This is a genomic window from Brevundimonas abyssalis TAR-001 (assembly GCF_000466985.1).
In the GTDB taxonomy this organism is placed as follows: domain Bacteria; phylum Pseudomonadota; class Alphaproteobacteria; order Caulobacterales; family Caulobacteraceae; genus Brevundimonas; species Brevundimonas abyssalis.
Genome location: NZ_BATC01000017.1, coordinates 1 through 43,222, shown reverse-complemented (window position 1 = coordinate 43,222; position 43,222 = coordinate 1). Strand labels below are relative to the sequence as shown.

Annotated in this window: 34 protein-coding genes and 9 pseudogenes; 27 read left to right on the top strand and 16 right to left on the bottom strand. The window is 68.1% G+C overall.

The features are described 5' to 3' along the window. Window positions 1–125 (bottom strand): annotated as a pseudogene (locus MBEBAB_RS17420) (ABC transporter ATP-binding protein); the annotation flags it as partial. A 100-nt stretch (window positions 126–225) separates the two neighbouring features. Between MBEBAB_RS17420 and MBEBAB_RS06570 the strand changes: the two are divergent. From MBEBAB_RS06570 to hflX, 13 genes and pseudogenes are all read left to right on the top strand, one after another. Then, on the top strand, window positions 226–1,446 hold the full coding sequence (locus tag MBEBAB_RS06570; protein WP_021697162.1) for an alkaline phosphatase family protein: 1,221 nt from the start codon (window positions 226–228) through the stop codon (window positions 1,444–1,446). An 86-nt stretch (window positions 1,447–1,532) separates the two neighbouring features. Beyond that, complete coding sequence (locus MBEBAB_RS06565) at window positions 1,533–2,972, top strand: Do family serine endopeptidase (protein ID WP_231378737.1); 1,440 nt, start codon at window positions 1,533–1,535, stop codon at window positions 2,970–2,972. A gap of 39 nt (window positions 2,973–3,011) precedes the next feature. Then, a pseudogene (locus tag MBEBAB_RS06560) lies at window positions 3,012–4,321 on the top strand (replication-associated recombination protein A). A 30-nt stretch (window positions 4,322–4,351) separates the two neighbouring features. Then, window positions 4,352–4,726 (top strand): DUF1622 domain-containing protein, encoded by a 375-nt coding sequence (locus MBEBAB_RS06555; RefSeq protein WP_021697159.1) that lies wholly within the window; start codon window positions 4,352–4,354, stop codon window positions 4,724–4,726. A gap of 63 nt (window positions 4,727–4,789) precedes the next feature. Further along, the gene (locus tag MBEBAB_RS06550) at window positions 4,790–5,251 is read left to right on the top strand and encodes a hypothetical protein (protein ID WP_021697158.1); all 462 of its coding nucleotides are present in this window, start codon (window positions 4,790–4,792) and stop codon (window positions 5,249–5,251) included. A 38-nt stretch (window positions 5,252–5,289) separates the two neighbouring features. Next, window positions 5,290–6,021: an RluA family pseudouridine synthase gene (locus tag MBEBAB_RS06545; RefSeq protein WP_021697157.1), complete on the top strand. Its 732-nt coding sequence runs from the start codon at window positions 5,290–5,292 to the stop codon at window positions 6,019–6,021. A gap of 9 nt (window positions 6,022–6,030) precedes the next feature. Beyond that, window positions 6,031–7,040: pseudogene (dusB, locus tag MBEBAB_RS06540) on the top strand (tRNA dihydrouridine synthase DusB). A gap of 52 nt (window positions 7,041–7,092) precedes the next feature. Next, window positions 7,093–7,449, top strand: a pseudogene (locus MBEBAB_RS18780) (hypothetical protein); the annotation flags it as partial. Between the two features lie 101 nt (window positions 7,450–7,550). Beyond that, the gene (locus tag MBEBAB_RS17410; protein WP_277905839.1) at window positions 7,551–9,359 is read left to right on the top strand and encodes a sensor histidine kinase; all 1,809 of its coding nucleotides are present in this window, start codon (window positions 7,551–7,553) and stop codon (window positions 9,357–9,359) included. A 9-nt stretch (window positions 9,360–9,368) separates the two neighbouring features. Further along, window positions 9,369–10,787 carry a nitrogen assimilation response regulator NtrX gene (gene ntrX / locus MBEBAB_RS06530; RefSeq protein ID WP_021697154.1) on the top strand — a complete coding sequence of 473 codons (1,419 nt, stop codon included), beginning with the start codon at window positions 9,369–9,371 and terminating at the stop codon, window positions 10,785–10,787. Continuing rightward, window positions 10,787–11,649 (top strand): annotated as a pseudogene (locus tag MBEBAB_RS06525) (D-amino-acid transaminase). Before ntrX ends, MBEBAB_RS06525 begins: the two are co-directional and overlap by 1 nt. A 114-nt stretch (window positions 11,650–11,763) precedes the next feature. Beyond that, complete coding sequence (gene hfq, locus MBEBAB_RS06520) at window positions 11,764–12,009, top strand: RNA chaperone Hfq (RefSeq protein ID WP_013269198.1); 246 nt, start codon at window positions 11,764–11,766, stop codon at window positions 12,007–12,009. Further along, a complete protein-coding gene (hflX, locus tag MBEBAB_RS06515; RefSeq protein ID WP_021697152.1) occupies window positions 12,010–13,314 on the top strand; it encodes a GTPase HflX in 1,305 nt (434 codons plus the stop codon). Between the two features lie 11 nt (window positions 13,315–13,325). Here the strand turns inward: hflX and MBEBAB_RS06510 are convergent, their stop codons facing one another. Next, the gene (locus MBEBAB_RS06510) at window positions 13,326–13,781 is read right to left on the bottom strand and encodes a tRNA (cytidine(34)-2'-O)-methyltransferase (protein ID WP_021697151.1); all 456 of its coding nucleotides are present in this window, start codon (window positions 13,779–13,781) and stop codon (window positions 13,326–13,328) included. Window positions 13,782–13,975: 194 nt separating this feature from the next. Here MBEBAB_RS06510 and petA point away from each other — a divergent pair, with 194 nt between their 5' ends. Genes petA through MBEBAB_RS06495 form a run of 3 tightly spaced genes read left to right on the top strand, consistent with a single transcriptional unit; the run spans window position 13,976 to window position 16,727 of the window. Then, window positions 13,976–14,518, top strand: coding sequence for a ubiquinol-cytochrome c reductase iron-sulfur subunit (gene petA, locus MBEBAB_RS06505; RefSeq protein ID WP_045318968.1), 543 nt, complete (start codon window positions 13,976–13,978; stop codon window positions 14,516–14,518). A gap of 20 nt (window positions 14,519–14,538) precedes the next feature. After that, entirely contained in the window at window positions 14,539–15,840 is a 1,302-nt protein-coding gene (locus MBEBAB_RS06500; protein ID WP_021697149.1) for a cytochrome b, read from the top strand. Window positions 15,841–15,875: 35 nt separating this feature from the next. Further along, window positions 15,876–16,727: a cytochrome c1 gene (locus MBEBAB_RS06495; RefSeq protein WP_045318975.1), complete on the top strand. Its 852-nt coding sequence runs from the start codon at window positions 15,876–15,878 to the stop codon at window positions 16,725–16,727. Window positions 16,728–16,802: 75 nt separating this feature from the next. On the opposite strand, the gene MBEBAB_RS06490 is transcribed toward MBEBAB_RS06495, so the two are convergent. From MBEBAB_RS06490 to MBEBAB_RS06480, 3 genes are read right to left on the bottom strand one after another with little or no spacing between them, the layout of a single operon-like run. Continuing rightward, window positions 16,803–17,597: a DsbA family protein gene (locus tag MBEBAB_RS06490; RefSeq protein WP_021697147.1), complete on the bottom strand. Its 795-nt coding sequence runs from the start codon at window positions 17,595–17,597 to the stop codon at window positions 16,803–16,805. Between the two features lie 16 nt (window positions 17,598–17,613). Next, window positions 17,614–19,059, bottom strand: a complete 1,446-nt coding sequence (locus MBEBAB_RS06485; RefSeq protein ID WP_021697146.1) for a M48 family metalloprotease — start codon at window positions 19,057–19,059, stop codon at window positions 17,614–17,616. A gap of 56 nt (window positions 19,060–19,115) precedes the next feature. Continuing rightward, window positions 19,116–21,689, bottom strand: coding sequence for an Rne/Rng family ribonuclease (locus tag MBEBAB_RS06480; RefSeq protein ID WP_021697145.1), 2,574 nt, complete (start codon window positions 21,687–21,689; stop codon window positions 19,116–19,118). A 428-nt stretch (window positions 21,690–22,117) separates the two neighbouring features. Between MBEBAB_RS06480 and MBEBAB_RS06475 the strand changes: the two genes are divergently transcribed. The 3 genes and pseudogenes from MBEBAB_RS06475 (at window position 22,118) to prfB (ending at window position 27,070) form a co-directional block, all read left to right on the top strand. Further along, window positions 22,118–23,353, top strand: a complete 1,236-nt coding sequence (locus tag MBEBAB_RS06475) for an N-acetylmuramoyl-L-alanine amidase family protein (protein WP_231378932.1) — start codon at window positions 22,118–22,120, stop codon at window positions 23,351–23,353. A 74-nt stretch (window positions 23,354–23,427) separates the two neighbouring features. Next, window positions 23,428–25,871 (top strand): annotated as a pseudogene (locus MBEBAB_RS06470) (penicillin-binding protein 1A). A 73-nt stretch (window positions 25,872–25,944) separates the two neighbouring features. After that, window positions 25,945–27,070, top strand: a protein-coding gene (gene prfB / locus MBEBAB_RS06465) for a peptide chain release factor 2 (protein ID WP_148291455.1) whose coding sequence is annotated in 2 segments (ribosomal slippage) — window positions 25,945–26,013 and window positions 26,015–27,070 — 1,125 coding nt in all. Because the reading frame shifts where the segments join, the coding sequence is not laid out codon by codon here. Window positions 27,071–27,089: 19 nt separating this feature from the next. On the opposite strand, the gene MBEBAB_RS06460 is transcribed toward prfB, so the two are convergent. The 5 genes and pseudogenes from MBEBAB_RS06460 to tyrS form a co-directional block, all read right to left on the bottom strand. Beyond that, window positions 27,090–27,701, bottom strand: a complete 612-nt coding sequence (locus MBEBAB_RS06460; protein ID WP_021697141.1) for a bactofilin family protein — start codon at window positions 27,699–27,701, stop codon at window positions 27,090–27,092. Then, entirely contained in the window at window positions 27,685–28,839 is a 1,155-nt protein-coding gene (locus MBEBAB_RS06455; protein WP_021697140.1) for a peptidoglycan DD-metalloendopeptidase family protein, read from the bottom strand. Before MBEBAB_RS06455 ends, MBEBAB_RS06460 begins: the two co-directional genes overlap by 17 nt. A gap of 224 nt (window positions 28,840–29,063) precedes the next feature. Then, complete coding sequence (bcp, locus tag MBEBAB_RS06450; protein ID WP_021697139.1) at window positions 29,064–29,531, bottom strand: thioredoxin-dependent thiol peroxidase; 468 nt, start codon at window positions 29,529–29,531, stop codon at window positions 29,064–29,066. Beyond that, window positions 29,521–29,877 (bottom strand): GIY-YIG nuclease family protein, encoded by a 357-nt coding sequence (locus MBEBAB_RS06445; protein ID WP_021697138.1) that lies wholly within the window; start codon window positions 29,875–29,877, stop codon window positions 29,521–29,523. Before MBEBAB_RS06445 ends, bcp begins: the two co-directional genes overlap by 11 nt. 51 nt (window positions 29,878–29,928) lie before the next feature. After that, window positions 29,929–31,222: pseudogene (gene tyrS / locus MBEBAB_RS06440) on the bottom strand (tyrosine--tRNA ligase). A gap of 282 nt (window positions 31,223–31,504) precedes the next feature. On the opposite strand from tyrS, the gene MBEBAB_RS06435 reads away from it, so the two are divergent. Both MBEBAB_RS06435 and MBEBAB_RS06430 read left to right on the top strand, forming a co-directional pair. Further along, complete coding sequence (locus tag MBEBAB_RS06435) at window positions 31,505–31,960, top strand: DOMON-like domain-containing protein (protein ID WP_242397110.1); 456 nt, start codon at window positions 31,505–31,507, stop codon at window positions 31,958–31,960. Continuing rightward, window positions 31,957–33,158: pseudogene (locus tag MBEBAB_RS06430) on the top strand (exo-beta-N-acetylmuramidase NamZ family protein). The gene MBEBAB_RS06435 and the pseudogene MBEBAB_RS06430 overlap by 4 nt, the downstream one beginning before the upstream one ends. 3 nt (window positions 33,159–33,161) lie before the next feature. Here MBEBAB_RS06430 and MBEBAB_RS06425 read toward each other — a convergent pair. Continuing rightward, window positions 33,162–34,445, bottom strand: a complete 1,284-nt coding sequence (locus MBEBAB_RS06425) for an NAD(P)/FAD-dependent oxidoreductase (RefSeq protein WP_021697134.1) — start codon at window positions 34,443–34,445, stop codon at window positions 33,162–33,164. A gap of 191 nt (window positions 34,446–34,636) precedes the next feature. Between MBEBAB_RS06425 and tatA the strand changes: the two genes are divergently transcribed. Genes tatA through tatC form a run of 3 tightly spaced genes read left to right on the top strand, consistent with a single transcriptional unit; the run spans window position 34,637 to window position 36,326 of the window. Beyond that, complete coding sequence (tatA, locus tag MBEBAB_RS06420) at window positions 34,637–34,855, top strand: twin-arginine translocase TatA/TatE family subunit (protein ID WP_021697133.1); 219 nt, start codon at window positions 34,637–34,639, stop codon at window positions 34,853–34,855. A gap of 26 nt (window positions 34,856–34,881) precedes the next feature. Further along, a complete protein-coding gene (gene tatB / locus MBEBAB_RS06415) occupies window positions 34,882–35,451 on the top strand; it encodes a Sec-independent protein translocase protein TatB (protein WP_021697132.1) in 570 nt (189 codons plus the stop codon). Next, complete coding sequence (gene tatC / locus MBEBAB_RS06410; protein WP_021697131.1) at window positions 35,448–36,326, top strand: twin-arginine translocase subunit TatC; 879 nt, start codon at window positions 35,448–35,450, stop codon at window positions 36,324–36,326. Before tatB ends, tatC begins: the two co-directional genes overlap by 4 nt. Here the strand turns inward: tatC and MBEBAB_RS06405 are convergent. From MBEBAB_RS06405 to MBEBAB_RS06390, 4 genes and pseudogenes are all read right to left on the bottom strand, one after another. Beyond that, window positions 36,323–37,384, bottom strand: coding sequence for a patatin-like phospholipase family protein (locus MBEBAB_RS06405; protein ID WP_021697130.1), 1,062 nt, complete (start codon window positions 37,382–37,384; stop codon window positions 36,323–36,325). The genes tatC and MBEBAB_RS06405 overlap by 4 nt on opposite strands. Window positions 37,385–37,403: 19 nt before the next feature. Continuing rightward, window positions 37,404–38,264, bottom strand: a complete 861-nt coding sequence (locus MBEBAB_RS06400) for a 3-hydroxybutyrate dehydrogenase (RefSeq protein WP_021697129.1) — start codon at window positions 38,262–38,264, stop codon at window positions 37,404–37,406. Window positions 38,265–38,344: 80 nt separating this feature from the next. Then, window positions 38,345–39,118, bottom strand: a complete 774-nt coding sequence (gene yaaA / locus MBEBAB_RS06395; protein WP_021697128.1) for a peroxide stress protein YaaA — start codon at window positions 39,116–39,118, stop codon at window positions 38,345–38,347. Window positions 39,119–39,182: 64 nt separating this feature from the next. Beyond that, window positions 39,183–40,585: pseudogene (locus tag MBEBAB_RS06390) on the bottom strand (FAD-binding oxidoreductase). Window positions 40,586–40,657: 72 nt separating this feature from the next. Between MBEBAB_RS06390 and MBEBAB_RS06385 the strand changes: the two are divergent. Beyond that, a complete protein-coding gene (locus MBEBAB_RS06385; protein WP_045318966.1) occupies window positions 40,658–41,068 on the top strand; it encodes an NUDIX hydrolase in 411 nt (136 codons plus the stop codon). Here MBEBAB_RS06385 and MBEBAB_RS06380 read toward each other — a convergent pair. Then, a complete protein-coding gene (locus tag MBEBAB_RS06380) occupies window positions 41,052–41,645 on the bottom strand; it encodes a nitroreductase family protein (RefSeq protein WP_045318970.1) in 594 nt (197 codons plus the stop codon). The genes MBEBAB_RS06385 and MBEBAB_RS06380 overlap by 17 nt on opposite strands. A gap of 137 nt (window positions 41,646–41,782) precedes the next feature. Here MBEBAB_RS06380 and cysE point away from each other — a divergent pair, with 137 nt between their 5' ends. Together cysE and MBEBAB_RS06370 are read left to right on the top strand one after the other, a co-directional pair. Continuing rightward, window positions 41,783–42,607: a serine O-acetyltransferase gene (cysE, locus tag MBEBAB_RS06375; protein ID WP_045318969.1), complete on the top strand. Its 825-nt coding sequence runs from the start codon at window positions 41,783–41,785 to the stop codon at window positions 42,605–42,607. 76 nt (window positions 42,608–42,683) lie between these two features. Further along, the gene (locus tag MBEBAB_RS06370) at window positions 42,684–42,896 is read left to right on the top strand and encodes a DUF3126 family protein (RefSeq protein ID WP_021697123.1); all 213 of its coding nucleotides are present in this window, start codon (window positions 42,684–42,686) and stop codon (window positions 42,894–42,896) included. Window positions 42,897–43,222: the final 326 nt, after the last annotated feature.

The following is a 43,222-nucleotide window of genomic DNA, read 5'->3' as shown; positions in this document are numbered from 1 at the left end:
GCCCCGTTCGGCCCCAGAACGCCGTAAACCCCGCCGCGCGGGATCGTCAGGCTGAAATCGTCCAGGGCCTTCACCGCCCCGTAGGCCTTGGACAGGCCGCGTGTCTCGATGACCGGTTCGCTCATGAGCTCGAGCTTGCGGGGTGCGCCGCTCCGTCGCAAGCCGTAAGACGCCTGTCACGGATTAAGATTAGGCAATGAGGCCATTGCCGAGTCCGGAGTTCCCATGTCCCGCCTGTTGCTGATCCTGTTCGCCCTGACCCTGTCGGCCTGCGCCACCATGGCGCCGGAGGAGGGGGCTCCCGGCGCCCGGCCGCTGGTGATCCTGGTGGGAATCGACGGGTTTCGGCCGGACTATCTGGACCGGGGCGTGACGCCCACCCTCAGCGACCTGCGCGCGGACGGCGCCTTCGCCGCCATGCGGCCGTCGTTCCCCAGCGTGACCTTCCCCAACCACTACACCCTGGTGACGGGCCTGCACCCGGACCGCCATGGCATCGTCAACAACACCATGGTTGACGCTGAACTCGGTCGCTTCTCGCTCGGCAACGCCGCCGCCGTCACCAATGGCGACTGGTGGGACGAGGGTGAGCCCATCTGGGTCACGGCCGAGCGCGCGGGCCTGACCACCGGGACCATGTTCTGGCCGGGCTCGGAGGCCGAGATCGACGGCGTGCGCCCCCGCCACTGGACCGTCTTCGACCAGTCCCTGCCCGGCGATGCGCGGGTGGACCGGGTGCTGGCCTGGCTGGATCTGCCGGGCGGCCAGCGGCCCGACTTCGCCACCCTGTATTTCGACATCGTGGACACGGCCGGACATCATCACGGCCCCGCCGCTCCCGAGACGAGCGAGGCCGTCGCCTCCGTGGACGCCTCCATCGCCCGGCTGATCGCGGGACTTGAAGCGCGCGGCCTGGCGGATCGCACCGTTCTGGTCATCGTCGCCGACCACGGCATGGCCGCGACCTCGCCGGATCGCGCCGTCTATCTGGACGACCTGATCAACATGGAAGCCGTTCAGGTCGTCCACGCGGGCGCCTTCGCCGGCCTCAACCCCGCGCCGGGCCATGAGGCGGAGGTCCAGTCCGCCCTGGTCCGCCGTCACCCGAACATGGAATGCTTCAACAAGACGGATCTGCCGGCGCGCCTGGCCTATGGCCGCCATCCGCGCGTGCCCGCCATCCTGTGCCTGCCCGACACCGGCTGGCTGGTGGCCACCCGCGCGTGGCCCGTGCGGGGCCCCGGCGGCGCCCACGGCTATGATAACCGGGCGCCGGAGATGGCCGCCCTGTTCATCGCCAGCGGTCCCGGCATCCGGTCGGGCGTGACCCTTCAGGACATGGACGCCGTGGACGTCCAGCCCTTGCTGGCGCACCTGCTGGGGATCGCCGCGCCCCACGGCGACGGTTCGCTTGAGGATGTCGCGCCGGCCCTGATCCGGCCCTGACCGGGGCGGGCCGTGCGGGGCCCCGCTCTTGCCCCGCCTTGATCCTGTCCCAAATCAGGGGTCAGCTTGGCATCGTGACATTCCGCATGAACAATTCCCTGATCCAGACCATGAAACTGTCCTCCGCCGCCCTTGCCGCCGTTCTGGTTCTCGCCGCTTGCGGCAACGCCGACGAGACCGCCGCCCAGGACGGCGGCTTCCCCGAGCCCAACACCTTTGGAAGCACAGAGCGGGTGGTCCCGGGCGACGCCGGCGCCATGCGCACCTCGTTCGCCCCCGTGGCCGCGGCTGCGAGCCCGGCGGTGGTGAACATCGCGGCGGTGTCCAGCCGGCGCACGGACCCCTTCTTCGAGATGTTCACCGGCCGCTCCCGGCAGCAGGCGTCCTCCATCGGCTCCGGCGTCATCGTGCGCTCCGACGGGGTGGTGGTGACCAACAACCATGTCATCCAGGGCGCCCAGCAGATCACCGTTACCCTGGCCGACCGCCGCGAGTACCGCGGCGAGGTGCTGCTGGCCGACCCGCAGTCCGACATCGCCGTGCTGCAGCTCCAGGACGTGGAGGGCGGCCTGCCGGTTCTGCCCATCGACGATCAGGAGCAGCATCTGGTGGGCGATCTGGTGCTGGCCATCGGCAATCCGTTCGGCGTGGGCCAGACGGTGACCAACGGCATCATCTCGGCCCTGAACCGCACCAACACCGGCATTTCGGACGCCGCCTCCTTCATTCAGACCGACGCGGCCATCAATCCGGGCAACTCCGGCGGGGCGCTGGTGGACATGGACGGCGACCTGATCGGCATCAACACCGCCATCTTCTCGCGCTCGGGCACCTCGGCCGGCGTCGGCTTCGCCGTACCCGCCCAGACCGTGCGTCAGGTGCTGGAGAGCGCCCTGGGCGGCGCCGAGGCGGTGATCCGGCCGTGGCTGGGCGTGCGCAGCGAACCCGTCACCGCCGAGATCGCCCGCAGCCTGGGCCTGCCCCGTCCCCAGGGGGTGCTGGTCACCTCCCTGTATCCGGGCGGACCCGGCGACCGGGCGGGCATCCGAGAGGGCGACGTCATCACCGCCGTGGACGGCGTCGAGATCAACGACGCCTCGGGCCTAAACTTCCGCGTCGGCTCGCGCCGCCCCGGCGAGCGGGCGCAGATCGCCGTCCTGCGGGATGGAGGCAGCCAGGTCGTGAACGCCACCGTCCAGCCGCTTCCCGGGGACCGCGACCCCGATCAGGTGCTCATCGAGCGGGGTCTGATGGCCGGCGCCACCGTGGCCGCCTATTCGCCGGCCCTGGCCGACCGCATCGGCGGCGACGCCTTCGCGGCCGGGGAGGGGGTGATCGTCACCCGTCTGTCGGGCCGGGGTTACGCCGCCCGCGCGGGCTTCCGTCCGGGCGACATCGTGCGCGAGATCAACGGCCGCGAGATCGGCTCGGTCGCCGAACTGCAACAGGCGCTGGCCGCTTCCGCGCGCTGGGAAGTCACCATCGAACGGCGGGGTCAGCGCATCAGCGGCCGCTTCGGCGCATGACCGGATGACGGGGAGGCGGCCAGCGCCTATCTGTCCAACATGACCGATCTGTTCGAAGCCTCAGGCGTTCACCCTCCCGACGCGCCCCTGGCCGACCGCCTGCGTCCGCGTTCGCTGGAAGAGGTGGTGGGTCAGGACCATCTGCTGGGCGAGGGCGGTCCGATCCGCCGCATGATCGAGGCCGGACGCCTGGGCTCCATGATCCTCTGGGGTCCGCCGGGCACGGGCAAGACCACCATCGCCCGCCTGCTGGCCCAGGCGGCGGGCTATCAGTTCCAGCAGATCAGCGCCGTGTTTTCCGGCGTGGCGGACCTGAAGAAGGCGTTCGAGACCGCGCGCGGCCGCCGCGCCGCCGGTCAGTCCACCCTGCTGTTCGTGGACGAGATCCACCGCTTCAACCGCGCCCAGCAGGACGGCTTCCTGCCGTTCGTGGAGGAGGGGATCGTCACCCTCGTGGGGGCCACCACCGAGAACCCGTCGTTCGAACTGAACGGCGCGCTGCTGTCCCGTTCGCAGGTGTTCGTGCTGAAACGGCTAGACGACGAGGCGCTGGGTCAACTGTTGACGCGGGCGGAGGCGCAGGAGGAGAAAGACCTCCCCCTCACCCCCGAAGCGCGCCATGCCCTGCTGGCTCTGGCCGATGGGGACGGCCGTTATCTGCTGACCATGTCAGAGGTGCTGTTCGGTCTGGCTGGCGGGGAACCGCTGGACGTCCAGGCCCTTGCCGGGACCTTGCAGAAGCGCGCACCCGCCTACGACAAAAGTCGAGAAGAGCACTATAACCTCATATCTGCATTGCATAAATCGGTTCGCGGATCGGACCCGGATGCCGCCCTCTACTGGCTGGCGCGGATGCTGAACGGGGGCGAGGACCCGCTCTATCTGGCCCGCCGCATCGTGCGCATGGCGGTGGAGGACATCGGCGAGGCGGACCCCCTGTCGATCCTCGTCGCCAATGCCGCGAAGGACACCTACGACTTTCTGGGGTCGCCCGAAGGCGAACTGGCCCTGGCACAGGCGGTGGTCCATCTGGCCACCGCACCCAAGTCCGTCGGCGTCTATGAAGCGTACAAGGCGGCGTCAAAGGCCGCCCGCGAAACGGGCAGCCTCATGCCCCCCGCCCACATCCGCAATGCGCCCACGAAGCTCATGAAGGACCTGGGGTACGGCAAGGGCTACCAGTACGACCCGGACACGCCTGAGGCTTTTCGGGCGCCAACTACTTCCCCGACGAGATGGAGCGCCGGGTCTTCTACAAGCCCAAGGGCGAGGGGCATGAGGCGAAGGTCAGGGAGCGGCTGGAGCGCTGGGCGGCCATGCGGGCGGGGATGACGCCGCAGGACGACTGAACCCCATCCCTACGGCCACGTTAGGCCCGGATGGAGCCTGAAAGCCTCAAGAGCGTCGTCCTGTGGCTGGCGACCGGTGTTGAACTGCTGGCGGTGATCATCATCGCCGCCGCCGTGGTCGAGGCGGTGGTCCGGGTCGTGGGCGCCTTCAACGCCGAATTGCATCCGGAGGGCCGCACCTATCCGGCCTTGAGCAAGAAGGAGGAGATCCGGCTGCGGCTGGGTCGCTGGCTGGTGCTGGGGCTGGAGTTCCTGCTGGCCGCCGACATCCTCAAGACCGCCGTGGCGCCCACCTGGACCGAGATCGGCCAACTGGCCGCCATCGCCGCCCTGCGCACCGCCCTGAACCACTTCCTGCGCCGCGAGATCGAGCATGCGCGGGGGCAGCCTGAAAGTGACGCTTGATAACCGTTGCCGTTCGCGGAAATCGGCGTAGCGTCCGCCCATCGGCAACCTGGGGAGGAAACAATGACCGATACCAATACGGGCGCTTCGTCCGCGGCAAAGGCGCCATGGCACCTGTGGGTGGTGGGGATCGTCTCGCTGCTCTGGAACGGCTACGGCGCCTTTGACTTCGTGATGACCACCACGCGCGGCGAGGCCTACATGCGCGAGATGGGCTTCTCGCAGGCCATGATCGACTACTATCTGGCCATGCCGACGTGGATGTGGGGGCCCTGGATTCTGGGCGTCTGGGGCGCGGTGATCGGCTCTATCCTGCTCCTGCTGCGCAACAGACTGGCGGTTCCGGCCTTCGGCCTGTCCCTGCTGGGCGCGGTCATCAGCCTGATCTACGGCCAGTTCATCAACCCGCCGCCGCTGCCGCCCGAGATGGCGATGATGAGCTACATGTCTTGGGTCATCGTCGTGATCGCCGCCCTGCTGGCCTGGTACGCCTGGACCATGGGCAAGAAGGGCGTTCTGCGCTGAGGGCTGACGGGCGGCCGGGAATGGCCTAAGTCGCGGGCGTGAGTTTCCAGCCGCCCGTCACCCTGTCCGATCAGGACATCGCCGCCGTCCGCTCGTGGATCATCCACGAGGACGCGCACGTCATCGCCTTCGACAAGCCTTCGGGCCTGTCCAGCCAGGGCGGGCGCATTCAGGCGCATACGCTGGACGATTTGCTGTGGGCCTTCGCCCGGTCGAACGGCAAGCGGCCCGATCTGGTGCACCGGCTGGACCGCGACACCTCCGGCGTGATTCTGGCGGGCAAGACCAAGCCGGCGACGGCCTTTCTCGGCAAGGCGCTGCAGGCCAAGCGGTTCCGCAAGACCTATCTGGCCCTGATCGAATCCGAGCCGGACCCGCGCGGCGGCGAGATCGACGCCCATCTGCTGCGTCAGGAGGTCGGCCGCGAGAGCCACATGCGCGTGGTGGAGGAGGGCACGCCCGGCGCCCAGCCGTCGCGAACCCGCTACCGCACCCTGTCCGCCAACGATCAGGGCGCCCTGATCGAGCTGGAGCCCATGACCGGGCGCATGCATCAGCTGCGTGTGCACATGGCGCACATCGGGCGGCCCCTGGTGGGCGACGCCCGCTATGGCGGGGCCCTGACTTTTTCCGGCGGCGCGGCGCCGCGCCTGATGCTGCATGCCTCCAGGCTGACTTTCCCCCATCCCGAGGGTGAAACTCTCACGGTCGAGGCGCCGCTTCCGGCGGATTTCCGCGCCCTGATGGACCGCGCGGGCCTTAGCCTCTAGATCACCGCCATGAACGGCAAGCTTCAGATCGGCGACGTCACCGTGCCCGGCCGGGTGCTGACCGCGCCCATGACCGGCATCACGGACCTGCCGTTCCGGCGCGTGGCCTCCGCGCTGGGCGCGCCCTATGTGGCCACCGAGATGGTCGCCGCCGCCGAGCTGGCCCGGGCCCGGCCCGACGTGGTGCGCCGCGCCGCGGTGGGCGAGGGCCTGCCCCTGACGGTCATCCAGCTGGTGGGCCGCGACCCGGGCCGCATGGCCGAGGGCGCCGCCATGGCCGAGCGCGCGGGGGCCGACATCATCGACCTGAACTATGGCTGTCCGGCCAAGGAGGTCACGGGCGTGGCCTCCGGCTCGGCCCTGATGCGCGATCTGGATCTGCCTGCGACATCATCCAGGCGGTGGTGAAGGCCACCACGCGCCCCGTCACCGTCAAGATGCGCCTGGGCTGGGACGACGCCAGCCGCAACGCGCCCGAGCTGGCCCGCCGGGCCGAGGCCCTCGGGGTTCAGGCGGTCACCGTCCACGGCCGCACCCGCAAGCAGTTCTACACCGGCCAGGCGGACTGGAGCGCTGTGGGCGAGGTCAAGGCGGCGGTCTCCATCCCGGTCATCGTCAACGGCGACATACTGACCCCTGACGACGCCCGCGCGGCGCTGGCGGCGTCCAGCGCCGACGCCCTTATGCTGGGGCGCGGGGTCTATGGACGCCCCTGGCTGGCGGCCCATCTGGACGCGGCCCTGAACGGCGATCCGGCGACTGCCGAGCCGGACGCGGCGCTGCGCCTGGCCATTGTGCTCGATCATTTCCGCCAGACCCTGGCCTTCTATGGCGAGGGCCTGGGCTTGAAGATGTTCCGCAAGCATCTGGGCTGGTACGTGGAGCAGGCGCCGTGGCCCGGCTGTCCGCTGGAGCGTCGTCACGCCAAGGCCCGCCTGTGTCGCCTGGAGACGCCGGAAGCGGTGGAGACGGCCCTCGCCGACCTGTGGTCGCGGCCTGACGTTCGTCTAGTGGCGTAATTCAGCAACATTTGTGTTGATTTCAGGCCACAGCGCAGCCTAATCTTGAACAATGACTGACCGCGCGCCCACCGACAGCGGCCTTGATCTGCCCCAGGCCGAACCGGCCTCCGGGCGGCTGCACGCCTTGTGGGGCTGGACGCTTCAGAACCGTGGGCGGGCCTTGTTCTGGGTGGCGTACGCGGTCGCGGCTCTCGTGACGGGGGCGGGCGTGTGGCTGGTGGCGGCCGCGCCGGGCGTGGATTCCGGCCGGGGCGGCGCCCAGGCGGCGGCCAGCCAGGCGGTGCTGGTCATCCTTCTGGCCAATCTGGTCCTGATCGCCTTCCTGGCTCTGGTGGTGGGCCTGCGAGTGCTTGATCTGGCGCGCGAGCGGGTGCGTGACGCCGGCGCACGTCTGCACCTGCGCTTCGTCACCCTGTTCTCGCTGGTGGCCGTGGCGCCGGCCATCCTGATCGCGGTGGCCTCGGCGTGCTGGTCAACCGGGGCGTGGACCAGTGGTTCAGCAATAATGTGCGCGCCGCCGTCGAGAACGGAGCCTCCATCGGCCGGGCCTATGTGCTGGACGTGCAGACGGACATGGAGCGCGACCTCTCGACCATGTCGAACGAACTGGGCGGGCCGGTGCGGCAGGTGTTCCCCAACCGCATCCAGTTCTCCAACGCCCTGACCCAGATGGCCGAGTTCTTCGGCTACCCGGCCATCTATATCCTGAACGGTGAGGGCGAGGTGCTGGCCCGCGGCGAAACGGCGAGCGCGCCGCCCTATCTGGCTCCGCCGAGCACCGCCATCGCAGTGGCGGCGGCGGGCCAGGACGCGGCGGTTGAGGCGACCCAGAATCCCGACGTCATCCGCATCCTGTATCCGCTGCCGGAGTACGGCGACGCCTATCTCTATGTGGTGCGGCCCCTGGCGCCCGGTCTGATCGCCCAGATGAACACCAGCCAGGACTCCATCGAGGCCTACCGCGAGGCCGAGGAAAGCCGGGCCCGCATCCAGGCCGCGTTCGCCCTGAGCTATGTGGAGACGGCGTTGCTGGTGCTGGTGGGCGCGGTGTGGCTCGGCCTGTCAGCGGCCAACGCCATCGCCCGTCCGGTGGCCCGTCTCGTCCAGGCGGCGGACCGGGTGGCCGAGGGCGACCTGACGGCGCGGGTGGATTCCAGCGCCGACCCGGAGGAGATCGCGGTCCTCTCGCGCGCCTTCAACCGCATGACCAGCGACCTGCAGATGCAGCAGGAGGCCCTGCGCGCCGCCAGTGAAGACGCCCAGGCCCGCAGCCTGTTCATCGAAACCGTGCTGTCCGGCGTCAGCGCCGGCGTCATCGGCCTGGACAAGAAGGGCCGCATCTCGGCCATCAACGAAAGCGCCACCCAGCTTCTGTCGATTCAGGAGCCGAAGGTTCTGGGCAAACCTCTGGCCAAGGTCGCGCCCGAATTGGGTGATCTGGTCGCGCGCGGCGAGGCCCGCGTGGACGAAGAGATCGACGTCACCCGCGACGGCGAGACCCTGCGCCTGCGGGTGCGGGTCGAGGGCGGGCTGGGCGGCGAGATGGTGCTGACCTTCGACGACATCACCCGACTGGTCACGGCCCAGCGCAACGCCGCCTGGAAGGACGTGGCCCGCCGCATCGCCCACGAGATCAAGAATCCCCTGACGCCGATCCAGCTCTCGGCCGAGCGTCTGCGCCGCAAGTACCGGTCCCAGGTGGCCGACGATGTCGAGACCTTCGATCGCTGCACCGAGACCATCATCCGGCAGGTGGGCGACATCGGCCGCATGGTGGACGAGTTCTCGTCCTTCGCCCGTATGCCCGCGCCCCGTTTCGCGCCAGAGGACCCCGCGGAGCTGCTGCGTCAGGCCGTGTTCGCCCAGCGCGTGGCCGATCCCGAGGTGGCCGTTCACATGACCGAGCCGCTGTCTGACGCCGTCATCAGCTGCGACGGCCGCATGGTCGGCCAGGCCCTGGCCAATCTGCTCAAGAACGCCGGGGAGGCCGTGGCCGCCGCCCGCGCCCAGGGCCGCAAGGCAGACGGCGGCGTGTCGGCCGTGCTGGAGGTCGAGGACGGCCGCGCCACTTTCATCATCGAGGATGACGGCGTCGGCCTGCCGGAAAAGGATCGCGACCGTCTGACCGAGCCCTACGTCACCACTCGCGAGAAGGGCACTGGCCTGGGCCTGGCCATCGTCAAGCGCATCTGTGAGGACCACGGCGGCGAACTGAAGCTGGCGGACGCGCAGGACCTGAAGGGCGCGCGCTTCTGCATGATCTTCCCCCTTCAGAACTCAACCCCATCGGACGCCCCCCCGGCGTCGCAACGATAGAGAGGCGACATGCGAGTCACACCTGGCGGCGCCGACGTCCTGGTCGTCGATGACGAGGCCGACATCCGCGATCTGGTTTCCGGCCTGCTCGAGGATGAGGGCCACGCGGTGCGCACCGCGTCCAACTCTGAAGAAGCCCTGGCCGCCATCAAGGGCAGGAAGCCCTCGTTGCTGGTTCTGGACATCTGGATGCAGGGCGGCGGCATGGACGGGCTGGAGCTGCTCGACCTGGTCATGGAGCTGGACGCCGATCTGCCGGTGGTCATGATCTCGGGCCACGGCAACATCGAGACCGCTGTCAGCGCGCTCAAGCGCGGCGCCTATGACTTCCTGGAGAAGCCCTTCAAGTCCGACCGGCTGGTGCTGGTGGTCGAGCGGGCGCTGGAAGCCTCGACCCTCAAACGCGAGAACCGTCGCCTGCGCGCCCGGGCCTTCGTGCCCAAGGGCCTGATCGGGTCGTCCAACGCGGCCCAGCAGCTGCGCTCCACCATCTCCAAGGTGGCCCCGGCCAACAGCCGTGTTCTGGTCGCCGGCCCGCCCGGGTCGGGCAAGGAGCTGGTGGCCCGCCAGATTCACGACGGCAGCCCCCGCGCCCGCTCCGAATTCGTCGCCATCTCGGCGGCCGGCATGACGCCCGAACGCCTGGACGTGGAGCTCTTCGGCGAGGAAGGGGCGGGAGGACGCCCCTCCAAGATCGGCGTGTTCGAGCGGGCCCACAACGGCACCCTCTATCTGGACGAGGTGGGCGACATGCCCCGCGAGAGCCAGAGCCGCATCCTGCGGGTTCTGGTCGAGCAGCGTTTCCGCCGCGTGGGCGGCGACACCGACGTCCAGGTGGATGTGCGGGTCATCACCTCCACCTCACGCGATCTGCGTCATGAGATCGCCGAGGGGCGCTTCCGCGAAGATCTGTTCCACCGCCTGAACGTGGTGCCCATCCGCGTCCCGCCCCTGTCCGAGCGGCGCGAGGACATCGGCGAACTGGTCGACTATTTCGTCGACACCCTGTGCGAGTCCCAGGGCCTGTCCCGACGCAGGCTCAGTGATGACGCCCTGGCGGTGCTGCAGGTCCACGACTGGCCCGGCAATGTCCGCCAGCTGCGCAACAATGTGGAGCGCCTGCTGATCCTGGCCACCGGCGATGCGTCGGAGCCCATCACCGCCGACATGCTGCCGCAGGAGGTTGTCAACACCGGTGCGGCCGGCGCCCTGGGCGCCGAGCGGGTCATCGCCCTGCCTCTGCGGGAGGCGCGGGAGGTGTTCGAGCGGGAATATCTGACCGCCCAGATCATGCGCTTCGGCGGCAACATCTCGCGCACGGCCACCTTCATCGGCATGGAGCGGTCGGCGCTGCACAGGAAGCTGAAGTCGCTGGGCGTGGCGCCCGTGCGCGGCGGCGTCGAGGACGTGGAAGGAAACGGGGACTGATGTCGAGGGTCGCTTACGTCAACGGAGTTTATCGCCCACACGGCCAGGCGGTGGTCCATGTGGAGGACCGGGGTTTCCAGTTCGCCGACGGGGTCTATGAGGTCTGGTCCGTGGCCGACGGCCGGCTGGCCGATTTCGAGGGCCACATGACCCGTCTGTTCCGCAGTCTCGGCGAACTGCGCATCGATCCGCCCATGAGCCGCGAGGCCCTGACCCGGGTGCTGCGCGAGACGGTGCGGCGCAACCGGGTGCGCGACGGCATCGTCTATCTGCAGGTCACCCGCGGCACGGCTCGCCGCGACCACCCGTTCCCTCCGCCCGGCACCCCGCCCAGCGTCGTGGTCACGGCCAAGTCCATGAATTTCGACGCTCTGGAGGCCAAGGCCGCCAAGGGCATCACCGTCCTGACCCAGCCGGACAACCGCTGGGGCCGCTGCGACATCAAGACGGTGGGCCTGCTGCCCAACGTGCTGGCGAAACAGGCGGCGCTGGACGCCGGGGCCGGCGACGCCTGGCTGGTTGACGAGATGGGCCTGATCACCGAGGGCACCTCCAACAACGCCTGGATCGTGGACAAGGACGGCGCGCTGCGAACCCGCGACATCCAGGCCAACATCCTGCGCGGCATCACGCGCCAGACCCTGATGGAGATCGTCAAGGAAGAGGGCCTGACCGTCGACGAACGCCCCTTCAGCGTCGAGGACGCCAAACAGGCGCGCGAGCCTTCGTCACCTCCGCCTCGGCCTTCGTCCTGCCGGTGGTGGGCATCGACGGGGCGAAGATCGGCGACGGCAAGCCCGGCCCACTGGCGAAACGGCTGCGCGATCTCTATCTGGACAAGACCCGCGACGAAGCCATCTAGATCGTTGCCGTCGCGCCCGAGTGCGGGCTAGGGTCAGTCCACGGCGTATCCGCCGTCTCCGGCGTCCTCCCCGGCGTCGGTCGATCAACAACGAAGAACAGGACAAACCTGGCCATGTCGCAAGACAAGAGACAGAACCTTCAGGACACCTTCCTCAACAGCGTTCGCAAGACCAAAACCCCGCTGACGATCTTCCTGGTGAACGGCGTGAAACTGCAGGGCATCGTCACCTGGTTCGACAACTTCTGTGTGCTTCTGCGTCGCGACGGCCAGTCCCAGCTGGTCTACAAGCACGCTATCTCGACCATCATGCCTTCCGCGCCCGTGCAACTGTACGAGCCCGAGGCGGATGAGGACTGATTGACCTCCAAATTCATTGACCACGCCCCCGAGGTCCAGCGCGCGATCGTCATTCACCCCGACGGCCGCGGGACTTCCGCACGCCTGGCCGAGGAACGGCTGGAAGAGGCCGTCGGCCTGTCCGCCGCCCTCGATCTGGACGTGCGCGCCGCCGAGGTGGCCCGCCTGCGCCGCACCGTGCCCGCTACCTTGTTCGGCATGGGCAAGGTGGACGAGATCGCCGCCCTGATCCGTGCCGCCGAGGCCGATGTGGTGGTCATCGACGACGCCCTGACCCCGGTGCAGCAGCGCAATCTGGAGAAGGCGTGGGAGGTCAAGGTCATCGACCGCTCCGGCCTGATCCTCGAAATCTTCGGCCGTCGCGCCCGCACCGCCGAGGGGCGGCTGCAGGTGGAACTGGCCCGTCTGGACTATGAGCGTTCGCGGCTGGTGCGCACCTGGACCCACCTGGAGCGCCAGCGCGGCGGCACAGGCTCCACCGGCGGCCCTGGCGAAACCCAAATCGAGCTGGACCGGCGCATGATCGCCGACCGCATCGACAAGCTGAAGGCTGAGCTGGAGGACGTGCGCCGCACCCGCGCCCTGCACCGCAAGGCCAGAAAGCGCGTGCCGTTCCCCGCCGTGGCGCTGGTGGGCTACACCAATGCGGGCAAGTCGACCCTGTTCAACCGGCTGACCGGCTCGGAGGTCCTGGCCAAGGACCTGCTGTTCGCCACCCTGGACACCACCCAGCGCACCATCCGCCTGCCGCAGGGCCGCCCCGCCATCATCGCCGATACGGTGGGCTTCATTTCCGACCTGCCGCACGAACTGGTGGCCGCCTTCCGCGCCACGCTGGAAGAGGTGGGCGAGGCCGACCTGATCCTGCACGTGCGCGACATCGCCAGCACCGACACCGAGGCCCAGCGCCGCGACGTGGAGCAAGTGCTCGAACAGATCCCCGTGCCCGAGGGCCGCACCCGCCGGGTTCTGGAGGTCTGGAACAAGATCGACCTGCTGTCCGACGAGGACCGCGAGGCCGTGCTGGGCCAAGCCGCGCGCCAGCTTCAGGAGGGCAAGGCCGTCGCCGTGTCCGCCTGGACGGGGGAGGGGATCGAGACGCTGCGCGAGGCCATCGCCGCCCTGGTGGACGACGAACCGGAAACCCGCCTGACCCTGGACCCCGGTCAGGGCGAGGCCCTGGCCTGGCTGTACGAGCACGGCCGCGTCACCTTCCGCGACACTGACGCCGACGGCCGCGTCCATCTGGTCATCAAATTGCCCGCCGCCGCGCTGGGCCGGTTCGAACAGCGCTTCGGCTTGTAATCCGGCGCGCGTCAGCTTGCCGGCAATCCGCCCGTCTGTCTCAGCCCCTCGAACAGGGCGATCGCCGCCGAGGTGGCCAGATTCAGGGAGCGGGCCTCGGGCCGAATCGGAATGAACAGCCGCGCGTCCGCTGCCGCATGCACGAAATCGGGCGCCCCGGCGGTTTCCCGCCCGAACAGCAGGCGATCGTCCGGACGAAAAGTGAAGTCGGTCATGACCCGGGCCGCCTTCGTCGTGAACAGAATCAGCCGCCCCGGCTGTCCGGCGCCGCCATAGGCGTGCCAGTCGTCATGCACCGTCATGTGAGACAGGGGGCCGTAATCCAGCGCCGCACGCTTCATGGCGCGGTCGTCCAGGGTGAAGCCGGTGGGCCGGATCACATCGAGCGGAACCCCGAAACAGGCCGACAATCGGATGCAGGCGCCCACGTTCTGGGGAATGTCAGGTTGAAAAAGGGCGAGACGCATTCTAAGGCCCTCATACGCGCGGGGCGGGGCCTTGTCGCGGCCTTAATTGCGAACGCTTCGCACAGAAGCGTCAGTGACTTGCGGCGAACCGCCGCAAAACAGGGCCGAGGCATGGACTGGACGGCCCCGCAGGGTTTACGCACCACATCGACGGTCCGTTCCGGATCGGCGCTGGGTTCTGCAGAGGTGAGACATTGGCCGAATCGGTCGTGCATCCTGAGGGTGAGGGGCAAGACCCGAACCGTCGTGATTTCATTCACATCGCCGCGGGGGCCGCTGCGGCCGGCGCCGGCGTGGCGGCCGTCTGGCCCCTGATCAATTCCATGAACCCTGCGGCCGACACCCTGGCCCTGGCGTCTATCGAGTTCGACCTGACCAAGGTTCAGGAAGGTCAGCAGGTGGTCATCAAGTGGCAGGGCAAGCCGGTGTTTGTGCGCTACCGCACCCCGGCCGAGATCGAACGCGCCCGCGCCGAGGACTCCGCCGCCCTGCCGGATCCCCAGACCGACGCCGAGCGCGTCATCGAGGGTCACGAGCAGTATCTGGTGCTGGTGGGCTCCTGCACGCACCTGGGTTGCGTGCCGACCTTCGGCACCGGTGACTTCGGCGGCTGGTTCTGCCCGTGCCACGGGTCGCACTATGACACCTCGGGGCGTATCCGCCGGGGTCCGGCGCCCGCCAATCTGGTGGTCCCGACCTATGAGTATCTGAACGACACCCGGATCCGGATCGGCTGAGCGCGGACGTAAGAGAGATCATGAGCGACCACGAATCCACCTACGTCCCCAAGACCGCTTTCGAGCGGTGGATGGACAGCCGTCTGCCGATCATTCGATTCGGCGCGGACTACATGAGTCTGCCGACCCCCAGGAACCTCAACTACTGGTGGACCTTCGGCGGCATCCTGATGCTGTGCCTGGGCATCCAGATCGTGACCGGCATCCTGCTGGCCATGCACTATGTGCCCAACACAGAAATGGCCTTTGAATCGGTCGAGCGCATCATGCGCGACGTGAACGGGGGCTGGTTGATCCGCTATGTCCACGCCAACGGCGCCTCGATGTTCTTCATCGCGGCCTACATCCACATGCTGCGCGGCCTGTACTACGGCTCGTACAAGGCGCCGCGAGAGATGATCTGGATCGTCGGCTGCCTGATCTTCTTCCTGCTGATCGGCACCGCCTTCCTGGGCTACGTCCTGCCCTGGGGCCAGATGTCGTTCCACGGCGCGGTGGTGATCACCAACCTGATCGGCTCGATCCCGGTGGTGGGCGGTCCGATCCTGACTTGGCTGCAGGGCGGTCCGGCCATCGACAACGCGACCCTCAACCGCTTCTTCTCGCTGCACTATCTGCTGCCGTTCCTGATCGCCGGCTGCGTGGTGCTGCACCTGTGGGCCCTGCACCACGCCGGTCAGAACAACCCGGTGGGGATCCTGATCCCCAAGGAGCGCCAGGCTAAGGACACCCTGCCTTTCCACCCGTACTACACGGTCAAGGACGGCTTCGCGGTGATCCTGTTCCTGCTGCTGTTCTCCTACTTCGTGTTCTTCAACCCGAACGCCCTGGGCCACGCCGACAACTTCATTCCGGCCAACCCGCTGGTGACGCCGGCGCACATCGTGCCGGAATGGTACCTGCTGCCGTTCTACGCGATCCTGCGCGCCATCCCCGACAAGTTCGGCGGCGTGGTGGCCATGTTTGGCTCCATCGGCATCCTGTTCGTCCTGCCTTGGCTGGACCGGTCGCGCATCCGCTCCATGCGCTATCGCCCGATCATGAAGGTGCTGTTCGTCCTGTTCGTGGTGAACGGCTTCATCCTGGGCTGGTGCGGCGCCGAGCTGCCGGACGCCCATGTGATCGGCAACTTCTCCACCTTCACCGTCTATGACGGCGACCTGAACAGCTTCCTGTGGCTGGGGCGTTTCGCGACCCTCTACTACTTCGCTTTCTTCCTGGTCATGCCGTTCGTGGCGCTGAAGGAGAAGCCGCTTCCGGTCCCGAGCTCCATTTCCGAACCCGTCCTGGCCCCCGAGGCCGCCATCGAGAAGAAGGGTTGAGCGCGATGACGCGTCCTGTCGCCAAAGCCCCCCGCATGGCCGTGAAGGCCGCCTTCGTCGCCGCCGTCGCCGCCCTGGGCCTGACCGCCGCTTCCCCCGCGCTTGCCGCGGGTGAGGCCAAGCATCCGCGCTCCGGCAACTTCAGCTTCGAAGGGCCCTTCGGCACCTTCGATCAGGGTCAGCTGCAGCGGGGCTACAAGGTCTATCGCGAGGTCTGCGCCGCCTGTCACGGCATGGACCTGCTGTCCTTCCGCAACCTGGCCGAAGAAGGCGGGCCGTTCTGGGATCCGCACGAAAGCAACCCCAACAACAACCGCTTCGTCCGCGCCCTGGCCGCCGAGTTCGAGATCGCTGACATCGATTCCGAAACCGGCGAGGCGGTGCTGCGTCCGGGCACGCCGGCCGACAGCTTCCCGAACCCGTATCCGAACGCCACGGCCGCGGCCGCGGCCAACGGCGGCGCCTTCCCGCCCGACCTGTCGGTCATGGCCAAGGCCCGTCACGACGGCGCCAACTACATCTACTCGCTGTTGTCCGGCTATGAGGAGGCCCCCGAGGGTCTGCGCATCGCCTCGGGCCAATACTACAATCCGTATATGGCTGGTGACATGACGCCCTTCTGGGACGGCGATCCGGACCATGTGCCTTACGGCGGCTTCATCGCCATGCCGAACCCGCTGCGGGCCGGTCAGGTGACCTATGACGACGGCACCGAGGCGACCGTCGACCAGATGTCGCGCGATGTCTCGGCCTTCATCGCCTGGGCGTCCGACCCTCGCGCGGTGGAGCGCAAGCGCACCGGTCTGGCGGTGATGATCTATCTGCTGCTGTTCGCGGGCCTGACCTACGCCAGCTACCGCCGCATCTGGCGCGGCGTCGCGCACTGACCGCCAGCATATGACCAGACGAAAGGCCCGTGAATCGCTTCACGGGCCTTTTGCTTTTTCGGCCTGCGCCTGCGTTCAGCCGCCGCGCGCCGCCGCGATGGCCTGAGCCACCACCTGCGGGTCGATCCCGTCGGTGGCGCGTCCGTTGACGATGAAGGTCGGGGTGCCCTGAAGGTTCATCTGGCGCGCCGCGTCGTGAATGTCGCCTACATGGCGCTCGGCCGCCTCGGACGTGATGAAGGCGCGCGCGGCGTTCATATCCACGCCGGCTTCCTGCAGGATCTGATCCACCGCCGCCACGTCCAGCGCCGGTTCGGCCATCAGGGCCTGATGGACCTCCAGATACCGGCCCTGGGCGTGGGCGGCCAGGGCGGCGCGGGCGGCGTAATTGGAGGTGGCGTCGTCGCCCCGGTCCAGGATCGGCCATTCCTTGAAGACGAAGCGCACATCCGGGTTGGCCTGGATCAGCGCCAGCATGCCCGGCGCCACCGACTTGCAGCCCGGACAGCGGTAATCGAAGAACTCGATCACCGTGGCCGCCGCCTGCTCCGGCGCGGGGCCCACGGCGGGGTCTCGCGGATCCGGGGCGATCAGGGAGGGGTCGGCGGATATGGCCGCGTTGATCGCCTCGGTTCCGGCCGCCTGCTGCTGGATCTGCCGCGCCTGCAGCATTTCCTCCAGCACCTCGGGATGGCTGAGCAGATAGGCGCGCACCCGTCCGTCAAAGTCCCCGCCGGTGATCCACGGCAGGGCCGAGACGCCCAGCGCGACCACGGACACGCCCAGGGCGGCCAGCCCGAGGCGGGGATCGCGGGTCCAGCCAGAGCGGCCGGAAGGGAGCTCGGCCGGGCGGTCGGCGTCGTCGGTCATGAAATCTCCTGGGGGCTCAGTGCTGATGCGCGGGCGTGTGCGACAGGCGTCGCGCCGTCACGTCTTCATAAAGGGACCGCGGCCGTTCGCCCTGGCGACGATCCAGGTCTTCCAGGTCCTCGGGCGTGGCGCCGGAGGCCAGCACGATGTCCACCGCCCGCCGCCACTCGACCGATCCGGGATCGAGCATGTCGCGGGCCCGCAGGGCGAACTGCGTCGCCTGACGCTGCTGGCCCACGGAGAAGTGGAACTCGGCCGAGGCCAGGCGCGCCTCGCCCTCCAGGCCCAGCGTCGCATAGGCCTGAGACATCAGCCGCCAGGCCATGGGATTGTTCGGTTCATCGATCGTGGCGCGGCGCAGCTCGGTGATCGCGCGCTCCAGCACCGTCTCGTCATGGGTCTCGATCAGGGCGTGCGCCAGATTGATGCGCAGGAGGGGCGCGTCCTGCGGCATCAACTCCACCGCGCGGGCATGGGCCGGCACGGCGTCGGCGGGAGAGCCCGCCTCGAACAGGATCTGACCCTTGAGCTCCCAGTAGTAGGGATTTTCCGGGTCCTCCGCGATCAGGACGTCCACGGCGTCCACCGCCCGCTGGGTTTCGCCCTGGCGATACCAGGCGATGGCCCGGGCATAGCGGGCGGGCAGGGAGGTGTCGCTTTCGCGATAGGTGCGGAAGGTCTGGGCGGGCGGATTCAGGAACGCATCGATCTTGGCCAGCATCAGGGCGTGCTGACCGGCCCAGTGCTCCGGCTCGACGGCGTCATGGTTGGGCAGGTTCTCGACCGGTCGACGCAAGTTCTCGATCCGTCGCGACGACAGCGGGTGGCTGCGGAAATAGGGATAGCGGCGGGCGTCGGAAAACACTTCCTGCGCCCGGAATTCCTCGAAGAACTCCACCAGGCCCCGCGCCGACAGGCCCGCGCGGTCCAGCGCCTGGGCGCCGGTCAGGTCGGCCTCGCCCTCCTGGCTCTGCATGTACTGCAGCGCGCCGATGGTGCCGAAATAGCCCGAGCTGCCCAGCAGCGCCGCGCCCGCGTCCGGCGCGCCCGCCGCGATGGCCAGGGCGCCCAGGGCCATGGACACCAGGAAAGGCTGCATGCCTGCGTCGGACGCCCCGTCCCGCAGGGTGTGGCGGTTTTTGATGTGCCCGGCCTCGTGGGCGATCACGCCCAGAAGCTGGCCCGGGTTGTCGGTCTCCAGGATCAGGCCTGTGTGGAAGCCCATGATCTGCCCGCGCGTGGCGAAGGCGTTCAGGGTCGGGTCGTTGATCAGCAGGATGGTGACGTCATCCGGCTCCAGTCCCATGGCGTCCAGCACCGGGTCGGACCATTCACGGATGATGGCCTCGACCTCGGTGTCACGGATGATGGACTGGGCGGAAGCGGTCTCCGCCGTGAACAGTCCTGTCGCCAGGACCGCAGCTGCGGCGACGCCCGAAACGAGACGACGAGGCAAGGCCATGTTCGAACTCCTCGACTTCAGCCCCCGCGCCCCCGCATCAATCTAGCGTCCCCGCCTCAGCGGCGCCACCACCCGCGCTTGGGTTTGGCGGGCGGGGCGGAAATCTGGGCGTCATCCGCCTCGATGATCGCCGCCACGTCGGGTTTCGCTGCGGGTTCAGGGCGGGGCTCCGGCGCGGCCGGGGCCACGGCCGGTTCCGGCGCCTGTTCCGGTTCGGGCTCAGCCTGCGCCTGGATGGGCTCGGGCTCGGGCCGGGGCGATTCGGCGGGGGCCTCATTCACCACCACGACCGGTTCGGCGGCTGCGGTCTCCGGCGCCTCGCCCGCCACATCGGCGGCGGGCTTGCGGCGAACGCGTCGACGCTTGGGCGCTTCGACAGCGGCCTCGATCGGAGCGGGAACGGTGTCCGGCTCCACGTACGGCTTGGCTTCGCTGGGCGTCATGCCTTCCGACGCCGCACGCGCCTTGGCGGCTTCATGGCGGCTGCGGCGGGGCTGCGCGGGCTTTTCAGCCCGTTCGGTCTGTTCGCTGCGTTCCGGCCGTTCGGCCGACTCGCTGCGTTCGGGGCGTCCGCCCTCCATCAGGTCCAGCGGGTTGAACCAGACATAGGGGTCCTGCACCGACGGCGTGCGGCCGCGCACCCAGGTGTAGGCGTCGCGATCGCCCTCTTCACGCGCGCGGCGACCGCCACGGCGTCCACGGCGGCGGCGACGGCCGCCTTCGTCATCATTGCCCGCGGCCTCGAAAGAGTCGTCCTCGCGGGCCGGGGCGGCGCCGGACTCGTCATCCTCGCCGCCGCGTCCGCCACGGCGGCGACGACGCCGGCGACGGCCGCGGCCTTCGCCGTTTCCATCGTTCTCGTCAGTCCCGTCGCGGGCTTCGGTCCGTTCGCCGCCACCCCGATCCGAGGTCTCGGTCTCTTCGGAATCGTCGTCTTCGTACTCGTCCTCATCGTCGTCATCCTCGACGGCGAGATCATCGATGTCGTCGATGGACGAGGGCAGGGCCTTGTCCTGATACGGCGGCTCGAAGTCCTCGTTCGTCTCGGTGCGCTCGATGACGTGTTCGCTCTGGGCCAGGCTGTCGTCCACGATCACGTTGACGAACAGGCCGCGCTGTTCCTCCAGGCGGCTCAGATGGGCGCGCTTGTGGTTCAGGACGTACAGGGCCACCGCCGTGCACAGGCGCAGGTTCACCGACCCGGCGCCGCCCTTGCCCGCCTCGATGTCCACCAGTCGCAGGGCCATCAGGGCGGCGGATTCCACCGACCGGATGCGCCCGGCGCCCTGACAGTGCGGGCAAACCTCGGTGGCGCCTTCCAGCACGCCGATGCGGCGACGCTGGCGGCTGATCTCCATCAGGCCGAAGATCGAGATCTTGCCCATCTGGACGCGGGCCCGGTCCGTGGACAGGGCGTCCTTGAGGACCTTCTCGACCGACCGGTTGTTCTTGGCCTCATCCATGTCGATGAAGTCGATGACCACCAGCCCGGCCAGGTCGCGCAGGCGCAGCTGGCGCGCGGCCTCCACGGCCGCTTCCATGTTGGTCTTGTAGGCCGTCTGCTCGACGTTGCGCTCCTTGGTGGCGCGCCCCGAGTTGACGTCGATGGCCACCAGGGCCTCGGTCTGGTTGATCACCAGATAGCCGCCGGACTTCAGCGGCACCACCGGCTGGTGGATCTGGTGCAGGATGTCCTCGATGCCCTGGGCCGCGAACAGCGGCTTGGAGCCCTTGTACAGGTGCACCTTCTTGGCCTGCGACGGCATCAGCACGCGCATGAAGTCCCGCGCCTCGCGCCAGCCTTCCTCGCCCTCGACCTGGATGCCGTCGAAATCCTTGTCGAACATGTCGCGCACGGCGCGCCGGACAAGGTTCTCTTCCTCATAGATCAGCGAGGGCGCATTGGAGTTCAGCGTCGTCTCGCGGATCGTCTCCCACAGGCGCAGCAGATATTCGTAGTCGCGCTTGATCTCGGCCTTGGTGCGCTTGGCGCCGGCCGTGCGGATGATCAGGCCCATGCCCTTTGGCACTTCCAGCGCCGCCGCCGCCGCCTTCAGGCGCTTGCGGTCTGTGGCCTGGGTGATCTTGCGCGAAATGCCGCCGCCCTTGCCGGTGTTGGGCATCAACACGCAGTAGCGGCCGGCCAGCGACAGCCACGTGGTCAGGGCCGCGCCCTTGGCCCCGCGCTCGTCCTTGACCACCTGCACCAGCAGGATCTGACGGCGCTTGATGACGTCCTGGATCTTGTAGCGCCGCATCAGGCGACGCTTCAGGCGTTCTTCCTCGGCCGGACCGCCTTCGGACTCGTCATCGGCGCTTTCACGCTCGAGCTGCTCGTCGCCGTCATCGTCCGTCTCGGCCATGATGGCTTCGCGGTCGGCGACCGGGATCTGGTAGTAGTCCGGGTGGATTTCGTTGAAGGCCAGGAAGCCGTGGCGATTGCCGCCGTATTCCACGAAGGCCGCCTGCAGGCTGGGCTCTACGCGGGTGACCTTGGCCAGATAGATGTTGCCGCGCAGCTGTCGCCGCGCCTTGGATTCAAAATCAAATTCCTCGACCTGGCGGCCATCCACGATGGCGACGCGCGTTTCTTCCGCGTGCGCCGCATCGATCAGCATTGTCTTCGACATTAAGGGTATCTCCAGGGCGCGCCGGACCTCGGCCTTCGATCAGGAAGGCGCGAGCGGCTCGCCGGTATGGTGTGAGGGGCATGGCCCGCGTCGATCCCAAGGCCAAGCGGACGCGGGCGCGATTTGCGCCGGCTGCGTCGTCAGGCTGCGGGGAGACGGAAGGCGTCAGGCCCATGGTTGTTATCGTTTGCTCCAAGACCGGTGCGCACGCGGCGCTATCGGCCTCAGGTGAGCGAGTCGGCCGGATGGTCCGGAAAACCCGTCGGATAAGGCGGAATTGGGCCGTTCACGCACCTTCGCGGCGAGCGACCCGTGCATAGCATAGTGATGCGCGGGGCGAATGGAAAGCGCCGTCCGCCTTAACCCGTTGCTCACCACGGCATGGCATGGTGGTGGAAAGAACACTTTAATTGGTGGGTGCATCGCGCATGTCGCGAATGGTCGAGAGCTTTGCTGGACAAGAAGGCCGTGTTCGTCGCGGCCTGTTGATCCTTGCCGCCCTGATCGTTTTCGCGGTGGGCGTTCTGGCGGCGGGGGCCGGTCTGGCCCTGGGCGCCCAGGGCGATGTGCTGCGTGTGCGCTTCGGCGGCGACGCCGAGCGGACCCGCATCGTGGTGGACATGGAGCGGACCGCCCGCGGTTCCGTCCGTGAGTCGGGCGAGGCCGGGCGTGTGGTGCTCAGCCTGTCCGGTGTCTCGGCCGCGCAGGGCGTCAGCGGGCGCGGCCTGGGCCTCGTGCGCGCCTATGAAATGCAGGGATCCGGCCGCGGCGCGGAGCTGCGGCTGGAGCTGGCCGGCGGCGCCGAAGTGGAGCGCCGCTTCCTGCTGCCCCCCGGCGACGGGATCCCCCACTATCGCTATGTCATCGACCTGAAGGCCACCGACGCGGCCGCGGCCCCCCGGCCCGAGCGCAATCCGCCGCGGACGGTTTCCGCCCCTCAGAGGCGCGAGCGGCCCCTGATCGTCATCGACGCCGGCCATGGCGGGCACGATCCCGGAACCCTGGGCGGGCGCGTCAACGAAAGCGCCGTGACGCTCCAGGCGGCCCAGGATCTCAAGACCGAGATCGAACGCATCGGCGGCTACCGCGTCATGCTGACCCGCACGTCGGACGTCTATGTCACTCGCTCGCGCCGGGTCGCCATGGCCCGCGAGGCCGGGGCGGACCTGTTCATCTCGCTGCACGCCGATGCGGGTAACGACCGCACCACGCGGGGCGCCAGCGTCTACACCCTGTCCGAACAAGGCGCCGTGCGCGCCGTGCGCCAGGCCACCAGCCGCGACGGCTGGCACGCCGATCTCCAGCTGCCCGGCCGCGATCCCACGGTCGACCGCATCCTGCTGGACATGACCCAGCGCGCCACCCAGAACCGTTCGGCCCAGGCGGCGCGCGTCCTGCTGACCCATCTGGAGGCCTCGGGCCATCCGATGCTGAACCGCAGCCACCGCGACGCTAATTTCGAGGTCCTGCTGGCCCCCGACGTCCCGGCCCTGCTGCTGGAGATGGGCTTCATGACCAATCCCGACGACGAGCAGCTCCTGACCGACGAACGCGGCCGCACCCGCCTCATGCGCGCCACTGCGCAGGGCATCGACCGCTATTTCACCCAGCCGGACGCGGGCCTGATGGTGGCGGGCGCCGGTCAGGCGGGCGGCGGACGCTGACCGTACCATCTTGCGTGGCCTGACCTTCTCATCCGGACTGGCGCCCTCGCCGGACGCGGGCTAATACCGGCCATATGGGGCGATTTTCGGAGTTCCGCGTGAAGTCTATCGGCGAACGCTGGTTCGTTCTGGCCGGCATCGGCCTGCTGGGCGCCATCGCCCTGGCGGGGCTTCTGCTGGCCATTTACGCCGCCTGGCTTTTCCATGACCTGCCCGACGCGGGCGAGCTGGCGGAATACCGTCCGGCCACGGCCACGCGCGTCTATGCGGGCGACGGAACCCTGATCGGCGAATTCTCCCAGGAACGCCGGATCTATGTGACCTACGACCAGATCCCGGCCCCGGTGGTCCAGGCGTTCCTGGCGGCCGAGGACTCCAACTTCTTCCAGCACGGCGGCATCGACGTGGGCGGCGTCAGCCGGGCCATGTTCAAGAACGTGCTGAACGCGGTGCAGGGCCGGCGGCTCGAGGGCGGATCGACCATCACCCAGCAGGTGGCCAAGAACGTCCTGCTGACCAATGAGAGCACCATCGGCCGCAAGCTGCGCGAGGCGATCCTGGCCAGCCGCCTCGAGGCGACCCTGTCCAAGGAGCAGATTCTCGAACTCTATCTGAACGAGATTTTCCTCGGCTATCGCTCCTATGGCGTGGCCTCGGCCGCGTTCAACTATTTCGGCAAGTCGCTGGACCAGCTGACGGTCGATGAAGCCGCCTTCCTGGCCGCCCTGCCCAAGGGTCCCAACAACTATCACCCCATCCGCCGCCCCGAGGCGCCCTGGACCGCCGCAACTGGGTGCTGGGCGCCATGCGCTCGAACCGGTTCATCACCGAGGAGGCGTACGAGGCCGCCCGCGCCCGCCCGCTGACCACCCAGGACGCGCCGCGCCGGGCCCAGTATCGGGACGCCGACTTCTTCGTGGAGGAGGCCCGCCGCCGGGCCCTGGGCATGTTCGGCGAGGACATCAACGCCGGCGGCTACTACATGCGCACGACGCTGGATCCGTCGCTGCAGTCCGCCGCCCGCGATGCCCTGATGCAGGGGCTCGAGGACTATGACCGCCGCCATGGTTGGCGCGGGGCATGGGGCAATGTGGACATCGCGGAGGGCTGGCAGGACGAGGCGTCCGAGCAGTCCGCCCCGCCCGAGCGCCGCGAATGGCGCGCCGCCGTGGTGGAGAGCGTCGGCGACGGCGTGCGCATCCGCACCGCCCAAGACGACCAGACCGGAACCCTGCTGTCCGCCGACGTGGCGTGGGCCCGCGCGGGCGCGGGTCTCGAGGTCGGCGACCTGATCTTTGTCGAGCCGGCCGAGGGCGGACAGTTCGCCCTGAAACAGGTGCCCGCCGTGAACGGCGCCCTTGTGGCCATGGAGCCCCAGTCGGGTCGCGTGCTGGCCATGGTCGGCGGCTATTCCTACGCCCTGTCCAGCTTCAACCGCGCCACCCAGGCGGAACGCCAGCCGGGCTCGGCCTTCAAGCCCATCGTCTACGCCGCAGCCCTGGAGGGGGACTTCACCCCGTCCAGCATCGTGCTGGACGCGCCGATCTCGTTCCCGGGCGGGGCCGGCGGGCGTCCGTGGACGCCCGAGAACTACAGCCGCCAGTACTACGGCCCCCAGACCCTGCGCCGGGGGCTGGAGTTGTCGCGCAACGTCATGACCGTGCGTCTGGCCCAGGCGGTGGGCATGGACGAAGTCGTCCAGCTCGCGGAGGACATGGGCGCGGGCGACGACATGGAGCCGAATCTGTCGCTGTCGCTGGGGGCGGGGGAGACCACGCCCTATCGCCTGACCGCCGCCTACGCCGCCTTCGCCAACGGAGGACGCCGGGTCGAGCCCTATCTGATCGAGCTTGTGCAGGACCGCAACGGCCGCACCATCTATCGCGCCGACGACCGGGCCTGCCGCACCTGCGGCCGCGGTTTCGACGGCGGCGCCTCGCCCCGGCTGACGCCGCGCGGGGAGCAGGTCATCGACGCCATCACCGCCTACCAGATCAGCTCCATGCTCGAAGGCGTGATCCAGCGCGGCACCGGCGTGCGCGCCCGGGGCCTGGGCCCCTGGGTGGCGGGCAAGACCGGCACCACCAACGAATACCGCAGCGCCTGGTTCGTGGGCTACACCACAGACATCGTGGTCGGGGTCTTCATCGGCTTCGACGACAACCGGTCGCTGGGCTCCGGCGAAGCGGGCGCCGCGACGGCCGTGCCGGTGTTCATCAACTTCATGACCGAGGCGCTCAAGGAGCGGCCGGCCCGCCCGTTCGTGCGGCCCCGCAATGCGATCTTCCGGACCGTCAACGGCATCGAGGAGGCGTTCCGCCCGGGCACCGAGCGCCGCGTCGAGCCGACGCCGGAGCCTCAGACGTGGGAAGGCCCGCAGGCCTACACCGACGTTCTGCGCCGTGAAGCCGAGGCCCAGCGTCAGGCCCAGCAACAGCAACAGGCCTCGCCCCAGCCCGCCGAACCCGCGCCTGCGCCACAGCGGGAGCCCGCAGAAGACTTGAGCGGGCTGTACTGACCGATTAGATCAAGCATTCGCCGCCGCCCGAATCCTCGGGCGGCGCACCTGTTTTCGCTTCGGGAGTGATGCGATGAGACCGGATGTCGAGGCCGCCAAGGCCGACATCGAGCAGAGCCTGGCTCTGCTCAGGAGGCGTCTTTGACTGGGAGCCTGCCCTCCGAAAACTCGACGAGCTGAACGCTCGCGTCGAAGACCCCACCCTGTGGGACAACCCTGACCAGGCCCAGGCCCTCAGCCGTGAACGCTCGCGGCTGGAGACCCAGATCAACGCCGTGCGGGAGATGGAGAACGGTCTGGAAGAGGCCGTCATGCTGTCCGAAATGGCCGACGAGGAAGGCGACGAGGCCACCCTCGAGGACGCCCGCGCCAGCCTCAAGACCATCAAGGACCGCGCCGCCCGCGCCGAGCTGGAGGCCCTGCTGTCCGGTGAGGCAGACGGCAACGATGCCTATCTGGAGGTCAACTCCGGCGCCGGGGGCACCGAGTCCAACGACTGGGCCGGCATGCTGCTGCGCATGTACAGCCGCTGGGCCAAGTCACGCGGCTACGAGGTCGAGATCCAGGAAGAGACCGACGGCGAGCAGGCGGGCGTCAAGTCCGCCACCATCCAGATCTCCGGCCCCAACGCCTATGGCTGGCTGAAGTCTGAGTCCGGCGTGCACCGTCTGGTGCGCATCAGCCCCTTCGATTCAGCAGCCAAGCGTCACACCTCCTTCGCCTCCATCGGCGTCTCGCCGGTGGTGGATGACACCATCGAGATCGACATCAATCCGTCGGACGTGCGCACGGACACCTACCGGGCCTCCGGCGCGGGCGGTCAGCACATCAACAAGACGGATTCCGCCGTCCGCCTGACCCACGTCCCCACCAACACCGTGGTGGCGTGCCAGGCCGGGCGCTCACAGCACCAGAACCGCGAGCAGGCCTGGAAGATGCTGCGTGCGCGCCTGTACGAGCTGGAGCTTCAGAAGCGCGAAGCCGCGGCCCAGGCCCTGGCCGACGCCAGGACCGACATCGGCTGGGGCCACCAGATCCGCAGCTACGTCCTGCAGCCCTATCAGATGGTCAAGGATCTGCGCACCAACGTCGAGACGTCCGACACCGACGGCGTGCTGAACGGCGATCTGGACGCCTTCATGGGGGCCGCCCTGGCCGCGCGCGTGGGCGACAAGCGGGGCGAGGCGGCCGAGGACTGATCGGCCGCCCCTCTCGTGATCAGGCTGAGGTCTTGGCCTGGAACGGCTGGATGGTGTCTTCGCCCGAAGGGGCCGGCGTCGAAGCCTGCGTGGCGCTGGGCGCCGCAGCCGGGGCGGTCGACGAGGTCGATGCGGTCGGGGCCGGCCCGGCCGAAGGCGCGGCGTCGCGGCGGCCCTGGATGCAGCGGCCCTGGAAATAGGCCCCCACGTCAATGGACAGCTGTTCATGGGTGATGTCGCCGTCCACATAGGCGGTGCCCAGCAGCTTGATCTGCTTGCCGTTCACGCCGCCGACGATGCGCCCGCGCACCTCGACGTAATCCGCCGAGACATTGCCCTCGACCGCGCCGGTCTCGCCGACGATCAGGCGGCCGACCCGCAGGTCGCCCTTGACCGTGCCGTCCACCTGCAGGTCGCCGGCGCCGGAGACATTGCCCTCGAAGGTCAGGTCGGCCGACAGGGTGGACAGGCCCTTGCCCGTCGGAACCTGTGACGGCATCGAGGCCGCTTGTTGGGGCGCCGCCGAGGCCGCCGGGCGCTTGGCCTGGCTGGGCGACGGCAGGTCGGGCAGGGGCGGGATCGGCTCTTCCGACCGGAGGGGCTTGGCGGCAGGCTTAGTTTTGTTGAACAATTTGTTCTCCGGCTCTCATGAAGCGGGCGGGATTCTGGGGTCGGCCGTTCATCCACACTTCGTAATGCAGATGCACGCCCGTGGAGCGCCCGGTGGTGCCCATGCCGCCGATCCGGTGGCCGACGGCGACGCGCTGGCCCGGCTGGACGGCGATGGTGTGGAGGTGGGCGAAGCGGGTCTTGAACCCGCCGCCATGGTCGATCTCGACCGTGCGGCCATAGCCGCCGCGCACGCCCGCGAAGGAGACGACGCCCGGCGCCGTGGCCAGGATCGGCGTGTTGCGCGGCGCGGCGAAGTCCTGGCCCTGATGCAGGGCGGGACGGCCGTTGAAGGGATCAAAGCGGACGCCGAAGCCCGAGGTGGTGCGCGCCGCGCCCACCGGACGGTCGAACGGCAGCCGCTCGGCGGCGTCGGCCAGGCTCCGCATGTCGGACAGATTGTGAGCGGCGCTGCGGATGCGCATGGCGAAGGCCTCGTCCACGTCCAGCACGGCGGCCAGGGCGCGCGGATCCCGCGCCTCCACCAGCGGTCCGCCCAGGGCCGTGCCTGCTCCGGCGTAGGCCGAGGGGTTCAGTCCCGCCAGCCGGAAGGCCAGACGCAGGCGCTCGGCGCGATTGTCGGCGAAGGATTCGGCGCGGGCGATCAGGCGTTCCTGATCCGCCTGCACGGCGGCGATGCGGCGAATGGGAGAGTTGGTGTCGGGGTCCAGCGGACGGGCGGGGGCCAGAACCTCTTCCGAGCCGGGGATGCCGTTGAACATGCCCATCACCTGGGTCAGGGCGGCGTGGCGCCGCTCGACCATCTGGGCGGTTTCCTCCAGCGAGCCGGTGGTCGCCGACATGCGCATGACGGCGCTTTCCAGTCGCGCCTGCAGATCGGCATTGACCCGTTCGGAGGCGGCGCGGGTGCGGGCGATTTCCGCCTCGGCCCGGCTTTCGGCCAGGGCGCCCAGCATGAAGCCGCCGCTTGAGATCACCATCCAGCCGCCCAGAACCGTCGCAGCGCCGGCCGCCAGCATCTGCCGCCCGGTGGTCAGCACATAGCCGCGGGTCTCACCGTTGCACCTCAGATAGAGATGCCGTTCCGGAAAGATTCGCTCGATCAGATCCGAGAGCTGAGAAGCGAAGGTTCTAATCATCGGTTAACGTCCCCCAACGCAGGCCGTCGTTATCCGTGAACAGTCACGCTCGTGCAAGGGAGTTCACGCAAAGAACGACGAGGCCCGTCCGGATTTCGCCGCATACGATGCTGACGACGGTTAACTTCGCCTGCTGCGTGTATTTCAGCGAATCTGGACTGGGGTATCGTCGCTATTCCAGCCATTATGAACGCTGACCATGACGACCGTATAAAGGGCGGCGCCTAAGCCCCCTTAACCGCGTCCAGCACCGCTTGGGCGTGGCCGGGCACCTTCACCTTGCGCCAGACCCGCCGCACCTTCCCCTCGGGATCGATCAGGAAGGTCGCCCGTTCGATGCCCATGAACTTGCGGCCGTACAGCATCTTCTCGCCCCACACGCCGTAGCGCTCGCACACGTCGCCGCCGTCGTCGGACGCCAGGGTGACGTTCAGCTCGTGCTTGTCCTTGAACCGGTCCAGCTTCTTCACCGGGTCCTTGGACACCCCCACCACCACGGCGTTGACGCGTCCGAACGCCGTCTTCAGCGCCGAGAAATCCTTGCTCTCGTTGGTGCAGCCGGGCGTGTCCGCCTTGGGATAGAAATACAGCGCCACCCACTGACCCTTCAGCCCGTCCAGGCTCACCTGGCCGCCGTTGTCCGTGGCCATGTCGAATGCGGGGGCTTCCGAGCCTTCGAGGTTATCCGTCATTTTTTACTCCGCTCATCCCCGCGCACGCGGGGACCCAGTCCGACGCATCCTTGAGATCGCCGAGGCGCACCTCATCATACAGGTCACGCCAGTCGGGATTGTTCTCTTCTATCATCTGCACCTTCCAGCGCCGCTTCCATTTCTTGATTTGCCGCTCACGACGGAAAGCGCCGTCTCGGGAGTCATGAACCTCGAACCAGACCAGCTGATCCACGCCATACTGTGCCGTGAACCCTTGGAATGTCTTCGCCTTGTGTTGGCTGACGCGAGCGATGAGATCGTCGGTCGAGCCGGTGTAGAGTGTGCCGTTTCTGCGGCTGGCCAGGGTGTAGGTGTAGAAGGCCACGATCCAGCCTGCTCCGATCTGGGTCCCCGCGTGCGCGGGGATGAGCGGAATTTAGATGGGTTTCACGAGCACGATCTGGCCACGCTTGCCAAGCTTCACCTTGAATGCCCCAACATCGGTATCCACATCGTCGAGACCGAACAACTGGCCCGGATCCTTGATGAGATTGTCATTGATCCAGACGCCCTCATTCTGAATTTTCTTCCGAGCCTGTCCAGTCGAAGGTGACAGCTCGGAAGCCTTGAGAAGGGCTTCCGCCTGTCGCTTCTGGAAGGGACCGCCATGCCGTTCCTGTTCCTCCGGTGTCCCGGCCCAGATGAACTCCCGGGTCGCAGATCGGTTGTCGCGTGACCCTTCTCGAATGCCTCTTCTGATGTCGTGCGTGCTTTCAGCGCTTCGTCAGCCCCGTGCAGCATCGTCGTCGCGGCGTCGGCCAGGGCCTTCTTCCCCTCATTGATCCCGGCGCCCTCCAGGGCCTCGAGCCGCGCGATCTCATCCAGCGGCATGTCGGTGAACAGACGCAGGAACCGGCCCACGTCGGCGTCGTCCACGTTCCGCCAGAACTGCCAGTAGTCATAGGGGCTCAATTGCTCGGCGTTCAGCATACTGCGCCCTGGGCGGTCTTGCCCATCTTGCCGCCGGACGCCGTGGTGAGCAGCGGGGTGGTCAGGCCGAAGGCCGACTTCTGATCCATCCGGCGCACCAGATCGACGCCGGAGGTGATGTTGCCCCACTGATCCGATCCGCCCATCTGCAGCGTCACGTTCAGGCGGCGGTTCAGCTCCAGGAAGTCCACCGACTGCATCAGCATGTAGTTGAACTCGAGGAAGGTCATCGGCTGTTCCCGTTCCAGCCGCAGCTTGACCGAGTCGAAGGCCAGCATCCGGTTGATGGTGAACTGCGTGCCGTACTCGCGCAGGAATTCCACATAGCCGAACTTCGACAGCCACTCGTCGTTGTCGATCATGACCGCGTCGGTCGGACCGTCGCCGAAGGTCAGGAATTTCTCGAACACCGTGCGGATGCTGGCGATATTGGCGGCGATGTCAGCGTCGGTCAGCTGGGGGCGCGAGGCGTCCTTGCCGGTGGGGTCGCCCACCTTGGTGGTGCCGCCGCCCATGACCACTACAGGCCGGTGCCCCGCCTGCTGCAGTCGACGCAGCATCATGATCTGGATCAGCGATCCCACGTGCAGCGACGGCGCCGTCGCGTCGAATCCGATGTAGCCGGTGACCACGCCCGACGCCGCCGCCGCATCCAGTTCGACCGGATGGGTGATCTGGTGGATATAGCCGCGCTCGGACAGCGTCGTGAGAAAATCGGACTTGAAGGCGTGATCGGTCATGTTCGAAGCGGCTTGAGCATAGGGGAGCAGGGCCTGTAGCACGACGCGCCCGCATCTTTGAAGGTAATGAGTTTTCACCCCCCTGTTTCAGGGCATGTTAAATTGGGCGGCTGGAGCGTGCGCCCCCCATCTGAGACAGGGACCGCCGAACCGGGGGAGGGGATCATTTCAGACTATTCGGACTATTCAGACCCTGTTTTTTCCGGCCCGGAGTCTGAAATCACAGTCGCGCTGGTCCCGCACCCGTCAACGCCGTCGGCAGGGCGGCAGGTCCAGGTCCAGGTGCGCCGCAGGGGCGGCGTCCTCAGCCTCGAATACCGGGTGACCGGTCTGATCGCCGCCCTGCGCCTGCCCGAGCCCTCGGGGCGGGCGCGGGCCGACGGCCTGTGGCGCACCACCTGTTTCGAGGCGTTCGCCGGCCGTAGCGAGGGCTATGCGGAATACAATCTTTCGCCCTCCGGCGCCTGGGCGGCCTATGGCTTCGACGCCTACCGCGAGGGCATGGCGCCGCTTGAGCAGCCCGCGCCGATCATCGTGACGCGCCAGACGCCCGAGACCGTCGTCCTCACCGCTGATGTCGTTCTGCCGCCCGACGCCGACGGCCGGATCGGGCTGACGGCGGTGATCGAGACCCTGGACGGCGCGACCAGCTACTGGGCGCTGGCGCATCCGGCGGAAAAGCCCGACTTTCACCATCCCGACTCATTCATCCTGATCTTGCCCGAGACCTCCGCATGAAATTCGGCCTCGACCGCCTGCTGTCCGATCCCGACCTGCGCCGCGACCTGAAGGGGCGGCGCGTGGCGCTGCTGGCGCACCCGGCCTCGGTGACGGCGGACCTGACCCATGCGGTGGACGCCCTGGCGGCCTGTGACGACATCACGCTGACGGCCCTGTTCGGCCCGCAGCACGGCATGAAGGGCGATCTCCAGGACAACATGATGGAGAGCCCGGACTACCGCGACCCGGTCCACGGCGTTCCGGTGTTCAGCCTCTATGGCGAGGTCCGTCGTCCCAAGGACGAATGGATGGAGACCTTCGACGTCATCCTGATCGACCTTCAGGATCTGGGTTGCCGCATCTACACCTACGTCACCACATTACTCTATGTGCTTGAAGCTGCGCAGAAACATGGCAAGTCCGTGTGGGTTCTGGACCGCCCCAATCCGGCCGGGCGGCCGGTGGAAGGGCTGACGCTTCGTCCCGGCTGGGAGAGCTTCGTGGGCGCCGGCCCCATCCCCATGCGCCACGGCCTGACCATGGGCGAGCTGGGCCAGTGGTTCATCCATCACTTCAGGATCGACGTGGATTATCATGTCATCACAATGGAAAACTGGTCGCCGGATCAGGCTCCGGGGTGCGGCTGGCCGCTGCTGGAGCGCGCCTGGGTGAACCCCAGCCCCAATGCGCCGAACCTCTCCATGGCCCGGGCCTATGCGGGCACCGTCATGCTGGAGGGCGCGACCCTGTCCGAAGGCCGGGGCACCACGCGTCCGCTCGAGCTGTTCGGCGCCCCCGACATCGCGCCCGCGCCGTGATCGCCGAGATGCAGGCCCTGGCCCCCGACTGGCTGGGCGGCTGCGTGTTGCGCGACATGTGGTTCGAGCCCACCTTCCACAAGCATGTCGGCAAGCTGTGCAGCGGGGTCCAGATCCACGTGGACGGCCCGCACTACGACCACGCCGCCTTCCGCCCGTGGCGGGTCCAGGCCCTCGGTTTCAAGGCCATCCGCCGCCTCTGGCCTGACTATGACCTGTGGCGGGACTTCCCCTATGAGTACGCCTTCGGAAAGCTGCCTGTTGACGTCATCAACGGCGGTCCTTCCTTACGCGAATGGGTCGATGACCCCGCCGCCACGCCCGCCGATCTGGACGCGCTGACCACGCCGGACGAGGCTGCGTGGACCGAGGAACGGCGCCCCTTCCTGCTGTACTGAGGCTCAGTGCAGCTTGAGCCGGCCCGAGATGCGGTTGTGCACCAGCCGGGCCAGCGCCAGCACCGCCGTCCGCACCGGCCCCAGAATGCGCCGGTGATGGTCCAGGTGCAGGGACATATAGGCCCAGCGCGCCGTCAGCCCCTCGATGAAGAACCGGTCGCCCAGCAGCCCGCCCATCAACGACCCCGCCGCCTCGTCGTCCCCCAGGGCCACCAGCGACCCCCGGTCGCGATAGACGAAGCTCCTCCCGCCCACCCGGCCCTGAGCATCCGCCAGCAGGGCGTCTGTCAGGTAGTCCGCCTGCTGGGCCGCGGCCTGGGCTCGGGCGGGCAGGGGGCGGCCGTTCGCGCCCGGCGTCTCGGCGCAGTCGCCCATGGCCCAAATCCCCGGCGCCGAGGTGCGCAGGCGGTCGTCGGTGACGAACTGGTTCAGCTTGCCCGTCTTCAGGCCAAAGGCCGTGTTCCGTTCGTCCGCCTTCACCCCCGCGGCCCAGACGACCAGGTCCGCCGGAACCGGGCCCTGCGACGTGTCCAGCCCGTCGGCGCGCACCCGCTCCACCTTCGCCTCGGTCATGACCCGCACGCCCTTCTGGGCCAGTGCGGCGGACGCCTGATCAGCCACCCGCTCGGGCAGGCCGCCCAGGATGCGCGGCGCCATTTCGACGATCGTGACCTCCAGCCGGAACTGCTGGTCGTGGGCCAGGGCCTCCTGAAACGCGTCATGGGCCTCCAGCAGTTCGGCGGCCAGCTCCACCCCCGTCGCGCCCGCCCCGACGATGGCGATCCTCAGCACGCGCTCATCGGAAAAAGCCGTGGCCATGAAGGCGGTGGTCAGGCGCTTCTGGAATTCCCGGGCGTCGTCGGTGTCCTCCAGCATCCGGGCGTGCTCGGCGGCCCCGGGCGTGCCGAACAGGTTCGATCCGCTGCCGGTGGCCAGCACCAGCCGCTCGAACCCGACGACCCGCTCCGGCACGATCACCCGCCCATCCTCGTCGCGCATGTCCGTCAGGGTCAGGCGTTTCGCGTCCGGATCCAGGGCCGCCATGTCGCCCAGGCTGAATTTGAAATGATTGCGGCGCGCCAGCATCGGGTAGGACAACCCCTCCTGGTGCGCATCAAGCGTGCCCGCCGCGATCTCGTGCAGGCTGGGTTTCCAGATGTGAAGCGGAGTCCGGTCGATCAGCAGCACCCGGCGCGGCCCCTGCCGCCGCCCCAGCCTGCGGCCCAGTTGCGCCGCCAGCAACAGCCCGCCGGCGCCGCCGCCGACAATCACGAAATCCGCATGCATTGAGGCCCCCGTTGTCCGCTTGTCTCAGGCCATTTAACGCACGCCTCGCCGGTCGGTGCGATCCGAACCGGGATAATATGCCGCGACCGTGCGATGGATTTCTTGGCTTGCCCCCGGCCGATGCCCTATATGGTCGCCTGTAGTTCGCGTCGGCATACCGCCGCCGCTTTCGGATTCAGAGACGAGACCTCATGCAGCCCGGCATCTGGCAGATAATCATCATCGCGGTCATCGTGCTGCTGCTCTTCGGCGGCCGTGGCAAACTGTCCGGCCTGATGGGCGACGCCGCCAAGGGCATCCGCGCCTTCAAGGACGGTCTGTCCGGCGGCGACGATGACAAGAAGTCGAACGAGACCCCGGCCGGCGCCCTGCCGCGCACCGAGGCCGAAAAAGACGAAGCTCCGCGCTGACCGCGTTCGCGGAGAAGGCTTGATTCATGGGCGGTCTGGGCCCCGGCATCGGCGCCACCGAACTTCTGGTGATCGGCATCATCGCGCTGCTCGTGGTGGGACCGAAGGACTTGCCGCTTCTCATGCGGCGGGTGGGTCAGTTCATGGGCAAGGCGCGCAGCATGGCCGCCGATTTCCGCGCCAGCTTTGACGAGATGGCGCGCCAGTCCGAGCTGGACGAGCTCCGCAAGGAGGTCGAAGCCCTGCGCACCGGCCAGATGGCCAAGCCCCTGGGCGCCGAGACCGAAGCCACCTTCCGCCAGATCAGCGACGACCTGAACAAGCCGGTCGTGCCCACCAGCTACGGCGCTTCCGATCCCCCCGCCCAGCCCGCGCCCCCGGCCATTCCGGCGCCTGTGGTGACCGAACCGGCCGAGCCCTCCACTGCAGCCGTCACGAATGCGAAGGTCTCGGGCGCCTCCAAGGCCGCCACCAAGGCCAAACCCAAACCCTCGACCGCCAAGGCTGCTGCTGCCACGACCGCCGACACGAAGCCTGCCGGCGCCGCGCCGCGCCGCAAGCCCGCCGCCAAGACGACCTCGAAGGCCGGATCATGAGCCGCCCCGAGGACGAAGAAGCCGACATCGAATCCTCGCGTGCGCCGCTGCTGGAGCACCTGACCGAGCTGCGCAGCCGCCTGCTGGTCTGCGTCGCCGCCTTCATCCTCGGCTTCATCCTGTGCTTCGCCTTCGCCGGGCCGCTCTATGTGTTTCTGGTCAAGCCGTTCGCCGCCGCCTTCGCCCTGCATGAGGTGTCAGGCGGGGAGGGAGTGTCACCGATCGATCTGATCCTGGCCACGGCCGGGATCACGCCTCTGCCGGAGGGTGGATCGGCCGTGGGCCTGATCTCCACGGCCCCGCTGGAGTTCCTGATCACCAAGATCAAGCTGGCGGCCTTCGGCGCCATCGTCATCACCTTCCCGATCCTGGCCTGGCAGGTCTACGGCTTCGTGGCGCCGGGCCTCTACCGCAACGAGCGCAAGGCTTTCCTGCCGTTCCTGCTGGCGGCGCCTATCCTGTTCCTGATCGGAACGGCGATGGTCTATTTCATCATGCTGCCCTTCGTCATGTGGTTCTCGCTGAGCCAGCAGATCGCCACCGCCGAGGTGTCAGTGGCCCTGATGACGCGGGTCTCGGACTATCTGAACCTGGTCACGGCCCTGCTGCTGGCCTTCGGCCTGTGCTTCCAGCTGCCGGTGGTCATGACCCTTCTGGGCCTGGCCGGCATCGTCAACGCCGAAGCCCTGTCGAAAGGCCGCAAATACGCCGTCGTCGGCATCTTTGTCGTGGCGGCCTTCGTCACGCCGCCGGACCCCATCAGCCAGGCCATGCTGGCGATCCCTCTGATCGTGCTCTACGAGATCTCGATCTGGTGCGTGCGCTTCATTGAAACGCGCCGCCGCCGCGAGGATGAGGCGGCCGCAGCGGCCTAGGCATGGAGCGATAGAAACCGCTTCATGTCCATGCTGGACCGCTCGCCGACGGCGGGCAGGCAGTTCTCCAGCCAATGGTCCGCCGCCTCCCTTCCCCGCGCCTTCAGGTCCAGCAGGAAAGTCCATTCGGTGTTGAACTTGGAGCCCAGCGACAGGTCATCCAGATGCCCGTCCGCCGACACGGCGTGTAGCAGCATGTGGCGATAGCGGCCCCGCGCCGTCTCGGTCAGCTGGCCTTCTTCTATCAGCTCCTGCACGAAGGCCACGGCGCGCAGCTCTGCGGTGAGGGGCGCGTTGAAGGCGATCTCATTCATGCGGTCCATGATCTCGCCCGGCGCCTTGGGCGTGTCGTCCCGCTCGAACGGGTTCAGCGGCAGCAGCAGAATGTCGTCGGGCGTGTCGTCATAGAACAGCGGCCACAGCGCCGGGTTAGCCAGATAGCCGCCGTCCCAGTAAGGCTCGCCGTCGATGGTCACCGCCTGGAACAGGTGGGGCAGGCAGGCCGAGGCCATCAGGACCTCGTCGCTCATCTCGTCTGATTTGAAGATGCGCGCCCGCCCGTGCTTCACCGCCGTCGCCGACACGAAGAACCTGATCGGCGAGGCCCGCACGGCCTCGAAATCAATCGAGGCGTCGAGAACCCGCTTCAGGGGGTTCAGGTTGAAGGGGTTGAACTCATAGGGGCTGGACGACATCGCCATGGCCTTGAACGAGCGCCAGAAGGGCGTCTCCTTCAGCCAGCCGGGATTGGTCATGGCGTTCCATACGCCTCTGTCGCCAAAGACGTTGCGGCCGCCGGACTGGTTCATCTCGCGCCAGAGCTTGTCCAGGGCCTCGCGGGCGCCGTCCCGCCCGTTCGCCGCCATGCCGGAAATCAGCGCCGCACCGTTCATGGCGCCGGCAGAGGCGGCAGTCACCGCCTTGATCTCCAGACGCCCGTCCTCGAGCAGGCGGTCCAGCACGCCCCACTGGAACGCGCCGTGGGAGCCGCCGCCCTGCAGCGCCAGACAGATGGGCCGGAGCCGGTTCGGATCGGAGGGCTTCTTCCGCTTCAGCAAGCTGGTCCCTCCGGGGCTGTCACTGGGCGGTCCAGCCGCCGTCGATGGAGAAGCTGGCCCCGTTGGCCGAGGCTCCCAGATCGCTGACCAGATACAGGAAGATGCCCGCCAGTTCGTCGGTGGTCACGAACCGCCGCGTGGGCTGGGATTTCAGGATCACCTCGGCCAGCACCTTCTCGCGCGGAATGCCGCGGGTGCGGGCCTGGTCGGCGATCTGCTTTTCGACGATCGGGGTTTCGACGAAGCCCGGGCAGATGGCGTTACAGGTGATGTTCTGCTCGGCCAGCTCCAGCGCCACGGTCTTGGTCAGGCCGATGACCCCGTGCTTGGCGGCGACATAGGCGGACTTGTAGGGGCTGGCCACCAGCCCGTGGGCCGAGGCCACATTGATGATCCGCCCGCGCCCCTGCGCCTTCATGATCGGCACCGCAGCCCGGGTGGCATAGAAGGCCGACGACAGGTTGATGGCGATGATCTGCTCCCACTTGTCGGCGGGAAATTTGTCGATGGACTCCACGTGCTGGACGCCCGCGTTGTTCACCAGAATGTCCAGACGGCCCAGATCGTGCTTGGCGAAGGCGACCATGTCGGCCACTTCGCTGCCGTTGCGCATGTCGGCGGCGTGATAGCGGACCTTGACCCCGTAGGCGGCCTCCATGCCCGAGCGGGTGCGCTCGATCTCGGCCGGATCGCCCAGGCCGTTCAGCACCACGTCGCCGCCCCGCGACGCCACCGCGCGGGCCAGCGCCAGGCCGATGCCGGACGTCGAACCCGAGATCACCGCCACCTGACCTTTCAGGTCATTGACGTCGGGGTTGTACGGGCGCGGCGTGTCCTTCGCCGTGTCAGAGCCGGAGATGCCTTTCAGCCACTGGAACATGCGGGGTCTTTCATCCTGCCGGCGAGTCACCGGTTCTTCAGGTCAATCTAGCGGCAGTCTGCGCTGGTGGCGACAGGGTGTCAGGATTTTCCCGATCTGATGAATATCCATTCGTTGTCACTGGACGCCGCCTTGTCGAATCCATAGCCCTCGAGATCGAAGCCCTTCAGGTCCTCCGCACGCTCGACCCGGTTGTCGATCGCCCACCGCGCCATCAGGCCTCGCGCCTTCTTGGCGAAGAACGAGATGATCCGGCTTTCGCCGTCACGCACTTCGCGGAACTGGGGCGTGACCACAGGCAGTTTCAGGGCTCGCGCGTCGACGGCGCCGAAATATTCCTGGCTGGCCAGGTTCACCAGCGAACTGTCCGTCTGACCCTCGGCGTCGGCGTTGAGCCGCTTGGCGATGCGATCGCCCCAGAAATCGTAGAGGTTCGCGCCCCGCTTGGTGCGCAGCCGTGTGCCCATCTCCAGACGATAGGGCTGGATGGCGTCCAGCGGGCGCAGCAGGCCGTAGAGGCCCGACAGGATGCGCAGGTGATCCTGCGTCCACGCCAGCGCCTTGTCGTCCAGCTCGCGAGCCTTCAGCCCTTCATAGACATCCCCGGCGAAGGCGAATGCGGCGGGCAAAGAGCCCTCGTCGCTGTCAGGGTCGAAGGCCTGGAAGCGTTGGTGGTTCAGGTCGGCCAGCGGTTGGGAAATGTCCATCAGGCGGCGCAGGTCCGCGCGCGTCAGCTTGCGCGTCACCTTGGACAGTTCGGCGATATCGGTGTCGAAGCGCGGTCGGGTCGGCTGGATCGCCGTCGGGGCTTCGGAATAGTTCAGACGCTTTGCGGGCGACAGGACAAAAAGCAAAGGCACGGCCTCCGGAGGTTTCGGGGCAGATAGGCCGTGCGGGTGACGATTGAAACCTTGACGATCAGAAAAGGACTGACGGGTTCATGATCCGTTGTGGATCGAGCGCGGCCCGCACTGCCCGCATGGCGGCCACCTGGACCGGGTCCTTGTAGCGCAGCGCCTCTTCGGTCTTCAGCCGCCCCAGGCCGTGTTCGGCGGAGATGGAGCCTCCAGTTCGCCGACAATGTCGTGGACGATTCTCGCGCCCTCGTCCTTGCGCGCAGCGAAAGCCTTGGGATACGCACCCACCGGCGGCACCACATTGTAATGCAGGTTGCCGTCGCCCAGATGTCCGAAAGTCACAAGCCGGATGCCCTCGAACTGCGCGTTCAGCGCACCGTGGGCGCGCTCGACGAATTCGGGCAAGGCGGTCAATGGCAGGGACACGTCATGCTTCCACCCGCCGCCCGCCGCTTTCTGGGCCGCCGACATTTCCTCGCGCAGCCGCCAGAACTGCGCCGCCTGCGTCGCGTTCTGGGCCATGGCCGCGTCCGAGATCAGGCCGCGCTCGAAGGCGTCCCCCAGGATGCGCTCCATGCCCCGCTCGGCCGCCCCCGGTTCGCCCGACACCAGCTCAATCAGCACCGCCCACGGCGTCGGCGTGTCAAGCGGATCGCGGGTGTCGGGGATGTGGGCCAGGCAGATCTCGATGCCCTGTCGGTTCATCAGCTCGAGGCCTCGCGCCCCCGCCGGTTTCGGCCTTGGCCACGGCCAGCAGCTCCAGCGCGGCGGCGGGCGTCTCGAGCCCCACCACCGCCGTGGCCCGCGACCGCATGACCGGAAAAAGCTTCAGCGCCGCCGCCGTGACGATGCCCAGCGTCCCTTCGGCCCCGATCAGCAGATGCTTGAGGTCATAGCCGGTGTTGTCCTTGCGAAGCCGCTTCAGCCCGTGGAAAATCTCGCCGTTGGGCAGCACCGCCTCCAGCCCCAGCACCAGATCGCGCGCCACGCCGTAGCGCAGCACCGCCGTGCCGCCGGCGTTGGTGGAGATGACCCCGCCCACCGTCGCCGTGCCCTCGGCCGCGAGGCTCAGCGGAAAGAAACGGTCGGCGCCGGCAGCGGCGTCCTGCGCCTCCTTCAGCGTCAGCCCGGCCTCCACCACCATCACGTCTTCCAGCGGCAGCACCCGACGCACCGCACGCATGCGGTTCATGGAGATCAGGACCTCGCCGTAGGGAATCTGGCCGCCCACCAGCCGGTGTTGCCGCCCTGGGGGGTGATGGCCACGCCCTCGCGCGCACAGACCGCCACGGCCCGCGCCACCTCCTCGGTCGAACTCGGGGTCAGCAGGATGGGGGTGTTGCCCTCCCACGCGCCGCGCCACTCGACCACGCGCGGCGCGATCAGGTCCGCATCCTGGGTCCAGCCTTTGGGGCCGAGGATGGATTTCAGTTCGTCGATGACGGCGGGGGAGGGTGCGGGCATGGACACGCTTGTCTCAAACCCGCATGGATCAGGAAAGCCAGAATGCGTGATCGCCCGCGTGAGGATTGCTGAATGACCCCTGTGCCCGTCGTCGGCGTGGTGTGCCTCAAGGGCGACCAGGTGCTGCTGATCCGGCGCGGCACCGAGCCCCGTCTGGGGGAATGGAGTCTGCCGGGCGGACGGATCGAGCCGGGCGAGCGGGTTCTGGACGCGGCCCTGCGCGAGCTGAAGGAAGAGACCGGCGTCGACGCGGTCATCACCGGCCTGCTGGCTGTGGTGGACGGCGTCTTCCCTGACCACGACCGGCACTATGTGATGATCGACTACCGCGCCGAATGGACGGGTGGACAGCCTGTGGCGGGTGACGATGCGGCCGAGGCGGCGTTCCATCCCCTCTCGGCGGTGGATGATCTGGTGGCTTGGGAGGAGACGCGGCGCGTGATCCACACGGCCGCGCGCGAGACCCTCAGTCCAGGCGGCTGATCAGGGCGGACAGATCGGGCCGGTCCCGTTCCAGTGGCGGCGCGGCCGGCGTGCCCAGATGGATGAACCCGGCGATGCGCTCGCCAGCCTTTACGCCGAACAGGGCGGTGGCGGCGGGCTCATAGGCATACCAGTCGGTGATCCAGTTGGCGCCGAATCCGAGCGCGTCGGCAGCGTGCAGCAGGTTCATGCACACAGCGCCCGCCGACAGCTCCTGCTCCCACTGCGGTATTTTCTGGCTCTCGACCGGCGTGGCCACCACCATCACGCAGACCGGCGAGGCCCGCAGTTTGGCGAGAACGGCGACGCCCTTGGGATCCGGCGCCATGGGTTCCAGCTCAGCCGCGATCCGCGCCTTGGCCGCCGCGCCCAGGATCACGAAACGCCAGGGGGCCAGCTTGCCGTGGTCCGGTGTTCGGGCCGCCACAGAAATGATTCGCGCGATCTGATCCTCGCCCGGTCCCGGCGCGCCGATGGTCTGGGCGGGGGTCGAGCGCCGGTTCGACAGGCGCTTCAGATAGGCTTCGGACGGTTCGGGGGCGGGCAGGGGCGCGCCGACGGGGGCGTATGGGCTCATGATCAATAGCTAGGCCCGCGTCCTCCGTCGCGCCAGACCCTGAATGCGAGTCGGTCTCATTTTCTCGCTGCGGGCTTTTGCAGGCCGCCGTGGAGGCCTAAGTTCGTCTCGCTCAGGCCCGCGCGAAAGGAATGCTCATGGCGCAGCCACTGGAATTGGTCAGCGACACGCCGTCACGATGGCGGCAATTGCGTGAGGCCGCTGAACAGGCCGCGCGAGACGAGCCGCGCCTGTCATCCATGATGAGCGCCACGATCCTGTCCCATGGCGATCTGGCCAGCGCCCTCAGCTATCAGATCGCGCGCAAGCTGGGCGACGCCGAACTGGGGCCCATGAGCGTGCGCGAGGTCTGCGCCCAGGCCTTCGCCGCCGATCCCGCCATCGTCGCGGCCGCCGGCGCCGACCTTCAAGCGGTGGAGGAGCGCGATCCCGCCATCAAGTCGCTGCTGCAGCCGTTCCTCTACTTCAAGGGCTTCCAGGCCATCCAGGCGCACCGCGTCTCCCACTGGCTGTGGAGCCAGGGGCGCGAAACCCTGGCCTTTCATTTTCAGAGCCGCATGTCGGAATTGTTCCAGGTGGACATCCATCCGGCGGCCACCCTGGGCGCCGGCCTGTTCTTCGACCACGGCACCGGCATCGTCATCGGCGAGACGGCGGTGGTGGGCGACGAGGTGTCCATGCTGCACGCCGTGACCCTGGGCGGCACGGGCGCGGAGCGCGGCGACCGCCACCCCAAGATCGGGCGCGGCGTCCTGCTGGGTGCGGGAGCCAAGGTGCTGGGCAATATCGCTATCGGCGACTACGCCAAGATCGCGTCGGGTTCGGTGGTGTTGAAGCCTGTGCCCGCACATTGCACCGCCGCCGGGGTGCCCGCGCGCCTGGTCAATTGTCCCACCGGCGAACAGCCCGCACGCACCATGGACCACACCCTGGCCGACATAGCCTATGACTTCGTGATCTGATTTCTGTTCAGTGCGTTTGAAAAGCGGCGCGGGCTTCAATAGGGTCCGCGCCTTCAAATCATAGAGGCCGTCCACCGTGAACGACACCGACATCAAGCGCATCGAGACCCATCTGAAGCGCACCTTCAACACCGGCGGAATCAACCTGAAGGCCCGCCCCAAGCAGAACGACTCCGCCGAGGTCTATGTGGATGACGAGTTCATCGGTGTGGTCTTCAAGGACGAGGACGACGACGGTTCGTTCATGTTCGAGATGGCCATCCTGGCCGAGGATCTGCCTCCGGCGTGACCGCCGCGCGCAAGGCATGAAAAAGCCCCGGACGGTCGGACCGTCCGGGGCTTTGTCGTTTCAGGCGCGATTACTTCTTTCCGAAGATCGCGTCGCCCATGCGGGCGAAGAAGCCCTTCTTGGCCGGAGCGCTGCGTGACGACGACGTCGAAGCGGCAGGCGCGGAAGCGGCCGGAGCGGGCGAGGCCGCCGGAGCCGGGGCGGTCTTCGCGCGGGCGCGAGGTGGGACGCGTAGCCGTGATCGTGCGCCGCGGCGCCGTGGACCGGGTCGCCGTCGAACGGGTCGCGGCGGTGGTCTTGGGCTTGGCGGCGAGGTGCGCGCGGCG

Excerpts from the sequence above, each read along its gene's own strand:
- MBEBAB_RS06570 (WP_021697162.1), top strand. The coding sequence starts at position 226 with ATGTCCCGCCTGTTGCTGATCCTGTTCGCCCTGACCCTGTCGGCCTGC.
- MBEBAB_RS06565 (WP_231378737.1), top strand. The coding sequence starts at position 1,533 with ATGAACAATTCCCTGATCCAGACCATGAAACTGTCCTCCGCCGCCCTT.
- MBEBAB_RS06555 (WP_021697159.1), top strand. The coding sequence starts at position 4,352 with ATGGAGCCTGAAAGCCTCAAGAGCGTCGTCCTGTGGCTGGCGACCGGT.
- MBEBAB_RS06550 (WP_021697158.1), top strand. The coding sequence starts at position 4,790 with ATGACCGATACCAATACGGGCGCTTCGTCCGCGGCAAAGGCGCCATGG.
- ntrX (WP_021697154.1), top strand. The coding sequence starts at position 9,369 with ATGCGAGTCACACCTGGCGGCGCCGACGTCCTGGTCGTCGATGACGAG.
- hfq (WP_013269198.1), top strand. The coding sequence starts at position 11,764 with ATGTCGCAAGACAAGAGACAGAACCTTCAGGACACCTTCCTCAACAGC.
- MBEBAB_RS06510 (WP_021697151.1), bottom strand. The coding sequence starts at position 13,781 with ATGCGTCTCGCCCTTTTTCAACCTGACATTCCCCAGAACGTGGGCGCC.
- MBEBAB_RS06500 (WP_021697149.1), top strand. The coding sequence starts at position 14,539 with ATGAGCGACCACGAATCCACCTACGTCCCCAAGACCGCTTTCGAGCGG.
- MBEBAB_RS06495 (WP_045318975.1), top strand. The coding sequence starts at position 15,876 with ATGGCCGTGAAGGCCGCCTTCGTCGCCGCCGTCGCCGCCCTGGGCCTG.
- MBEBAB_RS06490 (WP_021697147.1), bottom strand. The coding sequence starts at position 17,597 with ATGACCGACGACGCCGACCGCCCGGCCGAGCTCCCTTCCGGCCGCTCT.
- MBEBAB_RS06485 (WP_021697146.1), bottom strand. The coding sequence starts at position 19,059 with ATGGCCTTGCCTCGTCGTCTCGTTTCGGGCGTCGCCGCAGCTGCGGTC.
- MBEBAB_RS06480 (WP_021697145.1), bottom strand. The coding sequence starts at position 21,689 with ATGTCGAAGACAATGCTGATCGATGCGGCGCACGCGGAAGAAACGCGC.
- MBEBAB_RS06475 (WP_231378932.1), top strand. The coding sequence starts at position 22,118 with ATGTCGCGAATGGTCGAGAGCTTTGCTGGACAAGAAGGCCGTGTTCGT.
- MBEBAB_RS06455 (WP_021697140.1), bottom strand. The coding sequence starts at position 28,839 with ATGATTAGAACCTTCGCTTCTCAGCTCTCGGATCTGATCGAGCGAATC.
- bcp (WP_021697139.1), bottom strand. The coding sequence starts at position 29,531 with ATGACGGATAACCTCGAAGGCTCGGAAGCCCCCGCATTCGACATGGCC.
- MBEBAB_RS06425 (WP_021697134.1), bottom strand. The coding sequence starts at position 34,445 with ATGCATGCGGATTTCGTGATTGTCGGCGGCGGCGCCGGCGGGCTGTTG.
- tatA (WP_021697133.1), top strand. The coding sequence starts at position 34,637 with ATGCAGCCCGGCATCTGGCAGATAATCATCATCGCGGTCATCGTGCTG.
- tatB (WP_021697132.1), top strand. The coding sequence starts at position 34,882 with ATGGGCGGTCTGGGCCCCGGCATCGGCGCCACCGAACTTCTGGTGATC.
- tatC (WP_021697131.1), top strand. The coding sequence starts at position 35,448 with ATGAGCCGCCCCGAGGACGAAGAAGCCGACATCGAATCCTCGCGTGCG.
- MBEBAB_RS06400 (WP_021697129.1), bottom strand. The coding sequence starts at position 38,264 with ATGTTCCAGTGGCTGAAAGGCATCTCCGGCTCTGACACGGCGAAGGAC.
- MBEBAB_RS06385 (WP_045318966.1), top strand. The coding sequence starts at position 40,658 with ATGACCCCTGTGCCCGTCGTCGGCGTGGTGTGCCTCAAGGGCGACCAG.
- MBEBAB_RS06380 (WP_045318970.1), bottom strand. The coding sequence starts at position 41,645 with ATGAGCCCATACGCCCCCGTCGGCGCGCCCCTGCCCGCCCCCGAACCG.
- cysE (WP_045318969.1), top strand. The coding sequence starts at position 41,783 with ATGGCGCAGCCACTGGAATTGGTCAGCGACACGCCGTCACGATGGCGG.